This window comes from Plantactinospora sp. A48 (assembly GCF_055793945.1).
The window spans coordinates 1-57,671 of record NZ_JBTIXF010000029.1 but is presented as its reverse complement, the minus strand read 5'-3'; the positions used below and the strand labels follow the sequence as shown (position 1 = coordinate 57,671).

Genomic DNA, 57,671 nt, shown 5'->3' with positions numbered 1-57,671 from the left:
CGTGCTCGAAGAAGTCCTCGCCGTACAGCCGGCGCAGGTCGTCGACCATGTGTACCAGCGCCCAGCTCCAGTCCAGACCGTTGCGCCCGAGCGCGTGGGCGTCGGCCAGCGCGGTGTGCGCGAGCGCGCTGGCCTGCCGGAAGAACCGGTCGGCGCCACGGGCCATCCGGTACCCGATCGGGAAGTTGCCCTCCTCCTCGCACACCCGGATGAGCGACTCCAGCAGGTCCATGGCCCGGTTCGGGACGATCGCCGCGAGCAGCGGCAACTGGGTCTTGTAGATGTCCCACATCGTGCAGATGTCGAAGGCGTACGGCCCGGAGGTCGGCCAGAACGGGCTCTCGTCGTCGGCGAAGCACGGCTTGATCAACGAGTGGTACAGGGCCGTCGCCATCACCGTGCGCCGGGCCGGCGTGCCCCCCTCGACCCGGACCCGGTCGATGAGCTCCGCCCAGCGGGCCCGGGTCGCGGTACGCACCTCGCCGAACCCCGGTTGCGTGGGCCGGCACTCCCGCTCCAGGTTCTGCCGGGCCTGGTCACACCCGCGCAGTGAGAACCCGAGCCGCACCTCGATGGTCTGCCCGGCCACCGCGGGCCCCATGAACAACATGCCGAACGGGCGCAGCGTGGTGTGCCGGATGCTGTCGAAGTCCAACCGGGTGCCGCCGTCGACCAGCCGCCGGTCGTACCAGAGCATCTGCCGCCAGCCCGGACTGTCCACCTCCAGGTACACCGACAGCGGCACGCCCTCCATCACCACGGTGCCCTGCGCCCGGCCGTGGCCCATGCTCTCCACCTGGGCACGCAGCGGGACGGTGCGGCCCAACTCGATGCCCAGGCCGCCGCAGGACAGGTCGACCACCACCCGCGCGCTGTGGTGCTCCGGAAAGGTGTACCGGTGTACGGCCACCTTCTCGCCGACGGTGATCTCGCAGCGGATGCCGGTGTCCAGGGTCGCCGCGTAGTAGCCCGCCTCCGCGACCTCGTCGTGCAGCGGCCACGCCTGCCCGAGGACGTCGAGCGGCTCCACCATCGGGGTGACCCGGACGTAGTTGTAGTACTTCCGGATCGCGCCGGTGCCGGACTGCTGGAAGTGGGTGAAGCCGGACGCCTGGAGCCGGTCGAACATCTCCTCGGGCACGCCCTCGGTGTTCTTCGCATAGCGCCCGTAGCCGGTGGGGTACGCGCCCGAGTAGGCACACGCGGAGACCATGCCCAGGGGCGAGGTGGCGCCCGGGTGGGTGTTGCCCACCTGGGGCTTCGGCCACCACCAGGTGGCGGCCAGACCACGTGCCCGAGGCAGGTCGGTCGCGGCGGTGCCGATGAACGGGTCGATGTCGTCGAGGATGGCCGGACTTTATCTACAACCGCGGTGCGGTTGGGTTTCCGGCAGATGAAATCCCCGACCGCCTCGGACAGTTCCCGGCCTGACCGGGACGGTCAGGGCGGGGCGGTCGGGGCGGCGGGGTCGGGGCGGTTCACGGCCCGGTGTCCCGCATCGGCTTCGTACACAGCACATCGGGCATGGGCAGGTAGCCGAGCGCCCGCCAGAACCGGAGACCGGCCGCGTTGTCCGGCATGACCAGCAGGTTCACCCGGGGACAGTCCAACGCCCGGAACCGGGCCTCCAGCTCGTCCACCAGCCGGCTGGCGATGCCCCGGCGGCGGTGGTCGGGATGAACGGCGAGCCGCAGGATCCAGCCCCGCCGCCCGTCGTAGGTGCCCAGCACGACGCCGACCAGGTCAGCACGGATCTCGGCGACCAGGAACAGCTCGGGATCCCGGGTCAGTTTGGCCGCCAGCTCGGCCCGGGGGACGACGTCCCGACCCGCCGCGGCCCAGACCGCCGCAACCGAGCCGTAGTCGCTCCATCGGAACCGACGCACCCGCACCGCCGGGTCACCGCCCCCGACCGGCGCGGTGGCCAGCTCGGCCGGCACCGGCACCGGCACCGTCGCCCCGCCGGGCCGCTCCGGTCCGGGTTCGCGTTCGTCCGTCATGCCGGTGGCAGCACCGATTCCGCCGTGCCCAGGGCCCTGCGGAGCCACTGCTCGACACCGGCTACGTGTACCGTCGCCCAGGCTCGCGCCACGCCCGGCTGCCGCGCCTCGATCGCCTCGCAGATCGCCATGTGCTGTTCCTGCGTGCGCCGCACGGCCCCCTCCTGGGTCAGCCCACGCCAGATCCGCGCCCGGGTGGTCGGCCCGGACATGCCGTCGATCAGCGAGCAGAGCACCTTGTTGCCGGAGCCCGCGGCGATGTGGCCGTGGAACCGGAGGTCGTTGGCCACCTGCGCCTCCAGGGTCGGCGAATCACCCAGCTCGTCGAGGATGCGCCGCAGCCCCGCGATCTCCTGGTCGGTCATCCGGACCGCCGCCATCTCGGTCGCGGCGGGCTCCAGGATCCGGCGTACCTCCAGGAACTGGAGCACCGTGTCGTCCTGGTGGAAGTCCACGACGAAGCCGATCGCGTCCAGCAGCAGGGCCGGTTCCAGGCTCGTCACGTAGGTGCCGTCGCCCTGGCGGACGTCCAGCACCCGGATCAGGGACAGCGCCTTGACCGCCTCCCGCAGCGAGTTGCGGGACAGGCCCAGACGCTCGGCGAGATCGGCCTCCCGGGGCAACCGGGAGCCGGGTCCAAGTTCGCCCTGCACGATCATCGCTTTGATCTTCTCGATCGCCTCGTCGGTGACCGGCACCTCGCCCCCCTGCGGAACCGTCGATACCGCTGAAGCGTATCGCCCTGGTCCCGGCGTGCTGTCGTCACGTCACGGACCCGGGCACACACGGTAGATATCCATAGATGCTGATTGGCTAACGATGGCGAGTTGATCCTGGTCCGCAACTGCGGGCAGTTCGGCCGGCTGGTGCCGACCTTCGAGGCTCGGGCGGCCGGCCCCTACGCCTTCCTCAACGCGAACACTTGGTTGAGCTCCGACCCGGGTTCCGCCCCCGGTGGCGTGAGCATCACCTTCCACGAACGCCGGTAGCCGCCCAGCCGCGCTCGAGCGCTCACGGTAGGTAATGACAACAGCCAAGGCCGGGTACATCTCGATTACTACGGTGAGTGATGATCGCTGCGGCGTTCCACCTCAGGGGTTGGGCGCCTTTGCAATGCTTCCCTATCGGCTACACACGCTCCGAACTGCGGTGACGGCGATACGTGCCCGGAGCAGCCCACCCAAGGGCAGTCACGCTGCGTGCCTGTCGCCTGGAGGGAAGCATTGCAAAGGCGCGCGGGACGTTCTCCCGGGTGGTACGCGAGAAGTCACTGTAAGTGATGATGGATCCGGACCACCCGGCACCGGTTCGTCGCCGGTGCGCGGGCGTGAACGGCGGTTCCGGCGCCGGGCGCGAGCCGGTGAGCAGGGACAGTTCAAGATCGGGGTGGCCGGTGCGGCCGTTCGTGGGGCAGGCTGGCGGGCGTGACCGCCAGCCCCGATCCCCGACTGCGCGAACTCGCCCTGCTGCGCCGGGTCCGTGACCGGATCGACCGCGACTACGCGCAGCCGCTGGACGTGACGGCGCTGGCCCGGGACGTCCATCTCTCGGCCGGGCACCTGAGCCGGCAGTTCCGGGCCGCCTACGGGGAGTCGCCGTACAGCTATCTGATGACCCGGCGCATCGAGCGGGCCATGACCCTGCTGCGCCGGGGTGACCTTTCGGTGACCGAAGTCTGTTTCGCGGTCGGTTGTTCGTCCCTGGGCACCTTCAGCACGCGCTTCTCCGAACTGGTCGGGATGTCCCCCAGCAGCTTCCGTCGGCTGACCGACGTGGAGGCGGCCGGCATCCCGGCCTGCGTAGCCAAACAGGTGATGCGACCGATCAGGAATCGAGAAGCGGTCCTCACCCATGCCCACCTAGCCTGACCACCATGAACCTGACTATTCACTACACCTTCCTGCCGGCCGACGAACCCGAGCGGTCGCTCACCTTCTACCGGGACGTGCTGGGTTTCGAGGTCCGCAACGACGTGGGCCGGGGGAACATGCGCTGGATCACCGTCGGACCGCCGGAGCAGCCACAGACGTCGATCGTCCTGGAACCGCCGGCCATCGAACCGGGCCTGTCCGAGGACGAGCGGCGCACGATCGCCGAGCTGATGGCCAAGGGTTGCTACGCGCGCATCGTGCTCGGCACCCCGGATCTGGACGGCGTCTTCGAGCGGGTGCAGGCCAGCGGCGCCGACGTCGTCCAGGAGCCCACCGAGCAGGCGTACGGCGTCCGGGACTGCGCGTTCCGCGACCCGGCCGGCAATCTGGTGCGGATCAACCAGATCCGCTGAGCCGACGAACCCCAGGAGCATCATGCCCGACCCCTCCCCGACGCTGGTCCGGTACGGCCAGCCGGCCGGCCGTTGGGTGCTGTTCGCCACCGTGCTCGGTTCCGGCCTGGCCGCCATCGACGCCACCGTGGTCGGCATCGCGCTGCCGCGCGTCGGCGCGGACCTGCACGCCGACGCCGCCGCCCTGCAGTGGACGGTCAACGGGTACACCCTCAGCCTCGCCGCGCTGATCCTGCTCGGCGGCTCGCTGGGCGACCGGTACGGCCGGCGCCGGATCTTCCTGCTCGGGGTGGCCTGGTTCGCCGCCGCCTCGCTGCTGTGCGGGTTGGCCCCCAACGTGACGGTGCTGATCGCCGCCCGGGTGTTGCAGGGGATCGGCGGCGCGCTGCTGACCCCCGGTTCGCTGGCGATCCTGGAGGCGTCGTTCCGGCCGGCGGACCGGGGCAGGGCGATCGGCGCCTGGTCCGGACTGGGCGGGGTGGCCGGCGCGATCGGCCCGTTCCTCGGCGGTTGGCTGGTCGAGGTGGCCTCCTGGCGGCTGGTGTTCCTGATCAACGCGCCGCTCGCCGTGGCGGTCATCCTGGTCGGCCTGCGGCACGTGCCGGAGTCGGTCAACCCCGACGCGGCCCGCCGGCTGGATGTCACCGGGGTGCTCACCGCCGCGATCGGCCTGGCCGGTCTGACGTACGGCTTCACCGCCTGGCCGGCCCTCGGGGCCTCGTCCCCGACGGTGCTGTGCGCGCTGGCCGTCGGGGTCGCCGGCCTGGCCGGGTTCGTGCTCGTGGAACGGCGGTCACACCATCCGATGCTGCCGCTGGAGATCTTCCGGTCGACGGCGTTCACCGGTACGAACCTGGTGACGTTCGTGGTCTACGCGGCGCTCGGTGGGGTGTTCTTCCTGGTGGTGCTCAACCTCCAGGTGGTGTCGGGCTACTCCCCGCTGGCCTCGGGCACCGCGACCCTGCCGATCACCGTGCTGATGCTGCTGCTGTCCGCGCGGGCCGGCGCGCTGGCCCGGCGGATCGGTCCACGCCTCCCGATGACCGTCGGCCCGCTGATCTGCGCGGCCTCCCTGCTGCTGTTCTCCCGGATCGGGGCACCGGCTCCGTACCTGACCCGGGTGCTGCCGGCCGTGCTGATCCTGGGACTGGGGCTGGCGGTCACCGTCGCCCCGCTGACCGCCGCCGCGCTGGGCTCGCTGGACGAGCGGTACGCCGGGATCGCCAGCGGGGTGAACAACGCCGTCGCCCGGGCGGCCGGCCTGCTCGCCGTGGCCGTCCTGCCGCTGGCCGCCGGAATCGGCACCGGCAGCCTGACCGACCCGGCCGCGCTCGCGCCGACGTACCGGATGTCGATGGTGATCTGCGCCGGGCTGCTGGTGGCGGGCGGCCTGATCGCCGTCATAGCGGTGCCCGGCCGGGACCGACCGGTCACGGCGGCCAGCCCGGTCCGCGTACACTGCGCCGTCGCCGGCCCGCCGCTGCATCCCCGGTTGGAGGAGACACGATGAGCATGACCACGAGGTCGGACGGGCGATCGCCCGAGCCACCCGCCGCCGACAGTCACGATCTGATCCGCGTACGCGGCGCCCGGGAGAACAACCTCAAGGACGTCAGCGTCGAGATCCCGAAGCGCCGGTTGACGGTGTTCACCGGCGTCTCCGGTTCGGGCAAGAGTTCGCTGGTGTTCGGCACGATCGCCGCCGAGTCGCAGCGGATGATCAACGAGACGTACAGCGCCTTCGTGCAGGGCTTCATGCCCACGCTGTCGCGGCCCGAGGTCGACGTGCTGGAGGGCCTCACCACGGCGATCATCGTCGATCAGGAGCGGATGGGCGGCAACCCACGCTCGACGGTCGGTACCGCCACCGACGCCAACGCGATGCTGCGGATCCTCTTCAGCCGGCTCGGCGAGCCGCACATCGGCTCGGCGAAGGCGTTCTCGTTCAACGTCGCCTCGGTCTCGGGTGCGGGTGCGGTCACCTTCGAGCGGGGCGGCACCACCACGAAGGAGCGGCGGAGCTTCCGGATCACCGGCGGCATGTGCCCGCGCTGCGAGGGAATGGGCTCGGTCACCGACTTCGACCTCACGGCCCTGTACGACGCCGACAGGTCGCTCAACGAGGGTGCGTTGACGATCCCCGGCTACAGCCTGGACGGCTGGTACGGCCGGATCTTCCGCGGTTGCGGCTTCTTCGACCCGGACAAGCCCATCGGCAAATACACGAAGAAGGAACTGCACGACCTGCTGTACCGGGAGCCGACCAAGATCAAGGTCGAGGGCATCAACCTCACCTACGAGGGCCTCATCCCGAAGATCCAGAAGTCGTTCCTGGCCAAGGACGTCGACGCGCTGCAGCCGCACATCCGCGCCTTCGTGGAGCGGGCGGTGACGTTCACGACCTGCCCCGAGTGCGACGGCACCCGACTCAACAGGGAGGCCCGCTCCTCGCGGATCGCCGGAAAGAACATCGCCGATGTCTGCGCGATGCAGATCAGCGATCTGGCCGAGTGGGTCCGGAGCCTGACCGAGCCCTCGGTCGCCCCGCTGCTGACCGGGCTCCAGCATCTCCTCGACTCCTTCACGGAGATCGGGTTGGGATACCTCTCCCTCGACCGGCCGTCCGGCACGCTGTCCGGCGGCGAGGCGCAGCGCACCAAGATGATCCGGCACCTCGGGTCCTCGCTGACCGACGTGACCTACGTCTTCGACGAGCCGACGATCGGGCTGCACCCGCACGACATCGAGCGGATGAACGGCCTGCTCCTGCGACTGCGGGACAAGGGCAACACCGTGCTGGTGGTGGAACACAAGCCGGAGACGATCGTCATCGGCGACCACGTCGTCGACCTCGGCCCCGGGGCCGGCACCGCCGGCGGTGAGGTGGTCTTCGAGGGCACCGTCGAGGGTTTGCGGGCCAGCGGCACGCTCACCGGACGGCACCTGGACGACCGCGCCACCCTGAAGCCGTCGGTGCGCACGCCGTCCGGGGCACTCCAGGTACGCGGCGCCGACGCCCACAACCTGCGGAACGTCGACGTCGACATCCCGCTCGGGGTGCTCGTCGTGGTCACCGGGGTCGCCGGCTCCGGCAAGAGTTCGCTGATCCACGGTTCGGTGGCCGGCCGCGAGGGGGTCGTGTCGGTCGACCAGACCCCGATCCGTGGCTCGCGGCGGAGCAACCCGGCGACGTACACCGGGCTGCTCGACCCGATCCGCAAGTCCTTCGCGAAGGCCAACGGCGTGAAGCCGGCGCTGTTCAGCCCGAACTCCGAGGGCGCCTGCCCCACCTGCAACGGCGCCGGCGTGATCTACACCGACCTGGCGATGATGGCCGGCGTGGCCACCGTCTGCGAGGAGTGCGAGGGCAGGCGGTTCCAGGCCGCCGTGCTGGAATACCGCCTCGGTGGTCGCGACATCAGCGAGGTGCTCGCGATGTCGGTGACCGAGGCCGAGGAGTTCTTCGGTACGGGTGAGGCGCGTACCCCGGCCGCGCACGCCATCCTCGGCCGGCTCGCCGATGTCGGGCTGGGCTACCTCAGCCTCGGCCAGCCGCTGACCACGCTGTCCGGCGGCGAACGGCAACGACTCAAGCTGGCCACCCGGATGGCCGACAAGGGCGGCGTCTACGTCCTCGACGAGCCGACCGCCGGCCTGCACCTCGCCGACGTCGAGCAACTGCTCGGACTGCTCGACCGGCTGGTCGACGCCGGCAAGTCCGTCATCGTCATCGAGCACCACCAGGCCGTCATGGCGCACGCCGACTGGATCATCGACCTCGGTCCGGGTGCCGGCCACGACGGCGGCCGGGTCGTCTTCGAGGGCACCCCCGCCGACCTGGTCGCGACCCGCTCCACCCGCACCGGCGAGCATCTGGCGGCCTACGTCGGCTCCTGAACGGCTGATCGCCAAGGGCTTCGCCCTCACCTGACGACGCGGGTTGAGCGATTGTTCGGAACAGGGCGGTGGGTCGACGGGGACGGACCTGACGCAGGTACCGAGGTACCTGCGCCAGGTCGGTCCGCACCCGGACTACCGGCTCACACGCGCTGGAGGGCGAAGCGCTGGTTGGCACCGCCGCCCAGGGTCCACTGCGAGATGCGGGCGCTGTCGGCGGTCGACGCGTTGAACACGTCCATCGCCAGGCCGCTCTGGCGGTTGACCAGGCTCACCGTGCCGCCGCCCTGGTCCACCACGCGCCACTGCTGGCTCGCGGCGTTGGAATCGGGTTGCTGGCTGATGTCGGCGCCGGTGCTCGAACTCGCGACCTGCAACACCAGGCCGCTGTGCCGCGCCCGAATCCGATAGTAGCCGCCACCCGAGTCGACGAAGTCGAACTGCTGGTTGAGCCCGCTGGACACCGGCCACTGGATCAGCAGCGCGCCGGCCGCGGTGGACGCGCCGTTGATGTCCGCGGCCTTGCCGCTGTGCTGGGCGACCAGCCGGTAGTACACGCCGGTCTGCGGACCGCTGCCGCCGCCCGCCGTCTCCATCGGTCGCCGGGACAGCGCCAGGGCCTGGCCGACATCCGGCAGGGGCCGCAGCCGGTAGGTGTAGGAGTAGTCCCGGTTGGCGAACAGCTTGTACTGGTCCAGAGTCTGCGCGCCCCAGCTGTCGTTGCCGCCGACACCCATCTGGCGGAGGTTGAGCCGCAGCACGACCTCCGACCGTCGCGTCAACTGGTAGTCGTGCCGGGCACCGGTCGACAGGTCCTCCGGGGTGTAGTGCGACGCGTTCACCTCCAGCAGCGGTTCGCCGAACGCGAGCAGGCCACGGCCGCTGCTGTTGACCAGCGCCACCCACCGCACGTCGGTCTTGTTGCCGTTCTCCTGCGGCCGGATGTAACCGGTCCACTGCCCCGAGACGGTCGAGGAGTACACACCGACGTCGGACCCGCTGTTGCGGTCCCAGTGGTTCTCCTCCGGCCCACGGCCGTAGTAGCGCACCTGCTCCAGTTCCGCCGGCAGGAACAGGATCGTGCCCACCTCCGGGATGTACGGCAGGCTGGTCGCCCCGGGGTGCAGGGTGTTGTCCACCTTGATCTCCCCGTTGCCGTACACCGTGTACGTCGTGGTGTACGTCGACCTGGTGCTGGTCGGCAGGGTGCCGGTGACCGCGATCCGGACGGCGCGGTCCGACGGCTTGCTGACGGAGAACCCGGTCACGGTCCGGTCCAGGCCGGCCCGCCGCCAGGTGCCGTTGCGGCTGGGCTGGCCGTTGCCCCGGTCGTTGTCCGTGGGCGCGCGCCAGAAGTTCGGCACCGGGCCGGAGTTGACCAGCCGCACGCCCATCGCGTCGAACGAGCTGATCGTGCCGGTCGCCTTGGCGAAGACGACGGTGAAGTCCGTGCCCGCGACGGTGACGCGGTCACTGGCCTCGGTGACCGTCAACGCCGGCACGTCCGCCACCGGCGTCGGCACGACGGGCGGGCTGGAGAAGTTCACCGGGAGCTGTTGCCGCGCCACCTCGTACCCCGCGTCGGCCCAGGCCGTGGTGGTCGTAAGGGTGAACGACAGTTCGAGGAAGTACTCCTCCCCGGGCGCCGGGGCGGTCGGCCGCTGCACGGGTAGCTGCACGGTCTTGCTCGTCAACGGCGCGATGTCGAGCTGCGCGGCGGTGAGCGTTCCACTTTGGACGACCGTGCCGTCGGCGACCAGCGACCACCGGCCGGTGAACTCGTTGACGTTGGTGAACAGGTACTCGTTGGTGATCTTGACGACCCCGCTGGTGACGTCCGCGCCCGCCGAGACGTTGATCGCCTGGTAGATCCGCTTGACCTCGGCCGCCTTGCCGGACGGCCGCCGGTCGGCGGTGACGATGCCGTTGGCGCAGAAGTTGCCGTCGTTGGGGTTGTCGCCCCAGTCGCCGCCGTACGCGAGGTAGGTCCCGCTGCCGCCGGACGGGATCGGCCGGTACAGGCCCTGGTCGACGAAGTCCCAGATGTACCCGCCTTGCAGGACCGGATAGCGCCGGACGATGTCCCAGTACTCCTTGAAGTTGCCGGTGGAGTTGCCCATCGAGTGCGCGTACTCGATCATCACGTACGGGCGGGTGTCGGAGGTGTCCTTGGCGCGGCTCTCGACCGTGGACGGGCTCTCGTACATCCGGGACCGGATGTCGCTGACCTCGCGCCGGTTGTCGCCCTCGTACTGGATGATCCGGGTCGGGTCGGCCGAGCGGATCGCGTTGCGCATCGTCACGAAGTTGCTGCCGCCGCCCGCCTCGTTGCCGAGCGACCAGATGACGACCGACGGGTGGTTCTTGTCGCGGTGCACCATCTGGACGGCCCGGTCCACGACGGCCGCGGTCCAGGCGGAGTTGGAGTCGGGGTAGCTGTCCCGCACGCCGTGGGTCTCCAGGTTGGCCTCGTCCATGACGTAGATGCCGTACTCGTCGGCGAGGTCGTACCACACCGCGTTGTTGGGGTAGTGCGAGGTCCGGACGGCGTTGATGTTGAGCCGCTTCATCAGCTTGATGTCGGCGACCAAGTCCTCGCGGGTCAACGCCTGCCCGCGGTCGGGGTTCGTCTCGTGCCGGTTGGTGCCGCGCAACGACACGGGCTTACCGTTGATCCGCATCAGGCCGCCCGAGAGCGTGAACTCGCGGAAGCCGACCCGTGCCGACGCGGTCTGGGTGACCGCGCCGGACGGGTCGCGCAGTTGCAGCACGGCGGTGTAGAGGTTCGGGTGCTCGGCCGACCAGAGCTTCGGGCCCTGGACGGCCTGGGAACCCTGCGCCGTCGCGTCCTGCCCGGCCGGCACCGCACCCACGTTCACCGGTACCCGCAGGGGCGACGGCCAGACGGGCTGCAGGTTGGCGTCGTAGAGCTGGACCTCCACCGAGTACGTCCCCGACTGTTGCGCGCCGCGGTTGCGCACCGCGACCTTCACCGCCAGGTCGGCGTTGGTGTAGTTGTCCCGCAACGGGGTGGTGAGCGTGAAGTCGCGCAGGTGCACCGCGGGCACCGAGTACAGGAAGACCGGCCGGAAGATCCCGGACAGCCGGATCATGTCCTGGTCCTCCATCCAGTCCCCGTCCGGGAACCGGTAGACCTCGACCGCGACCAGGTTGGAGCCGGCATGGACGTAGTCGGTGACGTCGAACTCGGCCGGCGTGTACGAGCCCTCGCGGTATCCGACCTTCGTTCCGTTGACCCACAGGTAGAACCCGGACTTGACGCCCTCGAAGTGCAGGTGGATCCGCCGCCCCTGCCAGGCGGCCGGGAGGTCGAACCGCCGGCGGTACTGGCCGACCGGGTTGAACCGCGTCGGCGCGAACGGCGGCTGGGCGTTCTCGTTCTGCCCGTTGGCGCCCCACCAGGGGTAGGTGTAGTTGGTGTAGATCGGGAAGTCGTAGCCGTGCTGCTGCCAGTTGGCGGGCACCGGGATGCTCGGCCAGGCGGTGTCGTCGACGTCGGTGCGGTGGAAGTTCAGGTCACGGTCGGCGGGCTTGGCGACCTGCTTGAACCGCCACGTCCCGGTGAGGTCGAGCCGGTACGGCGACGTGGTGCGGTCGGCGGCCAGCGCCTGCTGGAGGTCGGCGTACGGCATGGAGGTCGCGTGCGGCGGCTCCGAATTGACCTCGAAGATCCCGATGTTGTTGTTCCACTCGGGGTAACCGTTGGGCGGGTCCACCCACGCGGCCGCGACTTCGGGTGCCGCGCCGGGCGAAGCCGACGCGATCCCGCCCGGCAGGGCCGCGGCCCCCAGAGCGGCGAGCCCCCCGCCGAGAACCGTGCGCCGGCGGATGGATCGTCCTTGGTCCTGCGGGTCGGTCATCATCATCTCCCGTAAATGCGTGGAACGGTGGTGGCGGCGTCAGATCCGCAGCTTCCGCTGCCGGCTCAGTCCAGGCTGTGCTTCGACATCGCACTTATCCGTCACGGACGCAGATGCGTCTGCCGAATGAGTCTGACTCATCGACGGGCGCAATCGTCAAGACTTGTGGATGAGAAATCTTGATCAGGCCGCGGCAGTGATGGTGGTGGATTCCCGGGCTGTTCGTTCGACGAGGTGGCCGGGGAACACCTCACGTAGCGCCAACCAGAGCCCGAGCGCGCCGTCGCCGACGGCCGGCACCGGCGCGTCCCGGTTGCCGAGCGCCCTCGCCTCGTCCCGCCACTGCACGGTGTCAGCACGGGCGTACCGTCCCGAGCCGGCGTTGGCGCGCGGGCCCTGCTGGAAACCTTCATCGGCTACCCCTGGGGCGCCCACGGCAGCTCCGTCCGTTGAGGTGCCGTGGGCAGAAGATATTGACAATTCTGACTGTTACGACGATGCTGCGGGCAACGATGTTATCGCTAACACCGGCACCCTCCACCCCGCCCCGCCCCCGCCCCCAGCAGAGGGAATCGATGAACACGCGAACCAGACTGAGCCGCCTCACAGCCGCCGCGGGGGTCTCGTTGGCCCTCGCCGTCAGCGCCGGAATCTATGTGTTGTCGGACGCGCCGAGCGCGCGGGCCGCCACCTCGGGACCCTGTGACATCTATGCCGCGGGTGGTACGCCGTGCGTTGCGGCGCACAGTACGACCCGGGCGTTGTACGCGGCGTACAGCGGTCCGCTGTATCAGGTACGGCGTTCGTCGGACAACACCACCCGGGACATCGGGGTGCTCAGTGACGGCTACGTCGACGCCGCGGCGCAGGATTCGTTCTGCGCGAACACGAACTGTGTGATCACGATCCTGTATGACCAGTCGGGTCGGAACAACCGGCTGACCCAGGCGCCTCCGGGGTACTGGAAGGGTCCGGCCGCGGGTGGGTACGACAACCTGGCCGACGCGAAGGCGGCGCCGATCACCATCGGTGGGCACCGGGCGTACGGGGTGTTCATCGCTCCCGGTACCGGGTACCGCAACAACAACACCAACGGTGTGGCCAAGGGTGACCAGCCGGAGGGGATCTACGCGGTCGTCGACGGCGCCCACTACAACAACTGGTGCTGTTTCGACTACGGCAATGCGCAGACCGATGGCCAGGCCGACGCTCCGGCGATCATGGAGACGGTGTACTTCGGTGCGGACAAGCAGTGGGGTTGGGGAGACGGTAACGGCCCCTGGGTGATGGGTGACCTGGAGTGGGGACTGTTCTCCGGGTCGAAGGCCGGGTACAACCCGAACCCGCCGATCAACCAGCGTTTTGTCACCGGGGTCGTGAAGGGTGAGTCGAACCACTGGGCGATCCGGGAGGGCAGCGCCCAGTCGGGTGGGTTGTCGACGGTGTTCAACGGGCCTCGTCCGAGTGGGTACAACCCGATGAAGAAGGAGGGGGCGATCCTGCTCGGCATCGGTGGTGACAACAGTGTGTCGGGCGCGGGCACCTTCTTCGAGGGTGTGTTGACCACCGGCTACCCGACGGACGCCACCGAGAACGCGGTACAGGCCAACATCACCGCAGCCGGATACGGCAGCACCACCCCGCCGACCGGCGGCCCCACCAGCAGCCCGACGGGTGGTCCGACGGGCGGCCCGACGGGTGGTCCGACCACGCCGCCGCCGTCCGGGGCGCAGCGGATCGTGGGTGGCCAGTCCGGCCGCTGCGTCGAGGTGCCGAACTCGTCCACCACCAACGGCACCCAGACCCAGCTGTGGGACTGCAACGGTGCCTCCGGCCAGTCCTGGACCTACACCTCGGGCAAGCAGTTGCAGGTGTACGGCAACAAGTGTCTGGACGCGAACGGCAAGGGCACGACCAACGGCACCACGGTGATCATCTGGGACTGCAACGGTGGCACCAACCAGCAGTGGAATTTCAACTCCAACGGCACGATCACCGGTCAGCAGTCCGGCCTGTGCCTGGACGCGAACGGTGCCGGCACGGCCAACGGGACGAAGCTGATCCTGTGGTCCTGCAACGGTGGTGCCAACCAGCAGTGGAGCCGACGCACCTGATCCCAGGGTGGAGCCGGCACGGCTGATCGGACAGCCGGACAGGTAGATCGACGGGTACGCCGCTCGCGCGAGCTCCGCGGGCGGCGTACCCGTCCGCCGTTCGGGACCCGCCTGGAACGCTCGGGGCCTGGCAAGGTCCGTTCCTACCCGACTGATGGGACGACGTGCGGCATCGACGGTACCGCCGCCTACGCTGTCGACCATGGTAAGGAGCAGCTCACGCGCCCTCTCGCTCGCCGTTGCCGTCACCGTCGCCGCTGCCGCCGCCGGCTGCGCGCCGCAGGACCGCGGGCCCACGGTCCCGCCGAGCGGCGCCCCGGCCTGCGCCAAGCACAGCCTGCCCACCCGGACCCCGGGCCGGCTGACCATCGCGACCGACCAGCCGGCGTATGAGCCGTGGTTCCGGCAGAACAAACCGGAGAACGGTGAGGGCTTCGAGTCGGCCGTCGCGTACGCGGTCGCGCAGCAACTCGGTTACGTCAGCGCGGACGTCGTCTGGACCCGGGTCAAGTTCGACACCGCCATCGCACCCGGTCCGAAAGAGTTCGACTTCGACATCGACCAGTTCTCCATCACCGAGGAGCGCAAGCAGGCGGTCGACTTCACCGCGCCCTACTATCTGGTGCGGCAGGCGGTGATCGCGCCCAAGTCCTCGAAGATCGCCGGCAAGAAGTCGCTGGCGGACCTGAAGAACGCCGTGCTCGGCGCCCAGGTCGGAACCACCAGCTACCAGGCGATCACGAGCGTGATCAAGCCGAACCGGAAACCACGGGTCTACAACAGCAACGACGACGCCAAGAAGGCGTTGCAGAACGGCCAGCTCGACGGTCTCGTGGTGGACCTGCCCACCGCCTTCTACATCACCAACGCGGAACTGACCGATGTCGCGATCGTCGGTCAGCTTCCGCAGGTCGGTGCGCCCGAGGTGTTCGGGCTGGTGCTGGACAAGGACTCGCCGCTGACCCGCTGCGTCGACGGTGCTGTCAACGAACTCGCCAAGTCCGGCACGTTCCAGCAGCTCGAGCAGAAGTGGCTCGCCCAGGTGGCCGGGGCACCCGAGCTGAAGTGAGCCTGCTGGACCAGCACGTCCCCTCGTCGGCGCAGCTACGACGGACCGCGTACCGGCGTCGGCAGACCGTCCGCAGTGTGCTGGTCGCCGCCGCCTCCACGGCGGCGCTCGGCACGCTGCTGGTGCTCGCCGTCACCGGGGCGCCCGGCTGGGCCCGGGTCCGCGAGTCGTTCCTCGACCCGGATGCCGCCCGGGACGCCCTGCCGGCGATCCTCGCCGGACTGTGGCTGAACGTCCGGCTGCTGGTCTGCTGCGCCGTGGGCGCACTGCTGCTCGGGCTGATGATCGCGCTGCTGCGGACGCTGCGCGGACCGGTCTTCTTTCCGGTGCGGGCGCTCGCTGCCGGGTACACCTACGCCTTCCGCGGCCTGCCGCTGATCATCGTGCTGTACGTGCTCACCCTCGGCGTACCCGGGCTGCGGCTGCGCGGCACGCCACCGCTGCTGGTCCTCGGCGGGCTCGCGCTGGTGTTCACCTACAGCGGCTACCTGGCCGAGGTGTTCCGGGCCGGCATCGAGTCGGTCCACCCGAGCCAACGGGCCGCGGCCCGGTCGCTCGGGCTGACCTACCGGCAGACCATGCGGTACGTGGTGCTGCCGCAGGCCGTCCGGCGGGTCGCTCCCCCGCTGCTCAACGACGTCGTGGCGTTGCAGAAGGACGTCGGGCTGGTCTCTCTGGCCGGGCCGATCGACGCGGTCCGGGCCGCCCAGATCGCGACCGCGCAGACCTTCAACTACACGCCCTACATCGTCGCCGGGGTGCTGTTCGTGCTGCTGGCCGTTCCGCTGATCGCCGTCACCGACTGGGTGACGATGCGCTCGGCCCGCCGCCAGTCGGGAGGATGAGATGCCGGAGGTCGACGCGCCGGTGCTGGCCTGCCAGGGGCTGCGTAAGGAGTTCGGCGATCAGGTGGTGCTCGACGGGCTCGACCTGACCGTCCACGAACACCGGGTGGTGGCGTTGATCGGCGCGTCCGGCTCGGGCAAGTCGACGCTGCTGCGGTGCGTCAACCTGCTGGAGGAGCTGGACGACGGGATGATCCTGCTGGACGGGGCGGACATCACCGGTCCGGGGGTGGACCCGGACGTGGTGCGTCGCCGGATCGGGATGGTCTTCCAGTCGTACAACCTCTTTCCCCACCTGACTGTGTTGCAGAACATCACCCTCGCCCCCCGCCGGGTGCACCGGCGGGGTCGGGCCGAGGCCGAGGCGCAGGCCCGGGAGCTGCTCGACCGGGTCGGGTTGGCCGGGCGGGCGGACGCCTACCCCGACCGGCTCTCCGGCGGCCAGCAGCAACGGGTGGCGATCGCGCGGGCGCTGGCCAACTCGCCCCGGCTGATGCTGCTCGACGAGGTCACCTCGGCGCTCGACCCGGAGCTGGTCGGCGAGGTACTGGCGATGATCCGGGACCTCAAGGCCGAAGGGATGACCATGGTGCTGGCCACCCACGAGATGGGTTTCGCCCGTGAGGTCGCCGACCAGGTCTGTTTCCTCGACGGTGGGCGGGTGGTGGAGACCGGGCCGCCGGAGCAGGTGCTCGGCGCGCCGACCCAGCCCCGCACCCGGCAGTTCCTGCGCCGGATCATCGAGGCCGGCCGGCTCTGAGTCGTTGCCGCGCCGGATCTCCGCTCAGCGGGCCTGGTCGAGGACCTCGCGCAGCCTGTTGGCGAAGGCCTCCGGCTGACCCGCGTAGCCCGACTCCTCGCCCAGGAAGCCGCCGTGGTGACTCGGGAACACCGTCACCGGCAGGCCGAGCAGCGCTGCCGTCGCCGCGGTGGTGCGGCCGGTGAACACGTCCGTGGACTCCTCGCCCACCGCGATCACGACCCGGGTGGGCGCCGCGGTCAGCGCGTCGGGGTCGAGCCGGTAGTCGCTGACCGCCCAGGACCGGTCGCTCAGCAGCGGGTCGTCCCGGCGACCGTCGTCGTCGGTTGGCATGCCGAACGCGGCCGGGTCGGGGGTGGGCTGGGCGAAGTAGTCCTCGGTGTACTCGCCCGGCCAGGACGTCATGGCGATGAAGGCGGCCATGCCGGCACCGGAGCCCTTGGCCTCGTAGGCGTCCCGGACACCCGCCCGGGCCCGCTCGGCGGCCCGGGCGTCGGGGAGCACCGCCAGCAGCGGCGGCTCGTGGGCCACCACGGTGGTCACGTCCTCGGGGTGTGCCGTCACGAGCGCGAGTGCGGTCACCGCGCCGCCGCTGCTGCCGAACAGCTCGACCGGCCCCGCGCCCAGCGCCCCGATGAGGGCGTGCAGGTCGCCGGCCTGGGTCTCGGGCGTGTGGTCGGTGCGGCCGTCCTTGCGGGTGCTGCGGCCGAGACCGCGCGGGTCGTAGGTGACGACCGTGCGGTCGGGCAGGTACGACACCAGGGCGCGGAATCCGCTGGCGTCCATGGGCTGGCCGATCAGCAACAGCGGCGGCCGGCCGTCGGCGGCCGGCAGCGGGCCGTGGATGTCGTAGACAAGGTCGACCTCGGCGGTCTCAAGCACATGCGTGGTCATACCGGTGTGGACCGCCTTCGTGACCGGAACTCATCGGGATCCGCCCACCGGATCTGCGGCCGGCACGCCGGACCTGCGGCGCGTGCGGCGACCGGCGGACCGGCTCTTCCGCAGCCCTGGGATACTACCAGCAGATGGCCGGACAGCCAAAAAGTTTTGTTGGGTTCCTACAACCATCGCCACTCAGGGTTCGACGGTAGCGACATGGCGCTGCCGGCCGGCAGACGGAAAGCTGATCACAGCCGGGGCTTCTCGTCGCCCGGCACGCAATCGTGGGTCTACCGAGAGGACCGGTCACGTGTTTACCCGGGTCGCCATCGTCAACCGTGGTGAGGCCGCCATGCGACTCATTCACGCGGTCCGGGAGTTGGCCGCCGAGACCGGCGTCCGGATCGAGACCATCGCCCTGCACACCGACGTCGACCGCACCGCGACCTTCGTGCGGGAGGCGGACGTGGCCTACGAGATCGGTCCCGCCGCCGCCCGCCCGTACCTCGACCCGAAGGCGCTGGAACGCGCGCTGGTGGAGACCCGGGCCGACGCCGCATGGGTGGGCTGGGGGTTCGTGGCCGAGGATCCGGCGTTCGCGGAGCTGTGCGAGAAGGTCGGCGTCACCTTCGTCGGGCCGAGCGCCGACGCCATGCGCAAGCTCGGTGACAAGATCGGCGCGAAGTTGATCGCCGAGGAGGTCGGCGTGCCCGTCGCGCCGTGGAGCCGCGGCGCGGTCGAGACCCTGGACGCCGCCCAGGCGGCGGCGACCCAGATCGGCTACCCGCTGATGCTCAAGGCGACCGCCGGCGGCGGTGGGCGGGGCATCCGCGTGGTCCGAAGCCACGCCGAGCTCGCCGAGGCGTACGAGCGCACCAGCCAGGAGGCGGCGCGGGCCTTCGGCAGCGGCATCGTGTTCCTGGAGCGCCTGGTCACCGGGGCCCGGCACGTCGAGGTCCAGGTGATCGCCGACGGGCAGGGCACCGCGTGGGCCCTCGGGGTCCGGGACTGCTCGGTGCAGCGGCGCAACCAGAAGATCATCGAGGAGTCCTCGTCGCCGGTGCTCGGTCCGGAACAGGCCGCCGAGCTGAAGACGTCGGCCGAGCGGCTGGCCCTGGCGGTCGGCTACCGGGGCGCGGCGACCGTCGAGTTCCTCTACCACCCGGGTGACCGGCAGCTCGCGTTCCTCGAGGTCAACACCCGGCTCCAGGTGGAGCACCCGATCACCGAGGCCACCACCGGCTTCGACCTGGTCAAGGCGCAGCTGCACATCGCGGCGGGCGGCCGGTTGACGGGTGAGCCGCCGATCGAGCGCGGGCACGCCATCGAGGCCCGACTGAACGCCGAGGACCCCGACCGGGACTTCGCGCCCTCCCCCGGCCGCATCACCCGGCTGGACCTGCCGGCCGGCCCCGGCATCCGGGTGGACACCGGCGTCAGCGAGGGCGACACCATCCCCGCCGACTTCGACTCGATGATCGCGAAGATCATCGCGTACGGCCGCGACCGGGACGAGGCGCTGGGCCGGCTGCGCCGGGCGATGGCCGACACCACGGTGGTCATCGAGGGCGGCGCGACCAACAAGAGCTTCGTGCTCGACCTGCTGGACCAGCCCGCGGTGATCGACGCCAGCGCGGACACCGGCTGGATCGACCGGGTCCGCGCCGAGGGCGGCCTCGTCGGGCACCGGCACTCCGCGGTCGCGCTCGCGGCCGCCGCCATCGAGGCGTACGAGGAGGAGGAGAACGCCGAGCGGCAGCGGCTGCTGTCGACGGCCGCCGGCGGGCGCCCGCAGGTACGGCACACCAGCGGCCGTCCGCTGGACCTCAAGCTGCGCGGCGCCAACTACCGGATGCGGGTGGCGCGGGTCGACGCGCACCGGTTCCGGGTCGGCATCGAGGCCGGTGCCGAGGTGCACACCGCCGACGTCGAACTCGACCGTTTCGACCGGCACACCGGGCAGATCGTGGTCAACGGCGTCCGGTACCGCCTGCTCACCGGCACGCACGGACCGGTCCACCTGGTCGAGGTGGACGGGGTGACCCACCGGATCAGCCGGGACGAGGGCGGCGTCGTCCGCGCTCCGATGCCCGCGCTGGTCGTCGCCGCTCCCGTGCCGGTCGGCGCGGAGGTCGAGGCGGACGCACCGGTGCTGGTGCTGGAGGCGATGAAGATGGAGACGGTGCTCCGGGCACCGTTCCGGGCGCGGCTGAAGGAGTCCGCCGTCTCGGTGGGCAGCCAGGTGGAGGCCGGCGCGCCGCTGCTGCGGCTGGAGCCACTCGCCGACCAGGGCGAGGCGGCCCCGGACAGCCCGGCCGCCGCGTCCGTCGAGCTGGACCTGCCGGCCGAGCCGGGGAACGTACCGGTGAGCCAGCGCGCCGCCCGCGGCCAGGAGAACCTGCGCGGCCTGCTGCTCGGTTTCGACGTCGACCCGCACGACGACCGCCGGGTGATCGACGACTACCTGGTCGCCCGGCGTGCCGTCGCCGGAGGTGGCCACCGGCCGCTGGCCGAGGAGATCGAACTGATCAGCCTGTTCGTCGACCTGGCCGAGCTGAGCCGCAACCGGCCGACGGGTGAGGACGGCCCGGCCGAGGGCCACCGGCACAGCGCCCGGGAGCACTTCCACACCTACCTGCAGAGCCTCGACGTCGAGCGGGCCGGACTACCGGAGGCGTTCCAGGCCCGGCTCGGCAAGGTGCTGCGGAACTACGGGGTCACCGACCTCGAACGTACGCCGGCCCTTGAGTCCGCGGTGTTCCGGATCTTCCTCGCCCAGCAACGCTCGTCCGCCGACGCCACGGTCATCGCGACGCTGCTGCGCGCCTGGCTGCGCGAACCGCCACCGGACGAGGCGCTGCGCGAGCCCGCCGGTCTCGCCCTGGAGCGGCTGGTGGCGGCCACCCAGGTCCGCTTCCCCGTGGTCGCCGACCTGGCCCGCGGCGTGGTGTTCGCCTGGTTCGCCCAGCCGCTGCTGCGCCGCAACCGGGCCCGGGTCTACGCCCAGGTCCGCACGCACCTGCGCCACCTGGACGCGCACCCCGACTCGCCCGACCGCGCCGAGCGGATCGCCGAGATGGTCCGCAGCACCGAGCCGCTGGTCCGGCTGCTCGGCCAGCGGCTGGTACGCGACCACCTCGACAACGCGGTCATGCTGGAGGTGCTGACCCGGCGGTACTACGGCAACCGGGCCCTCACCAGCGTCCAGACCCGTTCGGTCGCCGGCTGCACGTTCGTGCTCGCCCGGCGCGCGGATTCGAGCGTGGTCTCCGCCGCCGTACGCTTCGACGCGCTGGCCGACGCGCTGCGCGGGCTCGCCGAGCTGGCCGGCGGTGAGGAAGCCGCCGTCGCCGACATCTACCTCGCCTGGGAGAACCGGCCGGAGGACTTCGACGCGGCCGCCGCCGCCCTGCTGGAGGTCATCTCCTCAGTTCCGCTCCCGCCGCAGGTGCGTCGGCTCACCGCCACCGTCGCGGGCCGCAGCGGCGCGGTGATGCACCACCACTTCACCTTCCGCCCGTCGGACTCGGGAATGGCCGAGGTACGGCTGATCCGTGGCCTGCACCCGTACATCGCGGAACGGATGCAGCTGGAGCGGCTGCGCGAGTTCGACCTGACCCGGCTGCCGTCGGCCGACGAGGAGGTCTATCTCTTCCAGTGCGTCGCCCGGGAGAACCGGTCCGACCAGCGCCTCGTCGCGTTCGCGCAGGTGCGTGACCTGACCGAACTGCGCGAGCAGGACGGGCGGCTGGTCGCGCTGCCGACGACCGAGGACACCCTCGCCGCGTGTCTCGACTCGATCCGCCGCGCCCAGATGCTGCGCCCGTCGAAGACCCGCTTCCCCACCAACCGGATCGTGATCTACGTCTGGCCGCCGAGCGAGCTGACCCGTGAGGAGATGGAGATGATCGCCGGGCGGGTGGGCCCGACGACCGCGGGTGCCGGCCTGGAGGAGATCCTGTTCATCGCCCGCCAGCGCGACCAGCGCACCGGCGAGCTGACCAGGGTCGGCGTGCGGATCACCTTCGACGTACACGGCGGAGCCGAGCTGACCGTCGGTGAACCACCGGTGGAGCCGCTGGAGCCGCTGGACGACTACCGGCTGAAGGTGCTGCGGGCGAGCAGCCGCAACACGGTGTACCCGTACGAGCTGACCAGCCTGCTCGGCGAGTTCGTCGAGCACGACCTCGACGACGACCACGCGCTGGTGCCGGTCGTCCGGCCGAAGGGCCGCAACAGCGCGGCGCTCGTCGCCGGCGTGGTCACCACCCCGACGCTGCGGCACCCGGACGGCGTCACCCGGGTCGTCCTGCTCGGTGACCCCACGAAGTCGCTGGGCGCGCTGTCGGAGCCGGAGTGCCGGCGGGTGATCGCCGCCCTCGACCTGGCCGAGCGGATGCGGGTGCCGGTGGAGTGGTACGCGCTGTCGGCCGGCGCCCGGATCTCGATGACGTCGGGCACGGAGAACATGGACTGGGTGGCCGCGGCGCTCAAGCGGATCGTCGAGTTCACCCAGGACGGCGGGGAGATCAACATCGTCGTGGCGGGCATCAACGTCGGCGCCCAGCCGTACTGGAACGCCGAGGCGACGATGCTCATGCACACCAAGGGCATCCTGGTGATGACGCCGGACTCGGCCATGGTGCTCACCGGCAAGCAGGCCCTCGACTTCTCCGGTGGCGTCTCCGCCGAGGACAACTTCGGCATCGGCGGCTACGACCGGGTGATGGGGCCCAACGGGCAGGCCCAGTACTGGGCCCCGGACCTGCCCTCGGCCCGGGACGTGTTGATGGCGCACTACGACCACACGTACGTGGCGCCGGGCGAGGACGCGCCGCGCCGGGCGACCACCACCGACCCGGTCGACCGGGACATCAGCACCTACCCGCACACCCTGGCCGGCAGCGACTTCAGCACCGTCGGCGACATCTTCTCCAGCCGGGCCAACCCGGACCGCAAGAAGCCGTTCGACATCCGGACCGTGATGCGGGCGCTCGCCGACCAGGACCACCCGGTGCTGGAACGCTGGGCGGGCATGGCGGACGCGGAGACCGCGGTGGTGCAGGACGTACACCTCGGCGGGATTCCGGTGTGCCTGCTGGGCATCGAGTCCCGGGCGGTGCCGCGGCGTGGCTTCCCGCCCACCGACGGCCCGGACGCCTACACCGCGGGCACGTTGTTCCCCCGGTCGTCGAAGAAGGCCGCCCGGGCGATCAACGCGGCCAGCGGCAACCGGCCCCTGGTCGTGCTGGCGAACCTGTCGGGCTTCGACGGTTCGCCGGAGTCGATGCGCAAGCTGCAACTGGAGTACGGCGCCGAGATCGGTCGGGCGATCGTCAACTTCCGTGGACCGATCGTGTTCTGCGTCATCTCGCGGTACCACGGCGGCGCGTTCGTGGTGTTCTCCAAGGCGCTCAACCCCGCCATGACCGTGCTGGCGCTGGAGGGTTCGTTCGCCTCGGTGCTCGGCGGCGCTCCCGCCGCCGCGGCGGTGTTCTCCAGCGAGGTCGACGCCCGCACGGCGGCCGACACCCGGGTGCGGGACCTGGAGGCCAACGTCGGGTCCGCCTCCGGCGCCGACCGCGCCACGTTGACCGCGGAACTCGACGAGCTGCGCACCTCGGTACGCGCCGAGAAGCTGAGCGAGGTCGCCACGGAGTTCGACCGGGTGCACAGCATCCAGCGCGCGGTCGAGGTGGGCTCCGTCGACGCGGTCGTCCGGGCCGCCGAACTGCGCCCACGGGTCATCGAGGCCATCGAGGCACATTCCCGACAGCCCTGATCGGCGAGGACGGGCGGAGGGTTCCGGTTCTGCGACCGGCGTCACGGCGACGAGCCGTCACAGCCGGCGGGAGTACCCGGTCATAGCGGGTAGACGGAACCCTCCGCTCGCCTTTCCTCAGGGAGGTCTCTCACCATGAAGATCGCTGTCATCGGTGGCACCGGACTCATCGGCTCGCAGGTCGTCAAGATCCTCAACGGAAGCGGACACGAGGCGGTGCCACACTCGCAGTCCACCGGCCTGGACCTGCTCAGCGGGCAGGGCCTGACCGAGGCGCTGGCCGGGGCCGACGTCGTGGTCAACGTGACGAACTCGCCGACCTTCGACGACGCCTCGCCCGCGTTCTTCCAGACGACGATGGACAACCTGCTGAGCGCCGCCGAGGCGGCCGGCGTCGGCCACGCGGTCATCCTCTCGATCGTGGGCGCCGACGAGGTCCCGGAGCTGGTCTACTACCGGGCGAAGGTGTTGCAGGAGGACATCCTCAAGGCCGGACCCGTGCCGTACTCGATCGTCCGGGCCACCCAGTTCTTCGAGTTCGTCGAGGCGGTGCTGTCCTGGACCGCCGACGGGGACACCGTCCGCCTGCCCAGCACCCGCGTGCAGCCGATGGCGGCGGCCGACGTCGCCCAGGCCGTGGCCGAGGTGAGCGTGGGCACGCCGCTGCGGAGCACCCGCAACGTCGCCGGGCCCGAGGTCTTCGCGCTGGACGAGTTGGGCCGGATCACCATCGCCGCGCACGGTGACAACCGCACGGTCGTCACCGACGACAGCGCCGGCATGTTCGCCGCCGCCAAGGGCGACGCCCTCATCGCCAAGGAGGGCACCGTGATCGCCAAGACCTCCTACCGGGAGTGGCTGGCTCGCTGACGCGACCGGGGGCCCGGCCGGCGGGCCGCCGGACGGGCCCCGGGCAGGTCGACCCGGCGACGGTCCGGTCCGGCAGCCACCGCCGCGGCCTGGAGATCATCGACCCCCGGCCCGTCCTCCGGCACCCTCACCCCATCCGCCCGTACCGCCCCCATCAGCACCGCGGTCGGCTATTTTCTACTGGCGATCACGGCGTCCATCGTCCGCCCGGCCGGCACGGCGCCGGGTGCGGGGTCGCCGGGGCAGAAGGGTTGTGGCGCGGTGCGGACCAGTCGGCTGGAGGCGCTCAGCGACGGGGTGATCGCCATCATCATCACCATCATCGTGTTGGAACTGAGGGTGCCGAAGGGTCACGACCTCGCCGCCCTCGTCCACACCACCGGCGTCGGGCTGCTGACGTATCTGCTGACCTTCGTCTACGTGGGCATCTACTGGAACAACCACCATCACATGTTCCAGCTCGTCCGGCAGATCGGTGGCGGGGTGCTGTGGGCGAACCTGGCGCTGCTGTTCTGCCTGTCGCTCTTCCCGTTCACCACGGCCTGGATGGACGACTCCAGGCTGGCGCGGACACCTGTCGTCGCCTACGGACTGAACCTGCTCCTCGCGGCCGTCGCCTACTTCGTGCTGCAGACGACGATCATCCACCAGCAGGGACCGGAGTCGCCGTTGCGGCGGGCGGTCGGCGCCGACCTCAAGGGCAGGCTCTCGCCGGCACTTTATCTCGCCGGCATCCTCAGCGCCCTGCTCTTCGACGAGGTCGGCGTGGCACTCGCGCTGGCGTTCTTCACCGTCGCGGCGATCGTGTGGATCGTCCCCGACCCCCGCATCGACCGCGCGGTCCGCCAGGACGGTACCCCGGCTGACGGGCCGGACTGAATTTTCTCTGATTTCCGCGACATATGTTCGACGGGTGACCGAAACGCCGCTGGATTACCTGATTGTCGGCGCGGGACCGGCCGGCCTGCAACTCGCCGCCCTTCTCGAACAGGACGGCCGGCGCGACTACCTGGTGTTGGAGGGCGCCGACGAGCCGGGCGCGTTCTTCACCCGGTTCCCGCGCCACCGGACGCTCATCTCGATCAACAAGCCGCACACCGGTTCCGACGACCCGGAGTTCAACCTTCGGCAGGACTGGAACTCGCTGCTCGGCGACGACCGGACGCGCCTGTTCACGTCGTACACCGAGCGGTACTTCCCGCCCGCCGACCTGATGGTGCGCTACCTGGCCGACTTCGCCGCCACGACCGGCGTACGGGTGCGCTACGGCGCCCGGGTGGCGCGGGTGAACCGGGGGGAGGTCTTCGAGGTCGAGGACACGGCCGGGCGGACGTACCGGGCCCGCCGGCTGGTGGTGGCCACCGGCGTCAGCCGGATGTACCTGCCGGCGATCCCGGGGATCGAGACCGCCGAGCGGTACGACGAGGTGTCGGTCGACCCGCGCGACTTCCTTGACCAGCGGGTGCTGATCATCGGCAAGGGCAACTCGGCGTTCGAGACCGCCGACAACCTGATGGAGACGACCAGCGTGATCCACCTGGCCGGGCCCCACTCGCTACGGCTGGCGTGGCAGTCGCACTTCGTCGGGCACCTGCGCGCGGTCAACAACAACTTCCTCGACAGCTACCAGTTGAAGTCCGGGAACGCGGTCCTCGACGGGAACATCCTGGAGATCCGGCGGGACGCCGACGGCTACCGGGTGGCGGTCAGTTTCAGCCGCGCCGACGAGACCGTCCGGGAGCTGCGCTACGACCGGGTCATCGCCTGCACCGGCTTCCGCTTCGACCCGGACATCTTCGCCGACGACTGCCGGCCGGCGCTGACCATCAACGACCGCTTCCCGGACCAGACCGACGAGTGGGAGTCGGTGAACGTACCGGACCTGTTCTTCGCCGGCACCCTGTCGCAGATGCGCGACTTCAAGCGGGCCACCAGCGGTTTCATCCACGGCTTCCGGTACGGCGTCCGGGCGCTGCACAAGATCCTGGAGCGCCGGTACCACGACGTGCCGTGGCCCGCCGAGAAGCTCGACAGCACGCCGGAGTCCGTCGCCGACGCGATCATCGCCCGGGTCAACCGCTCCTCCGGCCTCTGGCAACAGTTCGGCGTGCTCGCCGACGCGGTCACCGTGGCCGGACAGGCGGCCCGCTACCACGACGAGGTACCGGTCGAATACCTGGCCCGGGTGGGGCTGTCCAGCCCCGACCACCGGCCCACGGACGTGTTCGCGGTGACCCTGGAGTACGGGCCCGACCACGACAAGGTCGACCCGTTCGACATCTCGGTGACCCGGGTCGCGCAGGACACCCCCGGGCAGGCGCACGACGCGGCGTACCTGCATCCGGTGGTGCGTCACCACCGCGACGGCGAGGTCCGGGCGGAGCATCACCTGGCCGAGAACCTGGAGAACAAGTGGGACCGGCCGGACGTCCACCGCGAGCCGCTGGTGGCCTTCCTGACCCGGTGCCTGGCCTCCTGAGGCGCGGTGTGTTCAACCTGGCGGACGTGGCGGCGGCCGCCGCCGAACGGCTGGCGACGGCACGGTACGACTTCTTCGCCGGCGGCGCGGACGCCGAACGGACCCTGCGGGACAACCCGGCGGCCTTCGACAGGTACCGGCTGCTGCCCCGGGTCCTGCGCGGGGTCGGCAAGCGCGACCTGACCGTCACGGTGCTCGACCAACCGCTGTCGATGCCGGTGCTGATCGCCCCGACCGCGTTCCACCGGCTGGCCCATCCGGACGGCGAGGTCGGCACCGCGCGGGCGGCGGCCGAGGCCGGGACGGTCATGGTGCTCAGCATGGCGGCCACCCAGCCGGTCGAGCAGGTCGCGGCCACCGGCGTCCGGTTCTGGTTCCAGCTGTACGTGCAACCGGACCGGGCCTTCACCGAGCGGCTGATCCGGCGGGTGGAGGCGGCCGGCTGCGCCGCACTGGTGGTCACCGTCGACTCGCCGGTCTTCGGCCGGCGCCTGCGGGACCTGCGCAACGGCTTCCTCGACCTGCCCGACGGACTGGTCTGCGAGAACCTGCGGGACCCGGCGGACCCGGCGGCCGGAGCACCCCGGGCCATCGGCTGGGACGCCGAGCTGGACTGGACGGTGCTCGACTGGCTGCGCGGGGTCACGTCACTGCCGATCGTGCTCAAGGGAATCCTGCACCCGGCCGACGCCCGCCGGGCCGTCGAGGGCGGCGCGGACGCCGTGCTGGTGTCCAACCACGGCGGGCGGCAACTCGACGGCGCGGTGGCCGGCATCGACGCGCTGCCGGCCGTCGTGGCGGCGGTCGACGGCCGGCTGCCCGTCATCGTCGACGGTGGATTCCGGCGCGGTACCGACGTGGTGACCGCGCTGGCGCTCGGCGCGGCGGCGGTCGCGATCGGCCGGCCGGTGCTGTGGGGGCTGGCCACCGCCGGCTCGGCCGGGGTGGGGCAGGTCCTGCGGTTGCTCCGCGACGACATCGACCGGGCGATGGCGCTGTGCGGCGCGGACCGGGTCGCCGCGCTCGAACCGGACATCGTCCAGATCGGTGGTGGGTGGCCGTGAGGGTCCTGCCGGCACTGCTCGTCCGGGCCCGGGAGTGGGCGTTCCGCCGGGTCAACGGGACCGAGGGCATTCCGGTGCCCGGACCCCTGGTCGGCGCCGAACACTTCGAGCGGGTCTACTCCGACCCGGCGGCGGACGGGCGCAGCCGGGGCGCCGGGCTCTCCGACCTCTTCTGGTACTGGCTGGCGCCGGGACCGCAGATGCACCAGGAACACATCGAGCCGGGCGAGCGGTACCAGACCGTCGCCCGGACCACCCGGCGGATCCTGGCCGTGCCGCACCGGCGGTCGTACGAGCTGGCCGAGGCGGCCACCCGGCGGGCCCTGGACCGGATCCCGGCCGGCCGGCTCAGCCTGGTGCGGCTGCGGGACCTGATGATGCCGGTGTGGGCCGAGGTCCACTACGAACTGGTCTTCGGCGAGCCCTGCCCGGCGGACGTCCGGGAGATGATCGTCGCCAACGCCGACGATGTGGTCACGGCGCTCAAGTGCTGCTCGCTGCGGCACATGGACCGGCGCGACCGGCTCACCCGGTATCTGCTGCGCCGGATCGAGGACGGCACCGTGCCGGTGCTGCTGCCGCCGCCGTTCACCGCCCGGGAGAACGCCTGGTACCTGCAGGGCGCCTTCTTCAACACGGCCGTGGTGCAACTGTCCGAGGCGATGGCCCATGTGCTGCTCGCGGTGGCGCAGCATCCGACGGTCCAGCGTGACCTGACGGCCGGGCTGGCCGACGACGACACCATCGACCGGGTCATCGACGAGACGCTGCGGGTGCATCCGTTGTTCGGGGTGGCGCACCGGGTCACGTCCGCGCCGATCCGGGTCGACGAGCGGGTGACCCTGCCCGCCGGGTCGGTGCTGCTGTTCAACTACCTGGCGTACCAGCGGACCGGGCCGGCGGCGGACCCGGCGTTCGACCCGGACCGGTGGCTCGCGCTGGACCGCCGGCAGGTCCATTTCGTCCCGTTCGGGGTGACGGCCAACCGCGCCTGCCCGGCCCGGGGAAGCGCGCCGGTGATGATGCGCGCGGCCACCCGCGAGGTGCTGCGCCGGTTCGCCCTCACCTCCACCGTGGAGCACTCCCGGTCGCTGCCGAGCCGTGGGCCCTGCTATCTCGTCCCGCCCGGCGCCACCCCGCCCGGCGCGTTCCGGTTGTGGCGGATGCGGCGCCGGGACGGCTGGGCCGAGGTCGGCCGCAGTCTCGTCCAGCTCGTGCTCGGCACGCTGATGGTGCTCGACGCGCGCCGCCAACGGCTCTGCGCGACCTACTTCGCGGAGGTACCCCAGTCGTGACGCCCACCGAACTCGCCCCCCGCTTCTTCCTGGCCGTGACGGTCATCCTGCTGGTCTGCCGCGCGGTCGCCTGGTTGCTGGGCAAGGTCGGCCAGCCGCCGGTGGTGAGTGAGATGCTCGCCGGCGTCCTGCTCGGCCCGTCGCTGCTGGGCCTCCTGCTCCCCGGGGTGCAGGACGCGATCTTCCCGAAGCAGCTCCAACCGCTGCTGTACGTGGTCGGCCAGATCGGTCTGGTCACCTTCATGTTCCAGGCCGGGTACGCCTTCCGCCAGCACCGGGTCGCCAGTCTGGCCGGCACCGCCGGCGCGGTCTCCCTCGCCGGGGTCACCGCGCCGCTGGTGCTCGGCGTGCTGCTGGTGCTCGGCTTCGGCGACCGGTCCGGGATCCTCGCCGCCGACACACCGCTGGGGATCTCGGCGGCGTTCGTCGGGGTCGCGCTGGCCATCACCGCCTTCCCCATGCTCGCGCGGATCATCACCGAACGCGGCCTGGCCGGCACCCGGCACGGATCACTCGCCCTGGCCAGCGGCGCGATCGACGACGTGGTCGCGTGGATCATGCTGGCCTTCGTCATCGCGGCGGCGTCCGGCCACAGCGGCCCGGCCCTGCGTACCGTCGTCGGCGCGGCGCTGTTCGTGGTGCTCATCTGGTACGTGGTGCGCCCGACCGCCGCCGCGCTGATGCGGGTCGACCGGTGGACCACCCAGACCCGGCTGCTCGGGGTGGTCGCGCTGCTGTTCATCGTCGCCTGGTACACCGACGAGATCGGTCTGTACGCGGTCTTCGGCGCGTTCGCGTTCGGTGTGGTGATGCCGGCCAACGAACGCACCGACGGGGTCGTGAACCTGCTGGTGCCGGTGTGCCAGACCGTCTTCCTGCCACTGTTCTTCACGTACTCCGGGCTGCGGACCGAGTTCGGTCTGCTCGGTGACCCGGCCGTGCTGCTGTTCTCGCTGGGCTGCGTCGCGGCGGCCATCGCCGGGAAGTTCGGTGCCTGCTGGGCGGCGGCCCGGTTGCGCGGTGAGCCCGCCGGGGTGGCGCTGCGGGTGGGCGCGCTGATGAACGCCCGGGGGCTGATGCAGCTCATCGCGCTCAACGTCGGGTTGGAGGCCGGAATCGTGGGCTCCGCCTTGTTCACCGCGCTGGTGCTGGTGGCCCTGGTCACGACCCTGATGGCCACGCCGCTGCTGTCCTGGTTCGAGCGCCGCGACCGGATCCGGGCCGAGCCGCTCGTCGAGCAGCCGGCGACGGTCGGCTGAATATAGCGATATCCGTCACTATCCGGAGCCAGCCTCGGCGTGTGATCCTAGGGTTCGTGGGCGGCAGCGGAACGCGCGAGGCGGGCACCTACCGTCTTCTTCTGGTCGAGGACGACGACGAACTGGTCGAGTTGCTGGCGGGCGCGCTGACCGCCGAGGGATACCTCGTCGACCTGGCCCGGGACGGCCAGCGGGGTCTGCATCTGGGGCTCACCCGGCGGTACGACGTCGTGGTCCTCGACCGGCGGTTACCCGCACTGGACGGGCTCGACGTGCTCAAGCGGCTGCGGTCCCGGGCGGTGCAGGCCCGGGCACTGCTGCTGACCGCCCTCGGCGCGGTCGACGACCGGGTACGCGGGCTCGACGCCGGCGCCGACGACTACCTGGTCAAGCCGTTCCATCTCGACGAGCTGAGCGCACGGCTGCGGGCGCTGTGCCGGCGCGCTCCGGACGGCACCGAGGTGCTGCGGATCGGCACCGCGCAGCTCGACCTCGGCCTGCGCGACGTGGTCCTGCCGGACGGGCGCCGGGTGGCGCTGTCGGCCCGTGAGTTCGAGCTGTTACGCGCGCTCGCGTCCCGGCCCAACGCCGTACACTCCCGCTCGGAGTTACGCCGCCGCGTCTTCCAGGAGGCGCCTGCTGCGTCCATCGTGGACACTTACGTCTATTATCTGCGCCGCAAGCTCGGCCGGACGGCGATCCGGACGATCCATGGCCTGGGCTACCGACTGGGGACGCTCTGACGGTTCACCGGGGCAGGAGGTACGGGTGGGGCAGCCGTTGACCGGCGCGGACCAGGCGGTGCTCAAGCGGGCCCGGTTCCGGGTCGGCGCGGTGGTCGGGCTGGTGATCACCCTGCTGGTCACCCTCGTCGGGGTGATCGCCTACGCGATGATGGTCCGCGCCCAGGACAGCCAGATCCAACGGGAGCTGTGGTACAGCGTCGCCTTCGGCGAGGCGTCCACCCCGCCGGGCTGCGTCTGGCTGTTCACCATCGACGACGGTGGCGTGATCGGCGGCCCGCTGCCCGCCCCCGCCGGATTTCCGGTGCGGGCGGACCTGACCCAGGTCTCCGGGCCGCCCGCCGTGGTGCTGCGGCGGGTCGCCCGCAACGGCACCGTCTACCGGGTACGCACCGAGACCCGCGCCGACGGTCGCCGACTACAGGCCGTCTTCGACACCCGCTACCAGCTCGCCGACCGGCGCAACCTGCTTCTGGCACTGGGCGTCGCGGAACTCGTCGGCCTGGTGGTGGCCGGCGCCACCGCGCTGCTGGTCGGGCAGCGGGCGGTCGCGCCGCTCGCCGAGGCGCTGGCCAAGCAGCGCCGGTTCGTCACCGACGCGAGCCACGAACTGCGCACGCCCATCACCCAGGCGTACACCAGGGTCCAGGTCCTGGCCCGCGCGGCGGCCGAGGCCGACCTGCCGACCGAGCACCGGGCCGGGCTGGACCGGCTGGCGCTGGCCATCCGCCGGCTCGGCGGGGTCGTCGACGACCTGCTGCTGTCGGCCCGGTTGGCGGCCAGCCCGACCGAACGGGACACCGAACCGGTCGACCTGGCCGCGATCGCCGAGTCCACGGTGGCCGCCGACGCCGACCGGGCCGCCGAGCGGCGGCTGACGATCAGCGTCGAGCGTCCGCCCGGACCGCTGTTCGTGCGCGGGGTCGAGTCGGCGCTGCGGCGGGCCGTGGGAGAGTTGCTGGCCAACGCGGTCAACCACACCCCGGACGGCGGCCGGGTGGACCTGCGGGTGGCCCGTGGCTCCGGCGGCCTCGTCGAGCTGACCGTTTCGGACACCGGCAACGGGTTCGATCCGGCCGAGGCCGACCGGCTCTTCGACCGGTTCCACCGCGGGCCGGGCGGCCAGGAGCAGCGGTACGGGTTGGGCCTGGCCCTGTTGCGCGAGGTCGTCACCGAGCATCGCGGCACCGTCGAGGCCGCCACCGTCCCGGGGGCCGGAGCGAAGTTCACCATCCGCCTCCCGGCGGCGGAACCGGCCGGCACCGCCGGGCCGGCCCCGGTTGTCGGGACGCCAGCGCGCTGACCCCGCCAGACGCCCTCCGGGCCCCCGCTCCGAGCCCCCGGCTTCACGAGCTGAGTAGGGCGATTTCCTCGTTCAGGAGACCGGTCAGGTAGTCATGGCGGCCGCCGCTGCGCTCGATGCCCCGGCTCGGACCCTCGGCGATCATCAGGACGTAGAGGTGCAACCGGTAGAGCGACAGCCGGATCCGGGCGCCCGCGTCGAACGGCTCCGGCCGGTAGCCGCGCAGGAAGGGGTGCTCCGGCTCGTCCTCGATCCGCCGGAACAGGGCCGGTGACACCAGATCCAGCAGTGGGTCCCCGTAGAGGTAGCGCTCCCCGTCGACCAGGCCGGCGAGCCCGCCCGACGGGGACACCAGCACGTTGCCGTCCCACAGGTCGAAGTGCAGCAGGGCCGGGCGGGTCACCGCCGCCAGCACGTCGTGGTGCCGCTCGACCACCCCGTCCAGCGGGGGCAGCGGCACGTTCCACGCCGCCGCGTCGGCCCGCAGCGCCGCGACGGCGGCGGCGAAGGCGGTCGGCCAGTCCGATCCGGACGGCCGGTCACCGGTGTAGCCGAAGTGCGAGCCGGAGATCTCGTGCACGGCGGCGACCGCCGCACCCAGCTCGACACGGGCCTGCGGCGCGTCCTCACCGGCGAGCGGGCGGCCCCGCACCAGCGTCGTGATGATCCAGTCGTCGGAGCCGGCCAGCACCGACGGCACCGGCACCGCCGGCGCGCGGTCGCGTACCAGCCGGAAGTACTCCGCCTCGGCCGGGATCAACCCTTTCTCGTACGCGAGCAGTCGAGCCGTCGGCGGCGGGCCCACCTTGACCACGACCTCCCGGCCGTCGGCGAGCGTCGCCCGCCAGACGGCGGCGAAGGTGCCGCCGCTCAGCTCGGCGGCATCGACGACGTCAACCGCGCCGAGCCCGTCGGCCAGCACCGAATCCACGTCGGAGCGCGACAACACGGGTTGGGTCGGACTGCGCATCCGCCAACACTAGGTCCTCGTCTCACTCCAAGTCGATCACCGATCTCGACCCCGGCCAGCACCGGCGCTCTACACGTTCTCGTGATGGCCAGGGCCGGCGACCGGTCCGGTGGACTCACCTACGCCGGGCGAGCCTGGGCGGCACCACCTGCGGACCGCCGCTCCCAAACCCTCGCCCTCGTGCTCCGCGAGGTCGAAACCGCCGCCCGGCGGCGCAACTGAACCATCGGCGATCACGCCGGAGCGCCCACGCACGGAGAGTGAGAGTCAGCGACCCGTGGCCCATGGCGTCTCCCCCGACTTTGCAATGCTTCCCCCCAGGCGACAGGCACACCGGGTAACCGGCAGTCCGAATCGGAAAAACCCGGAAGCGAGGATCGCCGCAGCCCAGCCTCGGTGTAGCCGGGAGGGAAGCATTGCAAAGCAAGGAACAGGCGACAGGCAGGCAGCCCCCGCAACGCTACGGACGGTAAATCGCATGGTGTTCCCTGGCATCGTCACCCACCGTGTCGGCGACGGCCGGCCGGTGCCGCCCCAAGCTGGCAGACGTTCCTGAACTTCGCCGGGACGTTCACCCGGCGCCGTCGCCGGTCACGGATCCGCCGGTACGGTGGCCGCAGTCAGTCCCGGACTCCGCCGCCCACCGCCCGGGCAGTGCGGGAGCACTTTCCAGGCCCAAGACAGCCGAGCGAAGCCCGGCACGACCACCGTTGGGATCAAGCCGCTTTCCGGGTCACGGCGTGAGATTTACGGTGTGGTTGTCGCTCGCGATGTAGACCTCACGGAGCCCCACGATCCGGGCACCGGTCTGGCCGATGTTCTGACACAGATTGAACCCGTTCTGCGGAACGTAGATCGGTCCGTACGGACCGGTCCACACGGCACCGTTCGCGGCCTCGGCATAGAAGTACGCGTAGCGGTTGTTGGTGTTCAGCACATACGCCTCGTTGCCGTAGTCAATTGCCCACCAGCCCCTCGTCGCCCACGGTGAGCCGTAGGCGTTGCAGCCGGTGTCGTAGTACATGATCGCGACCCAGATGCGGGGACCGTAGCTGTTACGGAAATGGAGTTGCATGGGTCAGCCCTCCACTTTCCAGGAGGCCGCGCGGCGACTCAGCGGGGTGTCGAGGATGAGGGCCTCGTTCGGGGTGAGGCGTACGCCGGAGCCGGTCGCGTTCTCCGGGCCGGTCGCCCGACCTGGGCTGACGTGGCTGGTGCTCCCCTTAGCTGGTGCCGACGCTCGGCGTCGTTCCGATCCGGCGGCGGGAGGAGCGCCGAAGCCGCCGGGGGCGTCCGGTGCGTCATGCTTTCCGGCCTCGTCGGTTGACGCGGCCGCACCGTTCGCGGCCATGCCGGCCGCGGCGGTTCCGGCGGCGATCACACCGAGCGCCGCGCCGATACGCAGAAGCAGACGGCGGGGCAACGGCGTGCCGGGCTGGGAGTCGGATGGATTCAGATACGGCGAATCAGGCATGCTTCGGCCCTTCTGGCTGTCCGTCCAAACGGAACGGGCGCTGTGGTGTAAGTGAATACCGACCAGGCCGATTGACGCTCCAACAGTCCTTGATCCGGCAAAGAGCGACAGGGTCCGTGGGCACGTCGCGTTCGCCCTGGCAATCGGCGACAGCGACCAGAACGAGCACCAGTCATTGGCCACCGATCCGGCCCGGCGCTTCCAACTCATCGAAACAGGATCCGAATTACCTGCCTCGGCCATCAGCAGGTGCTTTGCCTCCAGGTTGCTCGGCTCGGTTGTCGGATCTTGGTCGTTCCGGTCGAGCATTTTGCTGCCTGTCGTATCGTGCTGGCCGTTGCGGGCGTGATCTGAGCGCTGGCGTTCTGCGGGGGGAAGGGGCCGGGTTGACGCATGACTCAGGCTCAACGATCGATGGGGCGGAACGGCGGGACTCTTCGGATCGGGGCAGCGCGACGGCTGTGGTCGCATGGTGGGTGGAGGTACACCGGTTGGCGGTAGCCGGCCGGGAGCCGGCGATCGCCCGGGATGTCGGCCGCCGGGTGGCCCTGGCGTGGCTGCGCACGTCCCGGTTCGCCGACGTCGCGGCCCTCGCGACCGCGACCCTGGCCCTCGGCCCCGACGCCGGCGCCCTCTACGACCTGGGCTGGGCGCAGTCGTCCACGGGGCAGCCCCGGCGGGCCCTGGACAGCTACGAGCAGGCCCTGTGGCTGTACCGTGCGGCTGGTCACCGCGGCAACGAGGCCGTTGCCCTGAACAACATCGGCCTCGTGTACGACGGGCTGGGGGACCGGCAGCAGGCGCTGGCTCACTACCGGCAGGCGCTACCCATCCTACGAGAGACCGGCGATCGTGACGGCGAGGCAGCCACCCTCAACAACATCGGCGGCGTGTACGTAGGGCTTGGTGACTGGCAACAGGCGTTGGCCTACTATCAGCAGGCCCTGCCCATCCGGCGGGAGGTTGGTAACCGGGCCAGCCAAGCGGTCATCCTGAGCAACATCGGCGCCGTGTACGAGAGGCTTGGCGACTGGCAGCGAGCGCTGACCTACCATGAGCAGGCGCTGCCCATCCTGCGTGAGGTCGGCGACCGCGCCGGCGAGGCCACCATCCTGAACAACATCGGCCTTGTGTACGACGGTCTGGGTGATCGACAGCAGGCGTTGGCCTGTTACGAGCAGGCTCTGCCGATCAGCCGCGAGGTCGGCGACCCGGTCGGTGAAGCCACCACCCTGCACAACATCGGCGTCTTCCGGTACCAGCATGGTGATCTCGACGGTGCCAGGGACCCCTTCGAAGAAGCGCTCGCAATCTTCCGTGCCATCGGCAACCGCAGTATGGAGGCGACGGTCAGTAGCTCCATGGCCGGTCTGTTGGTCCGGATGCACCGGGAGCGGGAGGCGGTCGAGATTCTGTGCCGCGCCGTTGTCCTCGCCGAGCAGACCAACCATCCGGACCTGGACCAGATGCGGACGCTCCTCATGTTGCTTCGGTTAAGAAGGAGGGAATAGCCGATGGGGACTGCCACGATCGAGGTCTCCGGACCGGACCGCGTGGTGGGCTGCGGAGCTGCGCGGCGCGTGGCCGACACTCCGGGCGCCGCCGGCATCCTCGGCGCCGCCACGACGATCCTGATCTGCGAAGGTACGCAGCTCGGCCTGTCCACCGTCGACCGGGGTCAACTGGAGATCGTCTTCCCGGCGGGACGGAACGCGACAGAGCGGGGCAATCCCAGGTGAGCGACATGCACACGTTCGAGTTGGAGGTCTTCGAGCAGACCTCGCGGTACTGCGAGCTGCGCCTGTCGGCCGCTGGGGCGCCGCCTCGGACCCGAGGGCTGGACAGGGCGGTGATCGACGAGCTGATCGGGGTGGTGGAGCGGGACTACAGCCAGGATGCGGTCCCGCAGCGGAGGTTCGGCTCGCCGCAGTTGCGGGACCTCGGCGCGAGGCTGACCGCCTTTCTGGACGGTGATGAGCGGTGGTTGTCCGGGGTTCTGGGTCGTCCACCCGGCGCCGTGCTCCGGATCACCGCCGCCGAACGGCTCCGGCACCTGCCGTGGGAACTTCTCGCTGCGGACGGCGGGTACCTGACCGTCGCCGGTCCCGCGCCGCTGCTGCCGGTACGTACCGTCGGCACCAACGCCGCACTCCAGGGCCCCGTCACACCGGGGAACCGGCCGCTGCGGGTGCTGTTCATGGCCACCTCCCCGGAGGGTGTCGAGCCGGTGCTCGGCTACGAGGCGGAGGAGGCGGCCATCCTGGCGGCCACCGCGCGCACCGGCACCGAGCTGGTCGTCGAGGAGAGCGGCACCCTGCAGGGGGTTCGTGACCTCGTCCGCGACTACGGCGCGGGATATTTCGATGTCCTGCACCTGAGCGGCCACGCGACGGTCCACAACGGTCAACCTATGTTCCTGATGGAGGACGAACTCGGTGGGCTCGCGTACGCCACCGCCGACCAGATCGCCCAGGCGATGGCCGCGCACTGGCCCCGGCTGGTCTTCGTCTCCGGCTGCCTGACCGGGAGCGCCCCGGACGGCGGCATGTTCCCGTCGATGAGCGAAAGCCTGGTCCGGGCCGGGGCCCCCGCCGTGCTGGGCTGGGCGCTGCCGGTCGGTGACCTCTCCGCGACCGAGTTCGCCGCCGCGCTCTACCGGTCGCTGGCCGACGGGGCGCCCCTGGACCGGGCCGTCGTCGAGGCCCGCCAGCACCTGTACGCCAACAAGCGTGTCAACTGGCACCTGCTGCGGGTCTACGCCGACCGGTCCCCGCTGGCGCCGATGGTCACGCCGCTGAACACCAGGGGACGGGCCCGGATCCAGGCCCGGACCGCCGACCAGGAATTCCTGGACCCACAGACCCAGGTGTCCCGGGTCGCCTCCCGCGCCGAATTCGTTGGTCGACGGCGTGTCATCCAGCGCTGTCTGCGTACCCTCAAAGAACCGCAGGGTGGCGGCGCGGCGCAGGCCCTGGTGCTGCATGGCATGGGTGGGCTCGGCAAGAGCAGCCTGGCCTCCCGGCTGCTGGAGCGGATGCCCACCCACCAGCGTGCGGTCTGGTACGGCCGCGTCGATCTGGCCAAGCTCCGGGAACTCACCACCAAGATCCACCTTCCGATGCAGCAGCAGATCGAGGCCGCCGAGCTACTGGGCAACGACAAGGTTCCCCTGGCCGTCCGGCTGCGCCACCTGCTGCACGTCGACGGTCCGCTCGGACAGACGCCGTGCCTGTTCGTGTTCGACGACTTCGAGGACGGCAACCTCGACGAGCGCGACGGCGGCCACGTGCTCTCCGCGGAGCTGGCCGAGATCCTGCCAGCCCTGCTCGTCGCCATCCGCGACACCGGCAGCCCCAGCCGGGTCGTCATCACCAGCCGCTACCGGTTCCCGGCACCCGCCGGCACCAGCATCGCCGTCGAATCGCTGGAAACCCTCACCCGAATCGAGCAGGACAAGAAGCTCGCGAACCTGCCCAACCTGCGTCCCGGATCGCGCGTCGACGCCGACATCCGCACCCGGGCCGTCCAAGCCGCCGCCGGCAACCCCCGGCTGCTCGACTGGCTCGACCTGATCGTCGCCGACGCCACCCTCGACATCGACGCGCTGATCACCGCGATCGAGAACGAGGCCGACCGGTTCCGCCGGGAGACCATCCTCGCGACGAACCTGCTCGACTCCCAACCCCTCGACCTGCGGAAGATGCTCGCCAGGGTCAACGTCGTGGAGTTGCCCGTACCCGTCGAGACCGTCATGGCCCTGCACGACCACCCGGATGCCGCCGGCCACATTGCCCGTGCCACCCAGCTCGGCCTGCTCGAAGCGGGCACCGACCCGGAAACCGGCCGCCCCCGCTACTACGTCTCCAACGTCCTGCGCCCGCTCATCCGCCCGTTGCTCACCGACGACGAGTACGTCGAGGCGTGCGCCGCCGCCGCCCGATCCCTCTACCAGCTCTGGGTCACCGGCCCAGCCACCGGGAGCGCGTGATGCCCACCATCGCGCGGTTGGTCGAGGTACACCGCCTGGCGGTGGCCGGCCGGGAGGCGCCAATCGCCCGGGATGTCAGCAATCGCGTGTCCAGAATATGGCTGCGGACCTCCCGATTCGCCGATGTCGCGGCCCTGGCAGCCGCGACCCTGACCCTCGGCCCGGAGGCCGGCGCCCACTACGACCTGGGCTGGGCCCGATACGCCACCGGGCAACCCTGGCGGGCCTTGGACAGCTACGAGCAGGCACTTCCTTTGTACCGAGAGACCGGCAATCGCGGCAACGAGGCCGCTACCCTCAACAACATCGGCCTCGTGTACGACGGGTTCGGGGACCGACAGCAAGCCCTCACCTACCACCAGCAAGCCCTACCCATCCTGCGGGAAATCGGAAACCGCACCGGTGAAGCCGTCGCCCTCAACAACATCGGCAGCGTGTACGACGGGCTCGGAGACCGCCAGCAAGCCCTCACCTATCACCGGCAAGCCCTACCCATCATGCGCGAGGTCGGCGACCGCGCCGGCGAAGCCACCACCCTCAACAACATGGGCCTCGTGTACGACGGGTTCGGGGACCGACAGCAAGCCCTCACCTACTACCAGCAAGCCCTACCCATCCTGCGGGAAATCGGAAACCGCACCGGTGAAGCCGTCGCCCTCAACAACATCGGCAGCGTGTACGACGGGCTCGGAGACCGCCAACAGGCCCTCGGTTGGTATCAGCAGGCCCTACCCATCATGCGCGAGATCGGCGACCGCACCGGCGAAGCCACCACCCTCAACAACATCGGCCACGCGTACAACAGCCTCGATGTGCCACAGCAGGCCCTGACCTACTACCAACAGGCTCTACCCATCCAGCGGGAAGTCGGCGACCGGGCTGGCGAGGCTGTCACGCGATTCAACATCGCGATGGTTCATCGGGCGGCGGGCAAGCTCGACGAGGCGATCGGTGAACTCGAGCTCGTCGTCGACCTCGACCGCCAGGTCGAGCACCCGGACCTGGCATCCGACACCGCCATGCTGGAACAGGTACGCCAGGAACGGGCGCAGAGTCGCGGCGGAGCCTGACCACCTCGCACACTCGGAAAGCCATGCCGCGATCGGAGGGCTACGGAGCTTCCCGGATGGCCGGGATGAGGATGCGGTCGACGATCTCGGTGATCGCGTTCTGATCGGGTGGCTGGCCGTACATGATGACCTCGTTGCGGACGAGGTCGGCCGGGAGCCGGGTCAACCTGGTGGGCAGCCGGACGGCGGGGATCTCACCCCGCGCTGTGGCGCGTTGGGTGATGGCCGTGACGTGCCGGTCCTGGGCTGCGGCGGCCAGCCGATCGCGGAATACGCGCATCGCCTGCGGGTCGCGGGCGACTTCGGCCGCTATGCCGGCGAGCACCTCGCCGTGGACGGCGTCGGCCCGGCGGACGAGTCGTTCCATCAGAGCCAGCAGGTCGGTACGCAGGCTGCCCGTGTCTGGCGGGTCGGTTTCGAGCGGAGCGGAGTGCTCCACGGCGGCGAACGCGAGCTGTGCCCGGGTGGGCCAGCGACGGTGGATGACCGGTCGGCTGGTTCCAGCTCTGGCCGCCACGGCTTCCATGGTCAGCTTCCCGTAGCCGACCTGGGTGAGCAGGTCCCATGTCGCGTCGAGGATCGCGTGCTCCAGGAGGATCCCGCGTCGTCGGGTCATCTTCACCTCTTAGATGCATTGCGCATCTTATTGCGAGCGAGCATATTAGATGCGGTCTGCATCTTATCCGATGTCGCGAGGGAGTCCGAAACGATGATCACTCGGCGGTGCGACACCATCGAGGTGGACGGTGCGCGTCTCTACCACGAGGTACGCGGTTCTGGACCTGCCCTCCTGCTGATCCCGGGCAGCAACGGCGACGCCGGGTTTTACGCCGCGTTGGCCGACCACCTCGCCGAGCGATACACGGTCATCAGCTACGACCGGCGCGGGTTCTCCCGCAGCCCGATCCAGCAGCGGCGACCGACGGAGTGGGTCGACACCCACAGTCAGGACGCACGACGACTGCTCGACGCCATGGGGACAGGACCGGCGTACGTGTTCGGCAGCAGCGCGGGAGCCGTCATCGGGCTCGATCTGATCAGCCGTTACCCGCAACAGGTCACCGGGCTCATCGCCCACGAACCACCACTGGCCGAGTTGCTGCCGGACGCGGCACGATGGCGCACGTTCTTCCAGGAGGTCAGCACCGCCCACCATACCGAGGGGGCCGGTCCGGCCATGCGGATGTTCATGACCGGCACCGGGTTGGACGCGACCGAACAGCCAACCCGGGCCGACCCCGAACTGATCGGCCGGATGACGGGGAACATCCACACCATCCTGACCGAGGAGGTGCCGAACGCGCCCAGCTATCGCCCTGACCTCGTCGCGCTCGACGCGCAGCACGCACGCATCACCCCCGCGGTGGGCCGGGTAGCACCGGACCGGTTCCCCTGCCGCCCAGCCACGGTGCTGGCCGCGCGCTGGAACCGAACGCCAGCCGAGTTTCCCGGTGACCACACCGGCTACTGGTCCCACCCGACCGAGTTCGCCGACGCGCTGCTCGACGTCCTGGCCCGGTGAGCGCGCACGCTCCGAAACGGACCCCCGCATCGCCGATCGCGGACAGCGCCAGAGCGGCCAGCCTCTGCGCCCGACGGGGAGGAACACCCACCAGCGTGGTCAGCCGAGTTGTTCGGCCAGTCCGACGATGATCCCCTCTGGGCCCCGGACGTAGCAGAGCCGGTAGAAGTCCTCGTACCGCGCCACCTCGCCGACGAGTTCGGCGCCGTGGGCGCGCAGGCGGGTGACGACGTCGTCGATGTCGTCGACGGCGAACATGATGCGACGGATGCCCAGCGTGTTCACCGGGGCGTCCCTCGGCTCGGCACCGATCGCCTTCGGCGTGTGGAACTTCGCCAGCTCGATCCGGCCGTGGCCGTCCGGGGTCCGCAGCATCGCGACGTCCTGCCGGACGCCGTCGATGCCGATGACCTGTTCCACCCAGCGTCCCTCGATCGGCCCCTTGCCCTCCAGTTCCAGGCCGAGTTCGACGAAGAACGAGATGACGGTGTCGAGGTCCTCGACAACGATGAGGACGTTGTCCATCCGCTGGATTGTCATGCCGGGGCTCCCTGGGTCGCGCGGCCACGACGGCCGTAGCACTTCCGGGACGGAACCGCCATGCCGTTCTCGACAGCCATTGCACCATCTTCGTCGGGATTCCTCGGACGCGGATCTGAGAACCCTCCGAAGTTCGCCCGCTAGCATCGACGTTCGTGAGCTACGACTGTCTGATTTTCGGCGCCGGGCCGACCCGTGGCGCCTGAACCGTACCCGGCGGAGGTGCTCGAGCTGCTCGCCGCGGCCGGCGACCGGCCGGTCATCGAACACAACTCCCGGGTGGTCACCGGGGCCGAGATGCTCGGCCTGGTCCGGCGGCTCGCGGCCGGCCTGCGGGACGCCGGGATCGGCCCCGGTGACGGGCTCGCCATGATGCTCGGGGTCACCCCGGAGGCGTTCGCCGCGATCATCGCCGGCTACGTGGTGGGGGCCCGGGTCTGCGGGATCCGGCCCGGGATGCCCGACGAGCAACTGCGGCACCTCCTGCGGCGGGACGCCACCGCCGTGCTGACCGACGCCGCCGACGGTCCGGCGTACACGCCACGGCTGCTGACCGTCGACGGGCTGCTGTCCACACCGGACCCGGGAGTCGGGCCGACGCTGGCCGGCCGGCCGGCCGACATCGCCCGGCTGGTCTACACCAGCGGCAGCACCGGCCGGCCCAAGGCGTGCGCGCAGACGTACGCGGGAATGGCCGCGGAGTGGACGGCCCGGCCGGCGGCCTGGCCGCCGGTGATCCGCGAGCTGGCGTCCCGGCTGGGTCGCCACCTCGTGTTCGGGTCGCTCAGCAGCCAGGTGATGATCGAGTACGGGGTTCTCGCGCTGGCGGCGGGCGGCACCATGGTGGTGGCCGACCAGCCGGACCTGCCGGGCGCGATCGTCCGGCACCGGGCCTCCTCCACGGTCATCACGGTGCCCCGGCTGCGCCGGCTCATCGCGACCCAGCGCACCGATCCGGTCGACCTGAGCACGTTGCGGGCGGTCATGGTGTCTGGATCGCCGCTGACGGCCGACCTGCACCGCGAGGCGCTCGACGTGCTCGGCCCGGTGTTGTTCCACGGCTACGGTCAGACCGAGTCCGCGATGATCTCGATGGCCACCCCCACCGACCCGCCCGGCTCGGTCGGCATCCCGCCCGACGTCGTCGAGGTCGTGGTCCGGGGCCCGGACGGTACGCCGATGCCGGCCGGCATCGATGGCGAACTGTTCGTTCACACCCCCGGCCAGGCGATCGGCTACTGGGCCGATCCGGCCGAGTCCGCCGAGGTGTTCGTCGACGGGTGGGTCCGGACCCGGGATCTGGGGCGGCTGGAACCGGATGGGCAGCTCTATCTTTCCGGTCGGATCCGGGATGTCGTCATCGTCAACGCCAACCTGCACTACGCCGGGCCCATCGAACGGGTCCTGGCCAGCCATCCCGATGTCGCCGAGGCGTACGTGGTGGCTGTCCCCGACGAGGAGACGGGCGAGGCGGTGGACGCCTATGTCGTACCGGTGGCGGGCCGGGTTCCCGACCACGGCGCGTTGCGCGCGCTGGTCGCCGAGCGGCTGGGCGCGGCCTGTGTCCCGGCGCGGATCACGGAGATCGCCGAGCCGCCGGTGGCGCCGAGTGGCAAGCCGGACAAGCGGCTGCTGGCCGGAGCGCGGCGGCGCCCCGATCGCGTGGAGGACAGCGTCCCGGCACGACCAGCCGATTGACCAGGGCCGATTTCTGCTTGTATCGTTCAGGAAATCCAGCGACGTTCGTCGATAATGCCCTCGCCCCCCTGGTGTTAGCGCTAACACCGACCCGCACCGGCCTCGGCGCCTCCCCAGCCCTGCCTCGGTTCGGCCCTACGGGCTTCATCGGCCAGATTTTCCGGAGGCACCGTGTCATTCCCCCCGTTGAGCCGTCGACGCCTGCTCCAGGTAGCCGGCGCCACCGCCGTCACGTCCGCGGCGGCCGGCGTGGTCGGCGCGTCGGTCGCCGACGCCGCGATCACCCAATCCTCCCCGTTCGGTCTCGACCAGGTGCGGTTGACCACGAGCCGGTGGATGGACAACCAGAACCGGACGATCAACTACCTGCGGTTCGTCGACGTCAACCGGATGTTGTACGTCTTCCGGGCCAACCACCGGCTGTCGACCAGCGGCGCCGCCGCCAACGGTGGCTGGGACGCCCCGACGTTCCCGTTCCGCAGTCACATGCAGGGACACCTGCTCACCGCCTGGGCACAGACGTACGCCACGCTCGGCGACACCACCTGCCGGGACAAGGCGACGAACATGGTGGCCGAGCTGGCCAAGTGCCAGAACAACAACGGGGCCGCCGGATTCGCCGCCGGCTACCTGTGCGGCTTCCCCGAGTCCGACTTCAACGCCCTGGAAAACGGCACGCTGTCCAACGGGAACGTGCCGTGGTACGTCATGCACAAGATCATGGCCGGGCTGCTCGACGTCTGGCGCCTCATGGGCAGCACCCAGGCCCGTGACGTCCTGCTGCGGCTCGCGGGTTGGGTCGACAGCCGGACCGGCCGGCTGAGTTCCAGCCAGATGCAGAACGTCCTGCGGACCGAGTTCGGCGGCATGAACGACGTGCTGACCGACCTCGCCCTCCAGTCCGGGGACAACAGGTGGCTGACGGTGGCGCAACGGTTCGACCACGCCGCGGTGTTCAACCCGCTCGCCGCGAACCAGGACCAGCTCAACGGGCTGCACGCCAACACCCAGGTGCCCAAGTGGGTCGGCGCGGCCCGGGAGTACAAGGCCACCGGCACCACCCGGTACCGGGACATCGCCACCAACGCCTGGAACATCACCGTCGGCGCGCACAGCTACGTGATCGGCGGCAACAGCCAGGCCGAGCACTTCCGCCCGCCCAACGCCATCGCCGGCTACCTGTCCAAGGACAGCTGCGAGCACTGCAACAGCTACAACATGCTCAAGCTCACCCGGGAACTCATCCAGCTCTACCCCGAGCGGGTCGACCTGGTCGACTACTACGAACGCACCCTGTTCAACCACGTCATCGGCGCGCAGAACCCGTCCGACAGCCACGGGCACATCACGTATTTCACCCCGCTCAACCCCGGCGGTCGACGCGGCGTCGGCCCGGCCTGGGGTGGCGGCACCTGGAGCACCGACTACAACTCCTTCTGGTGCTGCCAGGGCACCGGCGTCGAGATCAACACGAAGCTGGCCGACTCGATCTACTTCCACAGCGACACCACGCTGATCGTGAACCTGTTCCTGCCCTCGGTGCTCAACTGGACCCAACGCGGCATCACGGTCACCCAGACCACCAGCTACCCCGCCAGCGACACCACCACCCTCACCGTCACCGGCACCGTCAGCGACACCTGGACCATGCGCATCCGCATTCCGAGGTGGACCAGCGGGGCCGTGATCAGTGTCAACGGCGTCGCCCAGGACATCGCCGCCTACCCGGGTGGCTACGCCGCGCTCACCCGGTCCTGGACCAGCGGAGACACCGTCACCGTCCGGCTGCCGATGCGGGTCAGCATGTGGGCCGCCAACGACAACACCAACGTCTCGGCGGCGGTGTACGGGCCGGTGGTGCTGGCCGGCAACTACGGCAACAGCTCGCTCAGCTCGCTACCGAGCCTGAACGTCGGATCCATCACCCGCACCAGCAGCACCTCGCTGACCTTCTCCGCCACCGCCAACGGGTCCACGGTCAACCTGGTGCCGTTCTACGACGCGCAGAACATCAACTACACCGTCTACTGGAACGCGCCCGGCCAGGTGGGCGGCCCGACGCCACCGCCGACCCCCACCGCCTCGGCGACCCCGTCCGCGACCGCCTCGGCGACCGCTTCGGCGTCCCCCTCGGCGAGCGTCTCCCCCACCACCTCGCCCACCCCGACCAGTTCGCCCACGTCGCCCGGTCAGGCGAGCGCGGTCTACAAGGTGACCAACTCCTGGTCCGGTGGCTTCCAGGCGGAGGTCACGGTGACCGCTGGAGCGACGCCGATCAGTGGCTGGACCGTCTCCTGGTCGTTCCCCAACGGGCAGACCATCTCCCAGATCTGGAGCGGCACGTACACCCAGAACGGGGCCAACGTGAGCGTCTCGAACGTCTCCTACAACGGCTCGCTCGCGGCCGGCGCCTCCACCACCTTCGGCTTCCTCGCCTCGGTGACCGGCACGAACAACCCGCCGACCGACATCACCTGCACCACCACCTGATCCGGCGGTCCAGCCGGACCCGGGCGGCCGAGGGCCCCAGCACCCGGCCGGCCGCGCCGACTCAGAATCCGATGGCTTCCCGCAACAGCAGCACGGTGCCGCGTCCCGGGTGGGGTTCCGCGTTGAGCACGAGCAGCCGGTTGACCGCGCTCGGATAGCCGTAGGCCGCCATGGCACGCACGCTCTCCAACGGGAGCGCGTGTTCTTCGAGGCGGTGCAGCGCGGCGCTCAGGTCGGGTACCACCTTCTGCGCACCGACGATCCAGATCGCCCGGGCGGCGCCGCCGGAATAGGCGGGTAGCTGGCTCCCGCTGCCCGAGGCGACCACGAGGGAGCCGGTTTCGGTGACCGCCGCGACGCTGCCGATTACCACGTCCGGGCTGGCGATCAGCCGTCGGATGTCGTCACCCTGGGTGGCCCGGTCCATCGCCAGGACGCGGGGCTTCACGGCCTGGTACCGCCCGCCGGTGTTGATGTCCTCGTCGATGCCGGACAGCCGCAGGGTCTCACTGGCCGCGGTGAACACGCTGGCGCCCTCCGGTATCAGGTCCCGGACGCGGGTACGCGCGGCGGCGACGTCGTCGAGGATCTCGACCGCGAAACCGTGCGCCGCCAGCGCCTTGGCGACCCGTTCCAGGCGCTCGGCGGACGCGGGGGCGGCGAACCCCGCCGGCGCGGCGGGCCTCTCCTCCGCTGCCGTGGACTCCCTCCCCTCGGTCGTGGATCCCTCGGCAGCGGTGGACCCCTCCCCCACGCCCGGCGCCGAGCCGCCCAACGGGGTGGTGTCGAGGTACCTGACCTCGTAGACCCGCTCGGCGAACCGCCAGCCGTCCGCGGTGCGCTGGTAGCGGTCGTGGTAGATGGCGTAGTTGATCCCCTCGTGGCCGTCGCGGGTGCTCATCAGCTCCTGGATGTAGGCGCGGCCGGTGGCGGTGTCGCCGTCGAGCTGGATCGCGCCGGGGTGCGTGTTCTGGACGAAAAAGTTCCACTGGCTCTGCAACCGCTCGCCCCCGGCGCGGATCTCCGCCCGGCCCACCAGCTCGACGGGGACGTTGGGCATCCGCAGCACCCCGTCCGGGGTGAACAGCTCCGCCAGCCGGGTCCGGTCACGCATCATCGCCGCGTCGGTGAACTCGCCACGCAGCGCCTCGATCTCGACCCGGTCGGCGATGCTCTGAAAGTCACTCATTGGTTTCCTCCCTCAGCAGTCTGACGAGGCGACCCCGGAGGATGTGAGGCGATCTTCGAAACTCACAGTTCGGTGCGGTGTCTCGTCGTACTGACAGGCCAGATCCGACCGGAGGAGCAGCCGACGAGATGAACATCCGATCCGAGCCAGCGGACGACCGGGCCGATCCGGGCCCGAACGCGATCATGAACGAGCGGCGCCGGCTGACCAATGTCGCCTACCGGCTCCTCGGCTCGCTGACCGAGGCCGAGGACGTCGTCCAGGAGGCGTACGCCCGCTGGTACGCGATGCCCCGGGACCGGCGGGCGGCCATCGAGTCGCCGGGGGCGTGGTTGACGACGGTCGCCAGCCGGATCTGCCTCGACCTGCTCGGCTCGGCGCGGGCCAGACGCGAGCGCTACGTGGGCGAGTGGGTCCCCGAGCCGCTACCCGACCGCGCCGAATGGGGCGGCGACAGATCGGTCGGCGACTCGGTGGACCCGGCCGACCGGGTCACCCTCGACGAGTCGGTGAGCATGGCGTTCCTGGTCGTGCTCGAGTCGATGACCTCGGCCGAGCGCGTCGCGTTCGTCCTGCACGACGTCTTCCGCTACCCCTTCGCCGAGGTGGCCGAGATCGTCGGCCGTACCCCCGCGGCCTGTCGCCAGCTGGCCTCCTCGGCGCGGCGCCGGCTGCGCGCGGCGCCGGTTCCGACGATGCCCACCGCCGGGCAGGCCGGCATCGTCCGCGACTTCAAACGGGCGTGGGAGGCCAAGGACATCGGTACGCTCATCGGCCTCCTCGACCCTGACGCCACGGTGGTCGCCGACGGCGGCGGGCTCGCCGCGGCCGTGCCGCACCCGGTCTCGGGGGGCGAGCCGATCGCGCGGCGGTTCGTCGACCTGCTCGACCAGGCACCCGACCTGACGATCCTGGAACGCACGGTCAACGGGCAGCCCGGCCTGGTGATCCAGCAGGACGGCGTCACGTCCACGGTGCTGGCGTTCCAGGTCGCGGGCGACCGGATCACCCGGGTCTGGGCGGTACGCAATCCGGAGAAGCTCCGCCCCTGGACCACGGACTGACCGGCGTGACCCGGCGGTCCGCTACCTGATCGCCCGGTCACTCGGCTACGCCGAAGCGTGGCCGCCCGACTGCTCGGACGGCCACGCTTCGGTACCCTGCGACACACCCCCTAAAGCATCCTAGGAGGATGGGTCGTAGAGCGGGGCCGGTCCTGATCGAAAGGCCCATGGATCGATCAGGACCGGCCGGTCGATCAGGTGCGTCGACTCCACTGCTGGTTGCTACCACCGCTGCAGGACCACAGGATCAGCTTCGTCCCGTTGGCCGTACCCGCACCGTTCGCGTCCAGGCACAGGCCGGACTGCTGACCGGTGATCGTGCCGTTGGAGTTGAAATTCCACTGCTGGTTGGTGCCACCGTTGCAGTCCCAGATGATCACCTTGGTGCCGTTGCTGGTGCCCTGACCGTTCGCGTCCAGGCACTTGTTCCCGTACACCTGCAACTGCTTGCCCGAGGTGTACGTCCAGGACTGGCCGGACGCACCGTTGCAGTCCCACAACTGCACCTGGGTGCCGTTCGTGGTCGACGAGTTCGGCACCTCGACACACCGGCCGGACTGGCCACCCACGATCCGCTGCGCACCCGACGGCGGCGGCGTGGTCGGACCACCCGTCGGACCACCCGTCGGCCCACCCGTGGGACTGCCGGTCGGGTCACCGGTCGGCGGGGTGGTGCCGTCGAACTGGGTGAACCACTTCCACACCACGGCCTGGGTCCAGGACCGCTCGCCCGGCGCGTACGGGTCGGCGCTGCCGTCCACGGCGTTCGGGGCGTGCGGCCCGTCGAACGCGCCCCATGCCACCGGGTAGCCCGCCCGGCAGCCCGAGTAGTAGGTGACGATGTGCGTCAGGCTGCCCTGCGCCGGCTCGGGCGGGTTCTGCGGCGTACAGCCGTTGTTCCGGACGAACTGGTCACGCAGCGACCGACCCGCGGAGATCGGCACGGTCCCATCCCGCAGCCCGTGGATCCCGAGGTACGCGATGGGCTGGGTGCCGCCGTTGCAGCCGCTGAGGTTCATGCCGGAATAGACCACCACCGCACGGAAGACGGTCGCCCGCGCGCACGCGATGGCGTACGTCATGCCGCCGCCGTAGCTGAAGCCCATCGAGTAGAGCTGCGTGGTGTCGATGCACAGCCCGGCCTCGAAGGTCGCGATCATGTTGTCGACGAAGGTCAGGTCCTGGCCGTTCGGGTTCGCCCAGCCGTTCCCGTTGCCCTGCGGCGCGACGAAGATCGCCTGGTTGTTGGACAGCGCCCGAACCCCGTAGTAGGACCACAGGTAACCGCTGGTGCCGCCCGAGTCGACGTCGTTGGCGGTGCCGCCGTTCCAGTGGAAACCGAAGATCAGCTTGTACGGGTGGTTGCGGTCGTAGTTGTCGGGGATCCGGATGATGTAGGAGCGGTTCTGGCCGCCACTGGAAATCGTGTGGCTGCCGCTGGTCAGCGACGGTGCCTTGCCGCAGCCGGCGGTGGCCGCGAGCGGGCTGACCGAGCCCGCGGACTGGTCGGGCCCGGCGGCGAGCGTGGCGCCGCCCATCGCGAGGACGAGTGCCGCCGCCCCGGCGACGATGCCGACGATAAGCCGATGTCTCGGCATGTACGTGACTCCTTTCTGGTCAGGCAGGCCGGGCCCGCGCCGGGGTGGGCGCGGCGTCCAGCCTGCCGGGTCGAAACGGGTGCGGCGTCAGCCGCGGTTCCACTTCTGGTTGTTGCCGCCGTTGCAGGTCCACAGCTGGACCTTGCTGCCGTTCCCGGTCGCCTGCGCATTGACGTCCAGGCACAGCCGCGACTGGACGCCGACGATCGTCCCGTCGTTGGACAGCATCCACATCTGGTTGGCACCGCCGGTGCAGTCCCAGATCTCGACGGCGGTGCCCGCGCTGGTGCCCTGGTTGCGGGCCTGCAGGCACTTGTTGCCGTACACCCGCAGCTCGGCGGCGGTGGTCGGGGTGAACGTCTGGTTGGCGCCACCGTTGCAGTCCCAGATCTGGGTGGTCGCGCCGTTGGTCATCGAGCTGCCGGCGATCTCCAGACAACGGTTGGACTGCACGCCGCTCAGTCGCTGGTACGTCGGCAGGCTGGTCGCGCCGGTGGCGGTGTCGATGCCCCAGGAGGGGAACCAGTTCAGCGCGGCGGTGCGGGTGTTGCTGTTCAGCGTGATGGGCAACCAGACCGGCAACGACGAGTTGAGGTCGCCGGAGTTCCAGCGGTCGCCGAGGTACATGTAGCTGGTTCCCGCGCTGCCCGTGACCGGGAGCAGGAACGAGGACTGCGAGTCGTACGTCCGGGTGCCCGCCGGGGCCACGTTCGTGAAGCTGCTCCACGGGCCGCTGAGCGAGGTGGCGGTGGCGTACACGTTGTCGTTGGTTCCCCAGCCGGTCAGGTGCGAGCCCAGCAGGAAGTACCGGCCGTTGACCTTGGCCATCGCCGGCGCCTCGATCTCCGGGAAGCTGGCCACCGCGCTCTGCGCGGTCGTGTAGTCGGCCGAGAGCCGGTCGATGCGCAACGAACCGGCCGGGTCGTCGTGCATCAGGTACGCCGTGCCGTCGTCGTCCTTGAACAGCCCGAGATCCCGGCTCTGGTGGCCGAGCGGTCCGGTGGCGCCGAGGTACGTGTACGGGCCGCAGGGCGTGCTGCTGGTCGCCACCCCGGCCCGCCGGTCCTGGTACGAGGTGTTGTCGATGTGCAGCCACATGACGTACTTGCCGGTGGTGCTGTTGTAGATCACCTTGGGCCGCTCGACGATACGGTTGGGGCCGAGGTCGCCGCTGGACTGCCGGGTCAGCGCGTTGGTCTGCCGGGTCCAGTGCACCAGGTCCGTCGAGGAGTAGCAGGCGACCGCGGTGAAGGTGGAGCCGGCGCTCTTGTCCTCGCCCACCATGTAGTACGTCGAGCCCACGGTGAAGATGCCGACGCCGTGTGCCTGCAGGCGGTTGCCCGCGGTGTCCGTCCACATGGTACCGGGAGTGAGCGTGGCCGGCGCCGCCCCGGCCGGGGTCGCGCCGACCAGCACCGCGAGCGCGGCGGTCAGCGCGGCGGCGATTCTCGGCAGCGATTGAAGGATTCTGGCGCGCATTACGCCTCCGGTCGAGATCGGGGTTCCGGTTCCCGGGCACCGATCAGAAGGGTATCGACGCCCGTCGTTCGAATCGATTCGAGCTACTGTAGGTCGATCAAAACGCCGCGTCAAGTCAGCTCCGCCGATGTGTGGGCCGGCCGGACCGGTCAGCAGGTCCCGGCCATCGCCGCCAGCCGGGCGGCCAGCCGGGCGGCGGCCCCGCGCAACTCCGCCGGTTCCAGCACCTCGGTGGCGAAGCCCAACCCGGCCACGCGCAGGGCGATCCAGTCCAGGCTCTCCCCGCCGACGACGAGCACGCACCACCCGTCACCGTCGTCCTCGACGCTCCCCACCTGAGGTGGCACCAGCTCCCGCACCTGATCGGGCCGAGCGCGCAGCCGGACCCGGGCGAGATACCGGTACGGCGCCTCGGCCACCGACCGACGCACGTAGGCGACCGGGTCCGGATGCTCCCGTACCCGGAAGCGCCAGGTCGTCGCCGCCACGTCGCGCATCCGGTCCAACCGGAAGGTGCGCCAGTCATCGTGATCGGGGTCGCGGGCCATCAGATACCAGCGGCGGCCGGTGGTGACCATCCGCACCGGCTCGACCGTGCGCTCGCGCGCCGCACCGTCGCGGCCGGCGTACCGGAACCGCACCCGGACAGCGTCGCGGCAGGCCCGAGCGAGCGTCACCAGCAGCTCCGGGTCGATCTCGGTCACGGGGCCCACCAGGGTCTCGGTGGCGGCGTGCACCGCCCGCACCTCGGCACCCAGCCGGGACGGCAGCACCTGGTCGAGCTTCGCGAGCGCCCGCAACGCCGCCTCACCCGCCCCGGAGACCGTGCCCCCCGCCGCCAGCCGCAGCGACACCGCCGTCGCGATCGCCTCCTCGTCGTCGAGGAGCAGCGGCGGCAGCCGGGTACCCGCGCCGAGCCGGTACCCACCGCCGACCCCGGACGTCGCGCGGACGGGATAACCGAGCGTCCGCAACCGCTCCACGTCGCGGCGTACGCAGCGGTCGGTGACCCCCAGCGCGCCGGCGAGTTCGGCGGCGGTCCAGGACGGCCGCCGCTGGAGCAGGGTGAGCAACCGCAGAACCCGCTCGGTCGTCGCCGCCACGGTCACCCGCCCATCCTCGCACAGATCACGGACCGATCCTGTCCGCGATATCCGGCACGCTGCGCCCATGACCGAGCAGACCACCAACCAGACACCCACCAGTGGACCCGAGCGGAGCCGAGCCGGACTGGCCCGCGACATCCAGATCACCTTCGACTGCGCCGACCCGGCCGGGCTGGCCGCGTTCTGGGCCGAGACGCTCGGCTACCGGCTGGCCGACCCGCCGACCGGCTTCGAGTCGTGGGAGCAGGCGCTGACGGCGCTGGGCGTACCCCCCGAGGACCACAACAAGGCCTCGGCGCTGATCGATCCGGACGGCGACGGTCCACGGCTGTTCTTCCAGCGGGTACCGGAGCACAAGCGGGCCAAGAACCGCGTACACCTGGATGTTCGGGCCGCACCCGGGCTGCTGGGTGAGGCGCGGATGGCGGCCCTGGAGGCGGAGGCCGCGCGGCTCGTCGGCCGGGGCGCCACCCGGCTCGGACGGTACGAGCCCGCTCCACCGCTCGGGGCCGGCCACATCGTGCTGGCCGACCCGGAGGGCAACGAGTTCTGCCTCGACTGAGGGTCGTTTCCGGTCGACACCGGCACCGCCCCGACCGGCTGGTCCGGTGTCCGGCGTACCGGTATCGCCGGAGCGGGCGGCGATCAGCCGGCCCGGGCTGCCCGGGCGGCGTTCCCGGCGGGCCCGCCCTCGGCCGCCCGCCAGGCGGGCACCAGCGCGGTTTCGACTCCGGACCGCAGGTCGAGCGGAACGTCTCGGCCGGATCGACGAACGCTGACCCGTAGCGGCTGCCCGGGGTCCTGGAGCACCACGCTGTTGTAGGTGGGCATAGCGCCGAGGACGTCACCCTCGCGTAGTCCCGCTCGGGCCGCGGGCCCACCGGGCCGCAGACCGGTCACGACGCGGGTGACGAAGGTGGCCGGGTGGAAACCCGGCTCGACCACCGGCGCCTCGACGAGGCGACCCTCGACGTCCTCGCCCCAGATCGGTCCGACCGGGTGGTCCATCGAGCCGCGCAACACGCCGTCGAGCAGCCGGTCGGCCTCGCCCCCCACCTCGGCCTCGACCATCGCCCGCCACTGCGAGACCCCGGTCGGCTCTCCGGACCCGCGCCGGAGCCGTAGGTGTCGCACGAGGTCGTCGAGGCCGCGTCCGGCGCGGCTCCGAAGCAGCTGGTCGAGGGCGGCGAAATAGAAGAACCCCCGGTAGTAGGGCTCCTGCTGGGCACGGAAGTCGTTCCAGTACGCCGGTGCCAGGTCGGCCAGCGGCCAACTGCGATAGGGGCTCGCGTAGGCCAGTCGGGCCTGCAGGTTCACCCGGTTCAGGAAGGACTCCCTGGCGATCAGGCCAGCCCGGAACGGCAGGACAACGCCGTAGTAGTCGGCGAGTCCCTCGTTGTGCCAGACCGTCTCGTCGTACGGCCCGTCGAGGTGGACCCACTCATGCACCAGCTCGTGGTCGATGAAGGACTCCAGACGGTCCACCGAGTCGACCGTGTCTTCGTGCCATCCCGTCACGAAGGAGTGCGTCAACGCCGACCCGCTCATCCCCCGGAACGGGTTGCGCCGCAGGAAGATCCGGAATGGTGCGGGATCCTCTCCGAAGGTGCCGGCCAGCGCCTGGTGTACCCGCGCGGCGTGGTCGGCGAAAGCCTCGCCGTCGAAGTGGGGACGGGTCAGATAGTGCACAGTGAGCGGCGAACGCGCGTGCCGTACGGTCGTCACCGGCCCGGCCATGAAATGGGAGTGGCGCAGGGCGTCCAGTGGCACCCTGCCGAGGTCGAGATCGCCAACACCGTGGGAACAGACTCCGATCTGCTCGTCCAGACCGGGGACGACCCACACCAGGCTGACGTTCCACGGGTCCTCGCCGGGTGGCAGAGCCAGGAACGCCTTCCCCTGACCCGTCACGCCCCCCGCCTCGAACCGCAGGTCGACCGGCGGGTGACCGTCGGAAGTCGTGGCGTCCACGACCCGCGCCCTGGCCGGATAGGCGACCCGGACCCGACCGCGCGTCGCACGAGCGACACACCACCGGGTCACCTGACCGGACTCGTCCGAGGGACCCTGCTGGATGCGCGACGGAACCCGCCCGTCGCGATCCTCCAGTTCAAGGTCCCGAGGACCGAGCTGGATGGTGGGGCCCCGGCGATCCGCGCCGGAAGCTGGGCCACCGTCGACCCGGCCGGAAAATCGACACCGTCGAGCCAGTACGTGACCTGGAGGCCGTGATCGCCGCGTTCGAGCACCAGCCTGAGCGATCGCATGGCCCGATACTGCCGCACCGCGACGATCGATCCGGGAACGACCCGGTGGAGCCGGCGGGGTTCGCCGGCTCCACCGGAAGTCAGCCGTGGCGCCCGCCCAGCGCCGCCGGGCCCGAGCGGGCCACCGGGGAGGATCCGGCACCGCCCGTCCTCGCACGCCGGGCCGCCGTCGCGACGGGCGGTCCCACCAGCAGGGCGAGGTAGGTCAGGGTGATCCAGGGCTGGTTCTCGACGTAGTACGCGTGGGGCGGCAGGCCCCACCGGGTGTCGCCGAGCAGCCACACGTACACGACGGCGTCGATCACCACCGCGGCGATCATCCAGGCCAGGCCGACGACCAGCGCGGGTCCCCAACCGGACCGCTCACCGGCCGCTGGCCGTAGCAGCGCGGCGGCGCCGACGAAGATCAGGAGGGCGACCAGCGGATGCCACGGGACGGTGGCCTGGTACGCCGGGTCGTACAGCCAGCTGACGCCCAGCTCGGCCGCGGTCTGCATGCCGCCGACCGATCCGATGATCAGGGTCAGTGCCGAGTTGGCGACGTTCGTGGCGAGGTAGGCGAGCACGAAGAGGACGGTGCCGGAGCGCAGCACGCTTCTCCTGCGGTCCGGCGCCGTTGGTTCGGAGCGGTATCTGTTCATGCCATGCACAATATTGTGCAGACTATGAACAGTTCAAGCCCTATACAGTAGGTGGGTGAGTGATCCGGCAGACATCGCCGCGGACGCCGACGGCGTGACCGCCCGCGCCTGGAACCCGACGCCACCCCGGCGCAGACCGGGACCCAAGGCCTCGCTGTCCCTGGGCGACATCCTCGACACCGGTATCGCCCTGGGTGACGCGGAAGGCGTCGCGGCCATCTCCCTCGGTCGCACAGCGGCGACCCTCGGCGTCACCACCAACGCCCTCTACCGGTACCTGGACTCGCGCGACGAGCTGCTGGTGCTGCTGCACGATCGGGCGCTCGGCGGGCCCACGGTGCGACTGCCCGAGGACTGGCCCACGGCCGTGCGCGCCTGGGCGGTCGCGTTACGCGCCCGCTACGACCGGCACCCCTGGTTGGCTGACGTGCCGGTCCGGGTGCCGTTCACGCCAAACGCGCTGTCCTGGCTCGATGTCCTGCTGCGCGCCCTCGAACCCAGCGGTCTCGACGACTCCCGCCGACTGCGCGCCGCGGCACTGCTGGACACCTACGTGCGAAGCAGCGCCGCCACCACCGCCGATCTGCGGGCCACCCAACCGATCGAGCCGCCCAGGAACCTCACCGCCCTGCTCGCGGCGCGCGGCCTGTCCGCCGTGGCCGGCCTGCTCAGCAGCGGCGCGTACGTCCCCACCCCGGGCGCCACCGGGCAGGCGGACTTCGATTTCGGCCTCGACTGCGTCGTCACCGGGCTGCGGCACCTCGCCGACTCCATCCGGAGGGAATGACCGGGCTCGGACACCGCTGTGCCCCGCCCCGCCGGAGGAAGCACCCGCCGGACGGACCACAACCCCGGACGGACCACAAGCCCGGACGGACCACAAGCCGGACGGAGCGCCGCCGGACGGGCCACAACGCCGGACCGAGCACGGCCGGGCGGGGCACGGCCGGGCGAATGTCACCGACTGCCGGGGCGTCTCGTCCTGCACCCGGAAGGATGTTCCAGAGCGCAGGGAGACGATGATCATGCGGGTTTTCGTGGCGGGCGGCACCGGGGTCGTGGGACAGCGGCTGCTGCCGCGACTCGTCGCCCGGGGCCACCAGGTGACGGGTACGACGACGAGCGCGGCCCGACTGGGCCTGCTGGAGCGGCTGGGCGCGGAGGGCGTCGTGATGGACGGGTTGGACGCGGCCTCGGTCAGCGCGGCGGTGGCCGCCGCGCGGCCGGACGTTGTCGTTCACCAGATGACCGCACTGGCCGGCAAACCCGACATGAGGCACTTCGAGCGTTATCTGGCGCAGACGAACCGGTTACGAACCGCCGGCACGGACCACCTGCTGGCCGCGGCCGGGGCAGCGGGGGTATCCCACGTGGTCGCGCAGAGCATCGCCAGCTGGAACGGCCCCCGCGACGGAGGCTGGACCGGGCCGGAGGAGCATCCGCTGGAGCTACGCGCCGGAGGGGCGGAGCGGGTGGTGACCGAGCCGATCCGGCACGTCGAGGAGGCGGTCCTGCGCGCCGGTGGCGCGGTCCTGCGGTACGGCTGGTTCTACGGGCCGGGCGCCAGCGACGGCCAGGTCGAGCTTGTCCGTAAGCGGCAGTTCCCGCTGGTCGGGGGCGGTGCTGGTTACTGGTCGTGGATCCACGTGGACGACGCGGCGAGCGCCACCGTCCTGGCGGTCGAGCAGAAGGCGCGGGGCGTGTTCAACGTCGTCGACGACGAACCGGCTCCGGTCAGCGAGTGGTTGCCGCACCTGGCCCGGTGCGCGGGCGCGAAGCCGCCGATCCGGGTGCCCGGGTGGCTGGCCCGGCTGCTGACCGGGGAGGTGCCGGTACGGATGATGACCGAGGGACGGGGATCGTCCAACGCCAAGGCCAAGCGGGAGCTCGGTTGGCAGCCCCGGCATCCCTCCTGGCGGCAGGGCTTCCGGGATGAGCTGACGTGACCATCGACCCGGGTCGGCGCGGAACCAACGTGGAGGACCACGCCCGCCTCCGAGGACACCGTGGGGAGGGAGGGGTGCCTTCTCCTGGGTCCTTTGGGGGAG

The 57,671-nt window shown here is 70.8% G+C and carries 47 protein-coding genes (1 of these 47 running past the window's edge); 30 read left to right on the top strand and 17 right to left on the bottom strand.

Annotated elements, in window-relative coordinates; all coding sequences use genetic code 11:
- The 3 genes from ACXN5W_RS16845 to ACXN5W_RS16835 all read right to left on the bottom strand — a co-directional run.
- Window positions 1-1,324, bottom strand: partial view of a glycoside hydrolase domain-containing protein gene (locus tag ACXN5W_RS16845; protein ID WP_473159264.1) — the 5' portion only. The gene continues 890 nt to the left of window position 1, outside the view; the window shows 1,324 of its 2,214 coding nt (coding positions 1-1,324); the start codon lies at window positions 1,322-1,324; its stop codon lies off the left edge, out of view.
- Between the two features lie 154 nt (window positions 1,325-1,478).
- A complete protein-coding gene (locus tag ACXN5W_RS16840) occupies window positions 1,479-2,000 on the bottom strand; it encodes a GNAT family N-acetyltransferase (RefSeq protein ID WP_473159249.1) in 522 nt (173 codons plus the stop codon).
- Entirely contained in the window at window positions 1,997-2,698 is a 702-nt protein-coding gene (locus ACXN5W_RS16835) for a FadR/GntR family transcriptional regulator (RefSeq protein WP_473159248.1), read from the bottom strand. Before ACXN5W_RS16835 ends, ACXN5W_RS16840 begins: the two co-directional genes overlap by 4 nt.
- Window positions 2,699-2,809: 111 nt before the next feature.
- Between ACXN5W_RS16835 and ACXN5W_RS16830 the strand changes: the two genes are divergently transcribed.
- From ACXN5W_RS16830 to ACXN5W_RS16810, 5 genes are all read left to right on the top strand, one after another.
- A complete protein-coding gene (locus tag ACXN5W_RS16830; RefSeq protein ID WP_473159247.1) occupies window positions 2,810-2,989 on the top strand; it encodes a hypothetical protein in 180 nt (59 codons plus the stop codon).
- A gap of 435 nt (window positions 2,990-3,424) precedes the next feature.
- A complete protein-coding gene (locus ACXN5W_RS16825) occupies window positions 3,425-3,868 on the top strand; it encodes a helix-turn-helix transcriptional regulator (RefSeq protein WP_473159246.1) in 444 nt (147 codons plus the stop codon).
- 5 nt (window positions 3,869-3,873) lie between these two features.
- Complete coding sequence (locus ACXN5W_RS16820; RefSeq protein WP_473159245.1) at window positions 3,874-4,284, top strand: VOC family protein; 411 nt, start codon at window positions 3,874-3,876, stop codon at window positions 4,282-4,284.
- A gap of 22 nt (window positions 4,285-4,306) precedes the next feature.
- Complete coding sequence (locus ACXN5W_RS16815; protein WP_473159244.1) at window positions 4,307-5,794, top strand: DHA2 family efflux MFS transporter permease subunit; 1,488 nt, start codon at window positions 4,307-4,309, stop codon at window positions 5,792-5,794.
- Window positions 5,791-8,181 carry an ATP-binding cassette domain-containing protein gene (locus tag ACXN5W_RS16810; RefSeq protein WP_473159243.1) on the top strand — a complete coding sequence of 797 codons (2,391 nt, stop codon included), beginning with the start codon at window positions 5,791-5,793 and terminating at the stop codon, window positions 8,179-8,181. Before ACXN5W_RS16815 ends, ACXN5W_RS16810 begins: the two co-directional genes overlap by 4 nt.
- Before the next feature lie 143 nt (window positions 8,182-8,324).
- Here ACXN5W_RS16810 and lacZ read toward each other — a convergent pair whose 3' ends face one another.
- A complete protein-coding gene (gene lacZ, locus ACXN5W_RS16805; protein WP_473159242.1) occupies window positions 8,325-12,062 on the bottom strand; it encodes a beta-galactosidase, LacZ type in 3,738 nt (1,245 codons plus the stop codon).
- A 183-nt stretch (window positions 12,063-12,245) separates the two neighbouring features.
- The gene (locus ACXN5W_RS16800; protein WP_473159241.1) at window positions 12,246-12,497 is read right to left on the bottom strand and encodes a hypothetical protein; all 252 of its coding nucleotides are present in this window, start codon (window positions 12,495-12,497) and stop codon (window positions 12,246-12,248) included.
- Between the two features lie 140 nt (window positions 12,498-12,637).
- Between ACXN5W_RS16800 and ACXN5W_RS16795 the strand changes: the two genes are divergently transcribed.
- From ACXN5W_RS16795 to ACXN5W_RS16780, 4 genes are all read left to right on the top strand, one after another.
- On the top strand, window positions 12,638-14,176 hold the full coding sequence (locus ACXN5W_RS16795) for an arabinofuranosidase catalytic domain-containing protein (protein WP_473159240.1): 1,539 nt from the start codon (window positions 12,638-12,640) through the stop codon (window positions 14,174-14,176).
- Between the two features lie 202 nt (window positions 14,177-14,378).
- Window positions 14,379-15,245, top strand: coding sequence for an ABC transporter substrate-binding protein (locus ACXN5W_RS16790; protein ID WP_473159239.1), 867 nt, complete (start codon window positions 14,379-14,381; stop codon window positions 15,243-15,245).
- Window positions 15,242-16,090, top strand: a complete 849-nt coding sequence (locus ACXN5W_RS16785) for an amino acid ABC transporter permease (RefSeq protein ID WP_473159238.1) — start codon at window positions 15,242-15,244, stop codon at window positions 16,088-16,090. Before ACXN5W_RS16790 ends, ACXN5W_RS16785 begins: the two co-directional genes overlap by 4 nt.
- Window position 16,091: 1 nt before the next feature.
- Window positions 16,092-16,850 carry an amino acid ABC transporter ATP-binding protein gene (locus ACXN5W_RS16780; protein ID WP_473159237.1) on the top strand — a complete coding sequence of 253 codons (759 nt, stop codon included), beginning with the start codon at window positions 16,092-16,094 and terminating at the stop codon, window positions 16,848-16,850.
- Window positions 16,851-16,874: 24 nt separating this feature from the next.
- On the opposite strand, the gene ACXN5W_RS16775 is transcribed toward ACXN5W_RS16780, so the two are convergent.
- Entirely contained in the window at window positions 16,875-17,744 is an 870-nt protein-coding gene (locus tag ACXN5W_RS16775; protein WP_473159236.1) for an alpha/beta fold hydrolase, read from the bottom strand.
- Between the two features lie 298 nt (window positions 17,745-18,042).
- Between ACXN5W_RS16775 and ACXN5W_RS16770 the strand changes: the two genes are divergently transcribed.
- The 9 genes from ACXN5W_RS16770 to ACXN5W_RS16730 all read left to right on the top strand — a co-directional run bounded on the left by ACXN5W_RS16770 (window position 18,043) and on the right by ACXN5W_RS16730 (window position 32,527).
- Window positions 18,043-23,514 (top strand): ATP-binding protein, encoded by a 5,472-nt coding sequence (locus ACXN5W_RS16770; protein WP_473159235.1) that lies wholly within the window; start codon window positions 18,043-18,045, stop codon window positions 23,512-23,514.
- Window positions 23,515-23,649: 135 nt separating this feature from the next.
- On the top strand, window positions 23,650-24,384 hold the full coding sequence (locus tag ACXN5W_RS16765; RefSeq protein ID WP_473159234.1) for an SDR family oxidoreductase: 735 nt from the start codon (window positions 23,650-23,652) through the stop codon (window positions 24,382-24,384).
- A 261-nt stretch (window positions 24,385-24,645) separates the two neighbouring features.
- On the top strand, window positions 24,646-25,263 hold the full coding sequence (locus ACXN5W_RS16760; RefSeq protein WP_473159233.1) for a TMEM175 family protein: 618 nt from the start codon (window positions 24,646-24,648) through the stop codon (window positions 25,261-25,263).
- Window positions 25,264-25,297: 34 nt separating this feature from the next.
- Window positions 25,298-26,863, top strand: coding sequence for an NAD(P)-binding domain-containing protein (locus tag ACXN5W_RS16755; RefSeq protein ID WP_473159232.1), 1,566 nt, complete (start codon window positions 25,298-25,300; stop codon window positions 26,861-26,863).
- Entirely contained in the window at window positions 26,848-27,927 is a 1,080-nt protein-coding gene (locus tag ACXN5W_RS16750; RefSeq protein WP_473159231.1) for an alpha-hydroxy acid oxidase, read from the top strand. Before ACXN5W_RS16755 ends, ACXN5W_RS16750 begins: the two co-directional genes overlap by 16 nt.
- The gene (locus tag ACXN5W_RS16745) at window positions 27,924-29,222 is read left to right on the top strand and encodes a cytochrome P450 (protein ID WP_473159230.1); all 1,299 of its coding nucleotides are present in this window, start codon (window positions 27,924-27,926) and stop codon (window positions 29,220-29,222) included. Before ACXN5W_RS16750 ends, ACXN5W_RS16745 begins: the two co-directional genes overlap by 4 nt.
- On the top strand, window positions 29,219-30,481 hold the full coding sequence (locus tag ACXN5W_RS16740) for a cation:proton antiporter (RefSeq protein ID WP_473159229.1): 1,263 nt from the start codon (window positions 29,219-29,221) through the stop codon (window positions 30,479-30,481). Before ACXN5W_RS16745 ends, ACXN5W_RS16740 begins: the two co-directional genes overlap by 4 nt.
- A gap of 41 nt (window positions 30,482-30,522) precedes the next feature.
- Complete coding sequence (locus tag ACXN5W_RS16735) at window positions 30,523-31,224, top strand: response regulator transcription factor (protein ID WP_473159228.1); 702 nt, start codon at window positions 30,523-30,525, stop codon at window positions 31,222-31,224.
- A gap of 25 nt (window positions 31,225-31,249) precedes the next feature.
- Window positions 31,250-32,527, top strand: coding sequence for a sensor histidine kinase (locus tag ACXN5W_RS16730; RefSeq protein WP_473159227.1), 1,278 nt, complete (start codon window positions 31,250-31,252; stop codon window positions 32,525-32,527).
- Between the two features lie 43 nt (window positions 32,528-32,570).
- Here ACXN5W_RS16730 and ACXN5W_RS16725 read toward each other — a convergent pair whose 3' ends face one another.
- Entirely contained in the window at window positions 32,571-33,497 is a 927-nt protein-coding gene (locus tag ACXN5W_RS16725; protein WP_473159226.1) for a phosphotransferase family protein, read from the bottom strand.
- A gap of 84 nt (window positions 33,498-33,581) precedes the next feature.
- Between ACXN5W_RS16725 and ACXN5W_RS16720 the strand changes: the two genes are divergently transcribed.
- Window positions 33,582-33,719: a hypothetical protein gene (locus ACXN5W_RS16720; RefSeq protein ID WP_473159225.1), complete on the top strand. Its 138-nt coding sequence runs from the start codon at window positions 33,582-33,584 to the stop codon at window positions 33,717-33,719.
- Between the two features lie 511 nt (window positions 33,720-34,230).
- Here ACXN5W_RS16720 and ACXN5W_RS16715 read toward each other — a convergent pair.
- The gene (locus ACXN5W_RS16715) at window positions 34,231-34,572 is read right to left on the bottom strand and encodes a DUF1036 domain-containing protein (protein WP_473159224.1); all 342 of its coding nucleotides are present in this window, start codon (window positions 34,570-34,572) and stop codon (window positions 34,231-34,233) included.
- A gap of 3 nt (window positions 34,573-34,575) precedes the next feature.
- Window positions 34,576-35,379, bottom strand: coding sequence for a hypothetical protein (locus tag ACXN5W_RS16710; protein ID WP_473159223.1), 804 nt, complete (start codon window positions 35,377-35,379; stop codon window positions 34,576-34,578).
- 83 nt (window positions 35,380-35,462) lie between these two features.
- On the opposite strand from ACXN5W_RS16710, the gene ACXN5W_RS16705 reads away from it, so the two are divergent.
- The 4 genes from ACXN5W_RS16705 to ACXN5W_RS16690 are packed head-to-tail and all read left to right on the top strand — an operon-like array spanning window position 35,463 to window position 40,029.
- Complete coding sequence (locus ACXN5W_RS16705) at window positions 35,463-36,482, top strand: tetratricopeptide repeat protein (protein WP_473159222.1); 1,020 nt, start codon at window positions 35,463-35,465, stop codon at window positions 36,480-36,482.
- A 3-nt stretch (window positions 36,483-36,485) separates the two neighbouring features.
- Window positions 36,486-36,710, top strand: a complete 225-nt coding sequence (locus ACXN5W_RS16700) for a hypothetical protein (protein WP_473159221.1) — start codon at window positions 36,486-36,488, stop codon at window positions 36,708-36,710.
- Between the two features lie 5 nt (window positions 36,711-36,715).
- Window positions 36,716-38,959, top strand: coding sequence for a CHAT domain-containing protein (locus ACXN5W_RS16695; protein ID WP_473159220.1), 2,244 nt, complete (start codon window positions 36,716-36,718; stop codon window positions 38,957-38,959).
- On the top strand, window positions 38,959-40,029 hold the full coding sequence (locus ACXN5W_RS16690) for a tetratricopeptide repeat protein (RefSeq protein ID WP_473159219.1): 1,071 nt from the start codon (window positions 38,959-38,961) through the stop codon (window positions 40,027-40,029). Before ACXN5W_RS16695 ends, ACXN5W_RS16690 begins: the two co-directional genes overlap by 1 nt.
- A gap of 40 nt (window positions 40,030-40,069) precedes the next feature.
- Here ACXN5W_RS16690 and ACXN5W_RS16685 read toward each other — a convergent pair whose 3' ends face one another.
- Window positions 40,070-40,645 carry a TetR/AcrR family transcriptional regulator gene (locus ACXN5W_RS16685; RefSeq protein ID WP_473159218.1) on the bottom strand — a complete coding sequence of 192 codons (576 nt, stop codon included), beginning with the start codon at window positions 40,643-40,645 and terminating at the stop codon, window positions 40,070-40,072.
- A gap of 93 nt (window positions 40,646-40,738) precedes the next feature.
- Between ACXN5W_RS16685 and ACXN5W_RS16680 the strand changes: the two genes are divergently transcribed.
- On the top strand, window positions 40,739-41,551 hold the full coding sequence (locus ACXN5W_RS16680; RefSeq protein WP_473159217.1) for an alpha/beta fold hydrolase: 813 nt from the start codon (window positions 40,739-40,741) through the stop codon (window positions 41,549-41,551).
- Window positions 41,552-41,650: 99 nt separating this feature from the next.
- Here ACXN5W_RS16680 and ACXN5W_RS16675 read toward each other — a convergent pair whose 3' ends face one another.
- On the bottom strand, window positions 41,651-42,091 hold the full coding sequence (locus ACXN5W_RS16675) for a VOC family protein (RefSeq protein WP_473159216.1): 441 nt from the start codon (window positions 42,089-42,091) through the stop codon (window positions 41,651-41,653).
- Window positions 42,092-42,313: 222 nt separating this feature from the next.
- Between ACXN5W_RS16675 and ACXN5W_RS16670 the strand changes: the two genes are divergently transcribed.
- Window positions 42,314-43,789, top strand: a complete 1,476-nt coding sequence (locus ACXN5W_RS16670) for a class I adenylate-forming enzyme family protein (RefSeq protein WP_473159215.1) — start codon at window positions 42,314-42,316, stop codon at window positions 43,787-43,789.
- 186 nt (window positions 43,790-43,975) lie between these two features.
- Window positions 43,976-46,279 carry a beta-L-arabinofuranosidase domain-containing protein gene (locus tag ACXN5W_RS16665; RefSeq protein WP_473159214.1) on the top strand — a complete coding sequence of 768 codons (2,304 nt, stop codon included), beginning with the start codon at window positions 43,976-43,978 and terminating at the stop codon, window positions 46,277-46,279.
- A 61-nt stretch (window positions 46,280-46,340) separates the two neighbouring features.
- Here the strand turns inward: ACXN5W_RS16665 and ACXN5W_RS16660 are convergent, their stop codons facing one another.
- The gene (locus ACXN5W_RS16660) at window positions 46,341-47,468 is read right to left on the bottom strand and encodes an LUD domain-containing protein (protein ID WP_473159213.1); all 1,128 of its coding nucleotides are present in this window, start codon (window positions 47,466-47,468) and stop codon (window positions 46,341-46,343) included.
- Between the two features lie 128 nt (window positions 47,469-47,596).
- Between ACXN5W_RS16660 and sigJ the strand changes: the two genes are divergently transcribed.
- Window positions 47,597-48,532, top strand: a complete 936-nt coding sequence (sigJ, locus tag ACXN5W_RS16655; RefSeq protein WP_473159212.1) for an RNA polymerase sigma factor SigJ — start codon at window positions 47,597-47,599, stop codon at window positions 48,530-48,532.
- A 194-nt stretch (window positions 48,533-48,726) separates the two neighbouring features.
- On the opposite strand, the gene ACXN5W_RS16650 is transcribed toward sigJ, so the two are convergent.
- The 3 genes from ACXN5W_RS16650 to ACXN5W_RS16640 form a co-directional block, all read right to left on the bottom strand.
- Window positions 48,727-50,130 carry a ricin-type beta-trefoil lectin domain protein gene (locus tag ACXN5W_RS16650; RefSeq protein ID WP_473159211.1) on the bottom strand — a complete coding sequence of 468 codons (1,404 nt, stop codon included), beginning with the start codon at window positions 50,128-50,130 and terminating at the stop codon, window positions 48,727-48,729.
- Window positions 50,131-50,217: 87 nt separating this feature from the next.
- Complete coding sequence (locus ACXN5W_RS16645) at window positions 50,218-51,609, bottom strand: ricin-type beta-trefoil lectin domain protein (RefSeq protein ID WP_473159210.1); 1,392 nt, start codon at window positions 51,607-51,609, stop codon at window positions 50,218-50,220.
- Window positions 51,610-51,758: 149 nt separating this feature from the next.
- Window positions 51,759-52,718, bottom strand: coding sequence for a helix-turn-helix transcriptional regulator (locus ACXN5W_RS16640; protein ID WP_473159209.1), 960 nt, complete (start codon window positions 52,716-52,718; stop codon window positions 51,759-51,761).
- Window positions 52,719-52,779: 61 nt separating this feature from the next.
- On the opposite strand from ACXN5W_RS16640, the gene ACXN5W_RS16635 reads away from it, so the two are divergent.
- Window positions 52,780-53,277: a VOC family protein gene (locus tag ACXN5W_RS16635; protein WP_473159208.1), complete on the top strand. Its 498-nt coding sequence runs from the start codon at window positions 52,780-52,782 to the stop codon at window positions 53,275-53,277.
- Window positions 53,278-53,360: 83 nt separating this feature from the next.
- Here the strand turns inward: ACXN5W_RS16635 and ACXN5W_RS16630 are convergent, their stop codons facing one another.
- Window positions 53,361-54,686 (bottom strand): M61 family metallopeptidase, encoded by a 1,326-nt coding sequence (locus ACXN5W_RS16630; protein ID WP_473159207.1) that lies wholly within the window; start codon window positions 54,684-54,686, stop codon window positions 53,361-53,363.
- A 376-nt stretch (window positions 54,687-55,062) separates the two neighbouring features.
- Window positions 55,063-55,623, bottom strand: coding sequence for a hypothetical protein (locus tag ACXN5W_RS16625; RefSeq protein ID WP_473159206.1), 561 nt, complete (start codon window positions 55,621-55,623; stop codon window positions 55,063-55,065).
- 55 nt (window positions 55,624-55,678) lie between these two features.
- Between ACXN5W_RS16625 and ACXN5W_RS16620 the strand changes: the two genes are divergently transcribed.
- Window positions 55,679-56,410 carry a TetR/AcrR family transcriptional regulator C-terminal domain-containing protein gene (locus ACXN5W_RS16620; protein ID WP_473159205.1) on the top strand — a complete coding sequence of 244 codons (732 nt, stop codon included), beginning with the start codon at window positions 55,679-55,681 and terminating at the stop codon, window positions 56,408-56,410.
- A gap of 232 nt (window positions 56,411-56,642) precedes the next feature.
- Window positions 56,643-57,569, top strand: coding sequence for an NAD-dependent epimerase/dehydratase family protein (locus ACXN5W_RS16615; RefSeq protein WP_473159204.1), 927 nt, complete (start codon window positions 56,643-56,645; stop codon window positions 57,567-57,569).
- Window positions 57,570-57,671 lie beyond the last annotated feature (102 nt).

Excerpts from the sequence above, each read along its gene's own strand:
- ACXN5W_RS16685 (WP_473159218.1), bottom strand. The coding sequence starts at position 40,645 with ATGACCCGACGACGCGGGATCCTCCTGGAGCACGCGATCCTCGACGCG.
- ACXN5W_RS16820 (WP_473159245.1), top strand. The coding sequence starts at position 3,874 with ATGAACCTGACTATTCACTACACCTTCCTGCCGGCCGACGAACCCGAG.
- ACXN5W_RS16660 (WP_473159213.1), bottom strand. The coding sequence starts at position 47,468 with ATGAGTGACTTTCAGAGCATCGCCGACCGGGTCGAGATCGAGGCGCTG.
- ACXN5W_RS16780 (WP_473159237.1), top strand. The coding sequence starts at position 16,092 with ATGCCGGAGGTCGACGCGCCGGTGCTGGCCTGCCAGGGGCTGCGTAAG.
- ACXN5W_RS16675 (WP_473159216.1), bottom strand. The coding sequence starts at position 42,091 with ATGACAATCCAGCGGATGGACAACGTCCTCATCGTTGTCGAGGACCTC.
- ACXN5W_RS16715 (WP_473159224.1), bottom strand. The coding sequence starts at position 34,572 with ATGCAACTCCATTTCCGTAACAGCTACGGTCCCCGCATCTGGGTCGCG.
- ACXN5W_RS16810 (WP_473159243.1), top strand. The coding sequence starts at position 5,791 with ATGAGCATGACCACGAGGTCGGACGGGCGATCGCCCGAGCCACCCGCC.
- ACXN5W_RS16765 (WP_473159234.1), top strand. The coding sequence starts at position 23,650 with ATGAAGATCGCTGTCATCGGTGGCACCGGACTCATCGGCTCGCAGGTC.
- ACXN5W_RS16645 (WP_473159210.1), bottom strand. The coding sequence starts at position 51,609 with ATGCGCGCCAGAATCCTTCAATCGCTGCCGAGAATCGCCGCCGCGCTG.
- ACXN5W_RS16635 (WP_473159208.1), top strand. The coding sequence starts at position 52,780 with ATGACCGAGCAGACCACCAACCAGACACCCACCAGTGGACCCGAGCGG.
- ACXN5W_RS16790 (WP_473159239.1), top strand. The coding sequence starts at position 14,379 with ATGGTAAGGAGCAGCTCACGCGCCCTCTCGCTCGCCGTTGCCGTCACC.
- ACXN5W_RS16690 (WP_473159219.1), top strand. The coding sequence starts at position 38,959 with ATGCCCACCATCGCGCGGTTGGTCGAGGTACACCGCCTGGCGGTGGCC.
- sigJ (WP_473159212.1), top strand. The coding sequence starts at position 47,597 with ATGAACATCCGATCCGAGCCAGCGGACGACCGGGCCGATCCGGGCCCG.
- ACXN5W_RS16815 (WP_473159244.1), top strand. The coding sequence starts at position 4,307 with ATGCCCGACCCCTCCCCGACGCTGGTCCGGTACGGCCAGCCGGCCGGC.
- ACXN5W_RS16720 (WP_473159225.1), top strand. The coding sequence starts at position 33,582 with ATGGCCAGGGCCGGCGACCGGTCCGGTGGACTCACCTACGCCGGGCGA.
- ACXN5W_RS16795 (WP_473159240.1), top strand. The coding sequence starts at position 12,638 with ATGAACACGCGAACCAGACTGAGCCGCCTCACAGCCGCCGCGGGGGTC.
- ACXN5W_RS16615 (WP_473159204.1), top strand. The coding sequence starts at position 56,643 with ATGATCATGCGGGTTTTCGTGGCGGGCGGCACCGGGGTCGTGGGACAG.
- ACXN5W_RS16695 (WP_473159220.1), top strand. The coding sequence starts at position 36,716 with ATGCACACGTTCGAGTTGGAGGTCTTCGAGCAGACCTCGCGGTACTGC.
- ACXN5W_RS16725 (WP_473159226.1), bottom strand. The coding sequence starts at position 33,497 with ATGCGCAGTCCGACCCAACCCGTGTTGTCGCGCTCCGACGTGGATTCG.
- lacZ (WP_473159242.1), bottom strand. The coding sequence starts at position 12,062 with ATGACCGACCCGCAGGACCAAGGACGATCCATCCGCCGGCGCACGGTT.
- ACXN5W_RS16650 (WP_473159211.1), bottom strand. The coding sequence starts at position 50,130 with ATGCCGAGACATCGGCTTATCGTCGGCATCGTCGCCGGGGCGGCGGCA.
- ACXN5W_RS16680 (WP_473159217.1), top strand. The coding sequence starts at position 40,739 with ATGATCACTCGGCGGTGCGACACCATCGAGGTGGACGGTGCGCGTCTC.
- ACXN5W_RS16625 (WP_473159206.1), bottom strand. The coding sequence starts at position 55,623 with ATGAACAGATACCGCTCCGAACCAACGGCGCCGGACCGCAGGAGAAGC.
- ACXN5W_RS16840 (WP_473159249.1), bottom strand. The coding sequence starts at position 2,000 with ATGACGGACGAACGCGAACCCGGACCGGAGCGGCCCGGCGGGGCGACG.
- ACXN5W_RS16700 (WP_473159221.1), top strand. The coding sequence starts at position 36,486 with ATGGGGACTGCCACGATCGAGGTCTCCGGACCGGACCGCGTGGTGGGC.
- ACXN5W_RS16775 (WP_473159236.1), bottom strand. The coding sequence starts at position 17,744 with ATGACCACGCATGTGCTTGAGACCGCCGAGGTCGACCTTGTCTACGAC.